Annotated in this window: 49 protein-coding genes and 1 tRNA gene (2 of these 50 running past the window's edge); 26 read left to right on the forward strand and 24 right to left on the reverse strand. The window is 63.6% G+C overall.

The window, feature by feature from the left end; genetic code table 11:
* The 3 genes from RAH32_RS09645 to RAH32_RS09655 form a co-directional block, all read right to left on the reverse strand.
* On the reverse strand, positions 1–46 hold the start of the coding sequence (locus RAH32_RS09645; protein ID WP_373429701.1) for a sensor histidine kinase. The gene continues 1,694 nt to the left of window position 1, outside the view; only the first 46 of its 1,740 coding nucleotides appear in the window; the start codon lies at positions 44–46; the stop codon falls past the left edge of the window.
* Between the two features lie 114 nt (positions 47–160).
* Positions 161–829, reverse strand: a complete 669-nt coding sequence (purQ, locus tag RAH32_RS09650; protein ID WP_306607493.1) for a phosphoribosylformylglycinamidine synthase subunit PurQ — start codon at positions 827–829, stop codon at positions 161–163.
* A 198-nt stretch (positions 830–1,027) separates the two neighbouring features.
* Positions 1,028–2,239, reverse strand: coding sequence for an NADP-dependent isocitrate dehydrogenase (locus RAH32_RS09655; protein ID WP_306607496.1), 1,212 nt, complete (start codon positions 2,237–2,239; stop codon positions 1,028–1,030).
* 234 nt (positions 2,240–2,473) lie between these two features.
* Here RAH32_RS09655 and RAH32_RS09660 point away from each other — a divergent pair, with 234 nt between their 5' ends.
* Positions 2,474–3,619 (forward strand): Hint domain-containing protein, encoded by a 1,146-nt coding sequence (locus RAH32_RS09660; RefSeq protein WP_306607498.1) that lies wholly within the window; start codon positions 2,474–2,476, stop codon positions 3,617–3,619.
* Between the two features lie 3 nt (positions 3,620–3,622).
* On the opposite strand, the gene RAH32_RS09665 is transcribed toward RAH32_RS09660, so the two are convergent.
* Together RAH32_RS09665 and RAH32_RS09670 are read right to left on the reverse strand one after the other, a co-directional pair.
* Positions 3,623–4,750 (reverse strand): HD domain-containing protein, encoded by a 1,128-nt coding sequence (locus RAH32_RS09665; protein WP_306607500.1) that lies wholly within the window; start codon positions 4,748–4,750, stop codon positions 3,623–3,625.
* A gap of 7 nt (positions 4,751–4,757) precedes the next feature.
* The gene (locus RAH32_RS09670; RefSeq protein WP_306607503.1) at positions 4,758–5,420 is read right to left on the reverse strand and encodes an alpha/beta hydrolase; all 663 of its coding nucleotides are present in this window, start codon (positions 5,418–5,420) and stop codon (positions 4,758–4,760) included.
* Between the two features lie 164 nt (positions 5,421–5,584).
* Here RAH32_RS09670 and iscR point away from each other — a divergent pair, with 164 nt between their 5' ends.
* A complete protein-coding gene (gene iscR, locus RAH32_RS09675; protein WP_306607505.1) occupies positions 5,585–6,043 on the forward strand; it encodes a Fe-S cluster assembly transcriptional regulator IscR in 459 nt (152 codons plus the stop codon).
* A gap of 57 nt (positions 6,044–6,100) precedes the next feature.
* Here iscR and RAH32_RS09680 read toward each other — a convergent pair whose 3' ends face one another.
* Positions 6,101–6,688: an outer membrane protein gene (locus RAH32_RS09680; protein ID WP_306607507.1), complete on the reverse strand. Its 588-nt coding sequence runs from the start codon at positions 6,686–6,688 to the stop codon at positions 6,101–6,103.
* 651 nt (positions 6,689–7,339) lie between these two features.
* Between RAH32_RS09680 and RAH32_RS09685 the strand changes: the two genes are divergently transcribed.
* The 3 genes from RAH32_RS09685 to RAH32_RS09690 all read left to right on the forward strand — a co-directional run bounded on the left by RAH32_RS09685 (position 7,340) and on the right by RAH32_RS09690 (position 10,972).
* Positions 7,340–8,506 carry a tyrosine-type recombinase/integrase gene (locus tag RAH32_RS09685; RefSeq protein ID WP_373429693.1) on the forward strand — a complete coding sequence of 389 codons (1,167 nt, stop codon included), beginning with the start codon at positions 7,340–7,342 and terminating at the stop codon, positions 8,504–8,506.
* Positions 8,507–9,500: 994 nt separating this feature from the next.
* Entirely contained in the window at positions 9,501–9,695 is a 195-nt protein-coding gene (locus tag RAH32_RS21515) for a helix-turn-helix transcriptional regulator (RefSeq protein WP_373429694.1), read from the forward strand.
* Between the two features lie 74 nt (positions 9,696–9,769).
* Complete coding sequence (locus RAH32_RS09690) at positions 9,770–10,972, forward strand: RNA-dependent RNA polymerase family protein (RefSeq protein ID WP_306607510.1); 1,203 nt, start codon at positions 9,770–9,772, stop codon at positions 10,970–10,972.
* Positions 10,973–11,406: 434 nt separating this feature from the next.
* On the opposite strand, the gene RAH32_RS09695 is transcribed toward RAH32_RS09690, so the two are convergent.
* Both RAH32_RS09695 and RAH32_RS09700 read right to left on the reverse strand, forming a co-directional pair.
* On the reverse strand, positions 11,407–12,246 hold the full coding sequence (locus tag RAH32_RS09695) for a hypothetical protein (protein ID WP_306607512.1): 840 nt from the start codon (positions 12,244–12,246) through the stop codon (positions 11,407–11,409).
* On the reverse strand, positions 12,246–13,868 hold the full coding sequence (locus RAH32_RS09700) for an AAA family ATPase (RefSeq protein ID WP_306607514.1): 1,623 nt from the start codon (positions 13,866–13,868) through the stop codon (positions 12,246–12,248). Before RAH32_RS09700 ends, RAH32_RS09695 begins: the two co-directional genes overlap by 1 nt.
* A 1,257-nt stretch (positions 13,869–15,125) precedes the next feature.
* On the opposite strand from RAH32_RS09700, the gene RAH32_RS09705 reads away from it, so the two are divergent.
* The 7 genes from RAH32_RS09705 (at position 15,126) to RAH32_RS09735 (ending at position 28,379) form a co-directional block, all read left to right on the forward strand.
* Positions 15,126–16,394, forward strand: coding sequence for a DNA cytosine methyltransferase (locus RAH32_RS09705; protein ID WP_306607516.1), 1,269 nt, complete (start codon positions 15,126–15,128; stop codon positions 16,392–16,394).
* A 146-nt stretch (positions 16,395–16,540) separates the two neighbouring features.
* Positions 16,541–18,529 (forward strand): hypothetical protein, encoded by a 1,989-nt coding sequence (locus tag RAH32_RS09710; protein WP_306607517.1) that lies wholly within the window; start codon positions 16,541–16,543, stop codon positions 18,527–18,529.
* A gap of 68 nt (positions 18,530–18,597) precedes the next feature.
* Positions 18,598–20,067 (forward strand): hypothetical protein, encoded by a 1,470-nt coding sequence (locus tag RAH32_RS09715; RefSeq protein WP_306607519.1) that lies wholly within the window; start codon positions 18,598–18,600, stop codon positions 20,065–20,067.
* A gap of 353 nt (positions 20,068–20,420) precedes the next feature.
* On the forward strand, positions 20,421–25,517 hold the full coding sequence (locus RAH32_RS09720; protein WP_306607521.1) for an ATP-binding protein: 5,097 nt from the start codon (positions 20,421–20,423) through the stop codon (positions 25,515–25,517).
* Between the two features lie 7 nt (positions 25,518–25,524).
* Positions 25,525–25,953, forward strand: a complete 429-nt coding sequence (locus RAH32_RS09725) for a very short patch repair endonuclease (protein ID WP_306607523.1) — start codon at positions 25,525–25,527, stop codon at positions 25,951–25,953.
* Complete coding sequence (locus tag RAH32_RS09730) at positions 25,950–27,986, forward strand: DNA/RNA helicase domain-containing protein (RefSeq protein ID WP_306607524.1); 2,037 nt, start codon at positions 25,950–25,952, stop codon at positions 27,984–27,986. Before RAH32_RS09725 ends, RAH32_RS09730 begins: the two co-directional genes overlap by 4 nt.
* A gap of 192 nt (positions 27,987–28,178) precedes the next feature.
* The gene (locus tag RAH32_RS09735; RefSeq protein ID WP_306607527.1) at positions 28,179–28,379 is read left to right on the forward strand and encodes a hypothetical protein; all 201 of its coding nucleotides are present in this window, start codon (positions 28,179–28,181) and stop codon (positions 28,377–28,379) included.
* Between the two features lie 46 nt (positions 28,380–28,425).
* Here the strand turns inward: RAH32_RS09735 and RAH32_RS09740 are convergent.
* Both RAH32_RS09740 and gltX read right to left on the reverse strand, forming a co-directional pair.
* Positions 28,426–28,502: transfer RNA gene (locus RAH32_RS09740), tRNA-Met, on the reverse strand.
* Positions 28,503–28,614: 112 nt separating this feature from the next.
* A complete protein-coding gene (gltX, locus tag RAH32_RS09745; protein WP_306607529.1) occupies positions 28,615–29,940 on the reverse strand; it encodes a glutamate--tRNA ligase in 1,326 nt (441 codons plus the stop codon).
* Between the two features lie 78 nt (positions 29,941–30,018).
* On the opposite strand from gltX, the gene RAH32_RS09750 reads away from it, so the two are divergent.
* Positions 30,019–30,426 carry a metallopeptidase family protein gene (locus tag RAH32_RS09750; protein WP_306607531.1) on the forward strand — a complete coding sequence of 136 codons (408 nt, stop codon included), beginning with the start codon at positions 30,019–30,021 and terminating at the stop codon, positions 30,424–30,426.
* Positions 30,423–31,376: a 1-phosphofructokinase family hexose kinase gene (locus RAH32_RS09755; RefSeq protein WP_306607533.1), complete on the forward strand. Its 954-nt coding sequence runs from the start codon at positions 30,423–30,425 to the stop codon at positions 31,374–31,376. Before RAH32_RS09750 ends, RAH32_RS09755 begins: the two co-directional genes overlap by 4 nt.
* A gap of 113 nt (positions 31,377–31,489) precedes the next feature.
* Here RAH32_RS09755 and RAH32_RS09760 read toward each other — a convergent pair whose 3' ends face one another.
* Positions 31,490–31,816 (reverse strand): DUF6280 family protein, encoded by a 327-nt coding sequence (locus RAH32_RS09760; protein ID WP_042251710.1) that lies wholly within the window; start codon positions 31,814–31,816, stop codon positions 31,490–31,492.
* Positions 31,817–32,165: 349 nt separating this feature from the next.
* On the opposite strand from RAH32_RS09760, the gene efp reads away from it, so the two are divergent.
* Both efp and RAH32_RS09770 read left to right on the forward strand, forming a co-directional pair.
* Entirely contained in the window at positions 32,166–32,729 is a 564-nt protein-coding gene (gene efp, locus RAH32_RS09765; protein WP_306607545.1) for an elongation factor P, read from the forward strand.
* A 64-nt stretch (positions 32,730–32,793) separates the two neighbouring features.
* Positions 32,794–33,351, forward strand: a complete 558-nt coding sequence (locus tag RAH32_RS09770; RefSeq protein ID WP_306607546.1) for a hypothetical protein — start codon at positions 32,794–32,796, stop codon at positions 33,349–33,351.
* A 72-nt stretch (positions 33,352–33,423) separates the two neighbouring features.
* Here RAH32_RS09770 and ygfZ read toward each other — a convergent pair whose 3' ends face one another.
* Positions 33,424–34,161: a CAF17-like 4Fe-4S cluster assembly/insertion protein YgfZ gene (ygfZ, locus tag RAH32_RS09775; protein WP_306607547.1), complete on the reverse strand. Its 738-nt coding sequence runs from the start codon at positions 34,159–34,161 to the stop codon at positions 33,424–33,426.
* On the reverse strand, positions 34,158–35,825 hold the full coding sequence (locus tag RAH32_RS09780; protein ID WP_373429702.1) for an ABC transporter ATP-binding protein: 1,668 nt from the start codon (positions 35,823–35,825) through the stop codon (positions 34,158–34,160). The genes ygfZ and RAH32_RS09780 overlap by 4 nt, the downstream gene beginning before the upstream one ends.
* 214 nt (positions 35,826–36,039) lie before the next feature.
* On the opposite strand from RAH32_RS09780, the gene RAH32_RS09785 reads away from it, so the two are divergent.
* Positions 36,040–37,212 carry a pyridoxal-phosphate-dependent aminotransferase family protein gene (locus RAH32_RS09785; RefSeq protein ID WP_306607550.1) on the forward strand — a complete coding sequence of 391 codons (1,173 nt, stop codon included), beginning with the start codon at positions 36,040–36,042 and terminating at the stop codon, positions 37,210–37,212.
* Positions 37,213–37,308: 96 nt separating this feature from the next.
* Here the strand turns inward: RAH32_RS09785 and copM are convergent, their stop codons facing one another.
* The 3 genes from copM to RAH32_RS09800 form a co-directional block, all read right to left on the reverse strand.
* Positions 37,309–37,671, reverse strand: coding sequence for a CopM family metallochaperone (gene copM, locus RAH32_RS09790; RefSeq protein WP_306607551.1), 363 nt, complete (start codon positions 37,669–37,671; stop codon positions 37,309–37,311).
* A gap of 88 nt (positions 37,672–37,759) precedes the next feature.
* Positions 37,760–38,326: a 16S rRNA (guanine(966)-N(2))-methyltransferase RsmD gene (rsmD, locus tag RAH32_RS09795; RefSeq protein ID WP_306607552.1), complete on the reverse strand. Its 567-nt coding sequence runs from the start codon at positions 38,324–38,326 to the stop codon at positions 37,760–37,762.
* Between the two features lie 73 nt (positions 38,327–38,399).
* Complete coding sequence (locus RAH32_RS09800) at positions 38,400–39,602, reverse strand: NAD(P)/FAD-dependent oxidoreductase (protein WP_306607554.1); 1,203 nt, start codon at positions 39,600–39,602, stop codon at positions 38,400–38,402.
* A 90-nt stretch (positions 39,603–39,692) separates the two neighbouring features.
* Between RAH32_RS09800 and RAH32_RS09805 the strand changes: the two genes are divergently transcribed.
* Positions 39,693–40,178, forward strand: a complete 486-nt coding sequence (locus RAH32_RS09805; RefSeq protein WP_306607556.1) for a peroxiredoxin — start codon at positions 39,693–39,695, stop codon at positions 40,176–40,178.
* A 29-nt stretch (positions 40,179–40,207) separates the two neighbouring features.
* On the opposite strand, the gene RAH32_RS09810 is transcribed toward RAH32_RS09805, so the two are convergent.
* The 4 genes from RAH32_RS09810 to RAH32_RS09825 all read right to left on the reverse strand — a co-directional run bounded on the left by RAH32_RS09810 (position 40,208) and on the right by RAH32_RS09825 (position 46,189).
* On the reverse strand, positions 40,208–41,335 hold the full coding sequence (locus RAH32_RS09810; protein WP_306607558.1) for a GNAT family N-acetyltransferase: 1,128 nt from the start codon (positions 41,333–41,335) through the stop codon (positions 40,208–40,210).
* Positions 41,336–41,480: 145 nt separating this feature from the next.
* Entirely contained in the window at positions 41,481–42,233 is a 753-nt protein-coding gene (locus tag RAH32_RS09815; protein ID WP_306607559.1) for a glycerophosphodiester phosphodiesterase family protein, read from the reverse strand.
* Positions 42,233–42,688, reverse strand: coding sequence for a RidA family protein (locus tag RAH32_RS09820; protein ID WP_306607560.1), 456 nt, complete (start codon positions 42,686–42,688; stop codon positions 42,233–42,235). The genes RAH32_RS09815 and RAH32_RS09820 overlap by 1 nt, the downstream gene beginning before the upstream one ends.
* A gap of 48 nt (positions 42,689–42,736) precedes the next feature.
* On the reverse strand, positions 42,737–46,189 hold the full coding sequence (locus tag RAH32_RS09825) for a chromosome segregation SMC family protein (RefSeq protein WP_306607563.1): 3,453 nt from the start codon (positions 46,187–46,189) through the stop codon (positions 42,737–42,739).
* 141 nt (positions 46,190–46,330) lie between these two features.
* Between RAH32_RS09825 and RAH32_RS09830 the strand changes: the two genes are divergently transcribed.
* Positions 46,331–46,711: a CidA/LrgA family protein gene (locus RAH32_RS09830; protein ID WP_306607565.1), complete on the forward strand. Its 381-nt coding sequence runs from the start codon at positions 46,331–46,333 to the stop codon at positions 46,709–46,711.
* Complete coding sequence (locus RAH32_RS09835; RefSeq protein ID WP_306607566.1) at positions 46,704–47,420, forward strand: LrgB family protein; 717 nt, start codon at positions 46,704–46,706, stop codon at positions 47,418–47,420. The genes RAH32_RS09830 and RAH32_RS09835 overlap by 8 nt, the downstream gene beginning before the upstream one ends.
* A 35-nt stretch (positions 47,421–47,455) precedes the next feature.
* Here RAH32_RS09835 and RAH32_RS09840 read toward each other — a convergent pair whose 3' ends face one another.
* The 3 genes from RAH32_RS09840 to RAH32_RS09850 form a co-directional block, all read right to left on the reverse strand.
* Complete coding sequence (locus RAH32_RS09840) at positions 47,456–48,247, reverse strand: uracil-DNA glycosylase (RefSeq protein WP_306607568.1); 792 nt, start codon at positions 48,245–48,247, stop codon at positions 47,456–47,458.
* Positions 48,248–48,253: 6 nt separating this feature from the next.
* Positions 48,254–48,787, reverse strand: coding sequence for a molybdopterin adenylyltransferase (mog, locus tag RAH32_RS09845; protein WP_306607570.1), 534 nt, complete (start codon positions 48,785–48,787; stop codon positions 48,254–48,256).
* 99 nt (positions 48,788–48,886) lie between these two features.
* On the reverse strand, positions 48,887–50,113 hold the full coding sequence (locus RAH32_RS09850; protein WP_306607571.1) for an argininosuccinate synthase: 1,227 nt from the start codon (positions 50,111–50,113) through the stop codon (positions 48,887–48,889).
* A gap of 104 nt (positions 50,114–50,217) precedes the next feature.
* Here RAH32_RS09850 and RAH32_RS09855 point away from each other — a divergent pair, with 104 nt between their 5' ends.
* Genes RAH32_RS09855 through RAH32_RS09865 form a run of 3 tightly spaced genes read left to right on the forward strand, consistent with a single transcriptional unit; the run spans position 50,218 to position 53,615 of the window.
* Positions 50,218–50,958 carry a hypothetical protein gene (locus RAH32_RS09855; protein WP_306607573.1) on the forward strand — a complete coding sequence of 247 codons (741 nt, stop codon included), beginning with the start codon at positions 50,218–50,220 and terminating at the stop codon, positions 50,956–50,958.
* Positions 50,959–50,986: 28 nt separating this feature from the next.
* Complete coding sequence (gene ilvA / locus RAH32_RS09860; protein WP_306607575.1) at positions 50,987–52,273, forward strand: threonine ammonia-lyase IlvA; 1,287 nt, start codon at positions 50,987–50,989, stop codon at positions 52,271–52,273.
* 40 nt (positions 52,274–52,313) lie between these two features.
* The gene (locus RAH32_RS09865) at positions 52,314–53,615 is read left to right on the forward strand and encodes a PP2C family protein-serine/threonine phosphatase (RefSeq protein ID WP_306607577.1); all 1,302 of its coding nucleotides are present in this window, start codon (positions 52,314–52,316) and stop codon (positions 53,613–53,615) included.
* On the opposite strand, the gene RAH32_RS09870 is transcribed toward RAH32_RS09865, so the two are convergent.
* A complete protein-coding gene (locus tag RAH32_RS09870; RefSeq protein ID WP_306607580.1) occupies positions 53,612–54,055 on the reverse strand; it encodes an NUDIX domain-containing protein in 444 nt (147 codons plus the stop codon). The two genes, RAH32_RS09865 and RAH32_RS09870, sit on opposite strands and share 4 nt — an antisense overlap.
* 144 nt (positions 54,056–54,199) lie before the next feature.
* Between RAH32_RS09870 and hslO the strand changes: the two genes are divergently transcribed.
* The 3 genes in view from hslO to RAH32_RS09885 are tightly spaced (each overlapping or abutting the next) and all read left to right on the forward strand, a layout consistent with a single transcriptional unit that may run on beyond the window.
* On the forward strand, positions 54,200–55,213 hold the full coding sequence (gene hslO, locus RAH32_RS09875) for an Hsp33 family molecular chaperone HslO (protein ID WP_306607582.1): 1,014 nt from the start codon (positions 54,200–54,202) through the stop codon (positions 55,211–55,213).
* Positions 55,210–55,803, forward strand: coding sequence for an NUDIX hydrolase (locus tag RAH32_RS09880; RefSeq protein WP_306607584.1), 594 nt, complete (start codon positions 55,210–55,212; stop codon positions 55,801–55,803). Before hslO ends, RAH32_RS09880 begins: the two co-directional genes overlap by 4 nt.
* Positions 55,800–56,457: the 5' portion of a CCA tRNA nucleotidyltransferase gene (locus tag RAH32_RS09885; protein ID WP_306607586.1), read on the forward strand. 476 nt of this gene lie beyond the right edge of the window; the window shows 658 of its 1,134 coding nt (coding positions 1–658); the start codon lies at positions 55,800–55,802; the stop codon falls past the right edge of the window. The genes RAH32_RS09880 and RAH32_RS09885 overlap by 4 nt, the downstream gene beginning before the upstream one ends.

Genomic DNA, 56,457 nt, shown 5'->3' on the forward strand with positions numbered 1-56,457 from the left:
ACGCCACCGCCGCGCGCAGCCACCACGGGTTGCCGAATTGGGACAGCCGTGGCCGGAAACGCTCTGACGCGTTGACGCTGTCCCTGTCTTCGATCACCTGTGAAACCCGGCCATGTTGCAGAACTGCCGCACTCTAGGCGCAGAAGCCGAATTGCTCAAGTCAGGCGTTGACAACCCCGGCCACCAGGGCGCGGAACAGCGCCGCCCCGTCGGTGCCGCCAAGCGCCGGATCGGCCGCGCGTTCGGGATGCGGCATCATGCCCAGGATGCGGCGGTTTTCGGACAGCACGCCCGCGATATCGCCGACCGAACCGTTGATCGCCGGCCCATAGGTGAAGGCGATGCGATCCTGGTCCCGAAGCTGCGCCAGATCTTCGGTCGTGGCCTGGTAATTGCCGTCGTGATGGGCCACCGGAATGGTGATCTGCTGACCCTTGGCATAGCCTGCGGTGAAATCGCTGTCGGCGGTGACGACATTCAGGACGGCGGGCTTGCACAGGAAGGTCAACCCGGTGTTGCGCATCAGGGCGCCAGGCAGCAGTCCCAGTTCGGTCAGGACCTGGAAGCCGTTGCAAATGCCCAGGACATAGCCGCCCCGTTCCGCATGGCGCCGCAAGGCCCCGGCAATCGGCGAATGCGCGGCGATCGCCCCGCAGCGCAGGTAATCGCCAAAGGAAAAGCCGCCCGGCACGGCCACCAGATCGGTGCCGTCCGGCAGGGCATGGTCCTTGTGCCAGACGCGCGTCACCTGCGCGCCCGCCTGCTCCAGCGCCACGGCCAGGTCGCGGTCGCAGTTCGATCCGGGAAAGGTGATGACGGCGGCTTTCATGAGGCTGCTCCTGCTGGGATGGCACGCCACATAGCGCAACCTGCCCTCCGAAGAAAGGGGGCGTTGCCCCCGCCGCGCGTGCCGCGCGCCTCCCCCAGGATATTTGGACCAAAGTGAAAGGCTGCTTCACTTTGGTCCAAATATCCCCGCCGGAGGCAAGAAAAGGGCCGGGCGAATGCCCGGCCCGCTTCCTGCGGATCAGCTCAGCGCCTTGTTCAGGTATTCGTCCACCTTTTCCAGATAGCCCATGGTGGTCAGCCATTTCTGGTCCGGCCCGACAAGCAGCGCCAGGTCCTTGGTCATGTAGCCGTCCTCGACCGCTTGGACCGTAACCTTCTCCAGCGTCTGGGCAAAGTTCAGCAGCGCCGCATTGTCATCCAGCTTGGCGCGGTGCTTCAGGCCACCCGTCCAGGCAAAGATCGACGCGATCGAGTTGGTCGAGGTCTGGTTGCCCTTCTGGTGCTCGCGGTAGTGGCGCGTCACGGTGCCGTGCGCCGCCTCGGCCTCGACGGTCTTTCCATCGGGCGTCATCAGCACGCTGGTCATCAGGCCAAGCGAGCCGAAGCCCTGCGCCACGGTGTCGGACTGCACGTCGCCGTCATAGTTCTTGCAGGCCCAGACATAGCCGCCCGACCACTTCAGGTTCGAGGCCACCATGTCGTCGATCAGGCGGTGTTCGTAATGGATGCCCGCCTTCTTGAACTGGTCGGCGAATTCCGCGTCATAGACTTCCTGGAACAGATCCTTGAAGCGGCCGTCATAGGCTTTCAGGATGGTGTTCTTGGTGGACAGATAGACCGGATAGCCCCGCTGCAGCCCATAGTTCATGGAGGCGCGGGCGAAATCGCGGATCGAATCGTCCAGGTTGTACATCGCCATCGCCACGCCGGACGACGGGGCCTGGAAGACCTCGTGCTCGATCGTCTCGCCATCCTCGCCCACGAACTTGATGGTCAGCTTGCCCTTGCCCGGGAAGCGGAAGTCGGTGGCCTTGTACTGGTCGCCGAAGGCGTGGCGGCCAACGATCACCGGCTTGGTCCAGTGCGGCACCAGGCGCGGGACGTTCTGGCAGATGATCGGTTCGCGGAAGATCACGCCGCCCAGGATGTTGCGGATCGTGCCGTTGGGCGATTTCCACATCTTCTTGAGGCCGAATTCCTCGACGCGCTGTTCGTCAGGGGTGATGGTCGCGCATTTCACGCCCACGCCGTATTGCTTGATGGCATTGGCGGCGTCGATGGTGATCTGATCTTCGGTCCGGTCACGCTCCTCGATGCCCAGGTCGTAGTATTTCAGATCCACGTCCAGATAGGGCAGGATCAGCTTCTGCTTGATGAAGTCCCAGATGATCCGGGTCATCTCGTCGCCGTCAAGTTCGACGACGGGGTTGGCTACCTTGATCTTCGACATGGGCATTCCCTTTGGCGTTGGATTCGACTGCGGCTATAGCCGGGATGTCCGGCAAAGGAAAGAATGTATGCAGCGGTATGCAGTTTCTGCGTCAATCCGCCGCCTGGCCGACGACACCCTCCTTAATGTTTGTTTTAATTATATTTTTAGGAAATTGAGACGCAAACGGCGGATGTTTTCCCGGCCGCGTGCCGCTATGAGAATATCCAAGTTCCGCATGTATCAGGTGTTTTCATGGCGACCGTTGACTGGATGTGGTTCGGCAACCGGGCTTCGGTCAATGCGACCAGCACCACCCCCTCTACCGATGCCGAGGCGGACGGCATGGCCGATTACAACGCCGTAGGCACCGCACAGCTCAAGGCGGTAAGTGTCAGCGGCGATACCCGAATGGTTACAATCAATGGCCAGCGGGTTCAGGCATTTGCGACCACCTTCAACCGGGACGGCTGGGGCAATGACGTGACCAATTCACGCATGACCTATGCTTCCCCGCTGACGGACGAGGCTGTCAGCACCGAGATTACCGGCTTTCTGTCGGTCCGCTATCAATTGACCTTCCCCGACGGGGGCACGGCGCAACAGAATGGCGTGATGATCCAGATGGCCAATGGCGACATGTTCTTCCGCCCCTCGAAGGACGCCTTGCCGGAATGGAACGGGATCGATGCCTTGCGGGCGGTCAAGATCCTGTCGGCCGATCCCTATCCGCAGAACACCTATGTCGCCACCATCTCGTTCCGGCCCACGATTCATGACCTGCCGGTGACATGCTTCACCGCCGGAACGCTGATCGCCACCCCATTCGGCGACCGACGGGTCGAGGAGATCGGGCCGGGTGATCTGGTGATGACCCGCGACAATGGCCCCCGGCCGGTCCGCTGGACGGGCCGGCGCCACGTCGGGGCGACGGAAATGGCCGAAAGGCCCGCCCTTTGCCCGATCCGCATCGCCGCCGGCGCGCTTGGTCCCAATGTGCCCGCGCAGGACTTGCTGGTGTCCCAGCAGCACCGCATCCTCGTGCGCTCGGCCATCGCCGCGCGCATGTTTGAGGCACAAGAACTGCTGATCGCCGCCAAGCACCTGACCGGGATCGAAGGGATCGACATCGTGACGGACGCACCCGGCGTCACCTACGTCCACCTGATGTTCGACGCCCATGAAATCCTGGTATCGAACGGTGCGGAAACCGAATCGCTGTATCCCGGACCACAGGCACTTCTGGCACTGGGCGATGCCGCGGCCGAGATTTTCATCCTGTTCCCGCAGCTTCGCCACGCGGCCGAGCCATTCCCAGGCGCCCGGCCCTTCGTGACAGGCAAGAAGGCATTGCAGCTTGCATCGCGCCATGCGGCGAATCAGAAGCCGCTGGCAAGCTGAGCGTCAGGCGAAGAATGCCGCGACCTCGCCGCGCAGCCAATGCCACAGGTCCGGCGCGCCCAGGCTGATCCTGCTGCCCACCCGCGTCTCGATATCGCGGAAGGTGACGCCATAGTCGATCCAGCCGATCCCGCCTGACCGCAGGTTCTGGATCACGGGCTGGCATCGGTCCAGGGCCTTGGCGAAGACCGCGTCGGGGCTGGCCGCGGCTTCGAATTCCTGCCACAGCGCCAGGTAATCGCGGGCCTGCGCGTCCGGCAGCAGGCCGAAGATGCGCAGGGCAGCCGCCGCCTCGGCCGCCTGGATCTGGGCCGAACCGTGCGCCTGCCCCCCTGCGGAATGCAGTGGCACGTCGCCTACGTCGATCTCGACCAGATCGTGCAGCAGCAACATGCGAATGACCCGCCCCACATCGACGCCCGGTCCTGCCAGATCGGCAAAGACCAAGGCGTAAAGCGCCAGATGCCAGCTGTGTTCGGCGCTGTTTTCCCGCCGCGACCCGTCGATCAGCAGGTTGGCGCGCAGGACCGATTTCAGGGCATCGGCCTCGGCCAGGAAGCGCAGGCGGCGGGACAGGTCGTCATCGGGACCCGGTGAACCCGTCAGGGCAGCCCTGGCCCAAGCCATCACCTCGGGCCATTCGGCGGCCAGCCGCGCCGCGCGTCCGCCGTCCAGATTGGCGCGGACGATGTCCAGATGGTCGGGCAGCGGCTGCGGGGCCAGCAGAACCTGGAACAGCGGCTGGCTGTGATCCATGCGCCTGGCCATCGCGGCATCGGCCGAGGCGCCGGCCTGAAATTCCTGCCACAGGTCCATCAGGGCATCGCAATCCGGCGACAGAGCGAAGATGCGGCGTGCCGCCCGCACCTCGGCCAGGGCCAGCGCGGACGCGTCGTGATCCAGGTGGATCGGCTGGTCGCCCGTGTCGATTTCCACAAGGTCGTGCAGCAGCAGCATTCGGATGGCGCGATCGGATGCGCCGAACACCATGGCCTGCAAGGCGACATGCCAACTGTGTTCGGCGCTGTTTTCCGGCCGGGACAGGTCCATCAGGACATTCGCCCGGTCCACGGACTTCAGCCGGTCAGCCTCGGCCAGGAAGGCGAACTGGCGGGCGATGCGATCCGACACGACCGCCCTAGCGGCTGGTTTCGGTCAGCCGGCGGCGGACATAGGACTGCACCAGATCGATCATCGGCTTCATATGCGCCTCGTCGTCGCGGAAGAAATGGTCCGCGCCCTCGATTTCCTCGTGGGTGATGGTGATGCCCTTCTGTTCGCGCAGCTTGCTGACCAAGGCATTGGTATCCTTGGGCGGGGCCACACGGTCCGCGGTCCCGTTGATGATCAGGCCGGACGACGGACAGGGCGCCAGGAAGCTGAAGTCATACATGTTCGCAGGGGGCGCTACGCTGATGAAGCCGGTGATTTCCGGGCGGCGCATCAGCAGCTGCATCCCGATCCAGGCGCCGAAGCTGAAGCCCGCGACCCAGCAATGCTTGCTGTTGGGGTTCATCGCCTGCAGGTAATCCAGCGCGGATGCCGCGTCCGACAGCTCGCCGATGCCCTGGTCGAATTCGCCCTGGCTGCGCCCCACCCCGCGGAAGTTGAACCGCATCACGGTGAAGCCCAGCTTGTGGAAGGCGTAATGCAGGTTATAGACGACGCGGTTGTTCATCGTCCCGCCATATTGCGGGTGGGGATGCAGGACGATGGCAAGGGGGGCGTCGGGCTTGCCCGGTTGCGGGTGATAGCGGCCCTCAAGCCGCCCTTCGGGACCGGGGAAAATCAGCTCTGGCATCGTCTTCCTTCGACATGACGGTGGTTTCTTGACGCATCTGCGTGGCGCTTTTAGACCGCTATCTGGGATGTCGGTCTGGATTGCGCAAGAAACGCGCCCCGGCGGCATAGCGCGGCAGTGCGCGCGTCGTCAATCCGACCCGATGGCAAGAGGGGAGCCAGCCGATGAAACTGTCAACCAAGGGTCGTTACGCGATCATCGCGCTTGTCGACTTGGCCATTGCAAAGGGGGACGATCTGACCTCTCTGGCCGAGATATCGGGCCGTCAGGACATCTCGCTGCCCTATCTTGAACAGCTGTTCGTGCGCCTGCGCCGCGCGGGCCTGGTGGCATCGGTCAGGGGACCGGGCGGCGGCTATCGCCTGGCCCGTCCGCCGGAAACGATCCGCATCGCGGAAATCCTGGAAGCCGTCGATGAAACCGTCAGCGCCATGCATGTCGGCGCGGGCGCGTCGGGGGGCGTTTCGGGATCGCGGGCGCAGACGCTGTCGAACCGGCTGTGGGAAAGCCTGTCGGCGCATGTTTATGTCTTCCTGCACAATCATTCGCTGGCCGATGTGGCGAAGAACCAGTTGCTGCCCTGCCCCGCCCTGCCCCGCATCCTCAGCGTGGTGGACGACTGAGCCAACGAAAAACGCGGCCCCTTTCGGGACCGCGCCTTGAAGCACCGGACCGGCCTCTCAGAAGCGATAGGACGCGCGGACCTGCACCAGGTCGGTATCCAGGTCGATGCCGTCGGTGATCACGTCCGAGAAGTCGCTGCGGCTGTATTCCGCACCGACCGAAAATTTCTCGGTGACCAGGTATTCAGCGCCCAGGCCATAGGTGATCCCGATTTCCGAGATGTCGCCCGCGGCGTCGTTCGTTGACACCCGGGCGGCGCCCAGGGTCGCATAGGGCTGGAAGCGGCCCATGTCATAGCCGACGCGGCCCCGCAGGCGCCACAGGTCGCCATCGCCGTCACCCTGGTCCAGATCGGCCTTGTTGTAATCCAGTTCGGCACCGGCGATCACCTGGCCGAAGTCGAACAGGTAACCGGCGTGCAGGCCATAGGCGTCATAGTCGCTGTCGAAATCGTCATCCGACAGTTCGGCGCTACCCTGGCCATACTGCAGACCCGCATAGAAGCCGGACCAGTCCGTGCCAGCCTCGGCCGGCACGACAGGCGCCACGACGGGGGCGGTGTCCACGACCGGGGCGACATAGCCACCGGCAAATGCAGCCGAGGCGGCCAGCGAGGCGGCAAGCGAAAGGGCAACGAGTTTCATGGGTAGTCTCCTTATTCTTTTCGAGCTTCTTGGTCTCGAGACCCCTAGATATGACCAGGGCCAAGGCATTCCATCCCAACATTGCAGTGAGTGCAAGAACTGTTGCCGAATTGTGACCCTATCGGAAAAGTGACTGATGAGATTTAAAAAATCCGATCTACCCTCTCGGTCTTCCCACCGATTCTAGATGATACGCTGCTAGGGCATATATGCTGCTGCCCTGGCCCAGCCTGCCGCCTATCCTTGGCGTGGCGCACCGATGACAGCAGCCAGGTTCAAACCGGCAGCCTGCGCCTGTCCCAGGTTACGCCTGTTCTGATGACCTTTGATCACAAGCCGAGTGACCCGCGTCCTCTCCCAACGTAACAACACGTGCTGTCCCTTGTCGGTAAACGCTTCGACACCTGGAAAATGCTGCGTCATCAAAGTGGCGCACGACAAGGGTGAACCGATCCAGAAGGCGGATTCACGAAGACACTGAGGGAAAAAACCGTGGTAGCGGAGGAGGCTACCGACAGATTTTCTCACACCGTCTCAATCCGCCGCTTAACTAGCTCTTCTCTAACGTATTTCAGAATAAATATGATCACCTTGCCGCAATTAGTCTCAGCTGGTAGTATGCGCAGTGTGGGAAGAATTGTGGGGAAACACATGGGCAAGCTAAACGCTCGGAAGGTTGAGACCGTAAAAGATCCCGGGGTGTACGTCGACGGCGAAGGCCTACTTCTAAAGGTTGGACGAGGAGGCGCCAAATCCTGGGTCCTTCGGACCGTTGTCCACGGGCGAAGGCGGGATTTTGGACTGGGCTCCGCTTCACTCGTCTCCCTTAGCGAAGCTAGAGAAGAAGCACGAAGACTAAGAAAAATTGCTCGGGCAGGCGGCGATCCGAGTTTAGATCGCAATCGCCAACTGCTGACGTTTGAGGAAGCTGCCAAGAGACTACACGTCAGCCTCTCGGCGACTTGGAGCAGCACCGCTCACAGTCGTCGCTGGTTGGCGTCTATGGAAGCATACGTGTTCCCCGTCATTGGCAGGCGCCAAATTGAAACGATCACAAGCGCAGATCTTTTAGAAATTCTTAGTCCCATCTGGGCGGCGAAAAACGATACTGCCCAACGCATAAAGCAAAGAGTTAGCTCAGTATTTGATTGGGCCAAAGGAGCCGGGCACTATCCTTTCGAAAATCCCCTTAACGGCATTTCTAAAGCTCTTCCGCGAGTTTCCAAAAGACCGGAACATATGGCATCTCTCCATTGGACTGAACTGCCCGCATTCGTCAGATCACTTAGGAGCCGAGATGGCATATCGGCAAGTTGCTTAGAGTTCATAATTCTTACTGCTGCTCGCTCCGGAGAAGCCCGCGGGGCACGATGGAGCGAGATTAAGAATAACGTTTGGACTATTCCTGCTTCTCGTATGAAGGGGAGAACTGAACACCGTGTGCCTTTATCAAAACAGGCCCTGGCCGTCTTGGAGAAAATACGAGGCCTGGACAGCGAGCTCCTCTTTCCAAGCCACCACAGGAACATCGATGGAAGTGCGCGACAAATGTCGGATACGGTATTTGCAGCCTTGTATAAAAGAATGAACATAGAAGACGTAACAACCCACGGCTTTCGCAGCACGTTCCGAGACTGGTGCAGCGAGAAAGCTCGCGCGCCCCGAGAGATTGCAGAACTCGCATTAGCACATACAGTAGGAGGAAAGGTAGAGCGTGCGTATGCAAGGTCTGACCTATTTGAGCAACGTGCCGAGCTCATGGCGCGATGGGGCAATTTTTCGGAGGAAACCACCGGGAAAGTTGTCAGGATTATTTGAACGTGTCAGCTATTCTAAAGCTTACATTGTTAGAGCGTGCCCAGCGCCTTGACTGGCTACATTGGGGAGAACCGCCTCCTTTGTGCGGAACCAATGGACTGTTTTCCAGCCATCCCCATCTCCGGAACGTTTACCGCTTTCTCAAACGACACCCGGACCATTGCAGTGAAGCATATACGATCACACTTACTATATGGAGGGCTCAGCTCCGATACGAACTAGGAAGCCCTTTAGCTAGTCTCGACGGAATTCACATCTGCCAGGACTACAATCTTCCCCTGCCCGACTACTTCGTGCACGCCCTACAGGGACAAGTTATGGACGGCATCTTACAGCGGTCCGATGCGCAACGCGGGCGCGGAGGGTCGATTTGGGGACGCCTACAAAGGCTCTTAGCGCAACAGAAGCAGGCTAAGCTATATAACCGGATTAGGGCGTGGCAACGAGAAGTTGGCGCTTGCCTTAAAGACAAAAAGATTAGTCCCGTTGCCAGGAACCTGCCTCCTATACGTCTCTTTATTTCAGGTGTCTCAGAGAAGCAGAGCGCTCTATTTGACCCCTTCAATCCTGAAATACGGTCGGCTTTTGAAGCGGCTAGCCTGACTCACTTTCTTCTACGAGGCACTTGGGCACAGGCCTCACCACGGAGCATTTCTGACGCAGCAGCATTCATCCGTCGAAACACAAGGCTTAGTCAGGAAGCCTCGGTCGCCGTACTGCGAGGTGTTGACAACCAACACCATAAAAAGACCCTCAATGACCCTAGATCTTACTGGATCAATGAATGGGATTCTCTTCACTTCCGAACGCGCCGTCTAATCGAAGGTCACGCGGAAGATTACGCCGACGAACAACTACCGAAATCGGCAGCTCCTTCAAGATCATCAAGCGACATACCTAAAACGTTACGGCAATAATTCCGGTTTTTGCGGAGTAGCTTTGCGAGCTAATGCCACGGATAACTCAGTCTCAGAGGATTACTGAGGGTATCAACATGGCGCAGGTAGAATATTTAGTCCGTGATACAGACGTAGCTAGAATGCTGGCCTGCTCCAGAGCGACCGTTTGGAGACGTACAGCGGAAGGTGCCTTGCCCGCTCCTCTGCGTATTGGCGGAATAACGCGGTGGCGGATGTCAGACATCTGCGATTTCATCGCAAGAGGCACCCCGAACGAGAAACACTTGTAGAACCGGAACCTCTGCGCACCGGGTGCGCAAATCCATCACCCAACGCAAGCTAAGCAAAACTGGTACAGAACATCATGTCGCAATTTCATCGTACAGAACGCAAGCTGGCCGAAAAGGTGCAGGTGTCAGCAAGAGAGAAATCTATAAAACGTCTTCACGATTACTCTCGTATGTACCTGACGTCTCATGCCTGCAAGTACGTCGCGGCAGCTGAAGCAATCAAACAGAACAAGCGAGCTGGCCAGCGAAGTGTGACAGAGCTCGCGGAGCGGATGAATGTATTCGAGGCTTGTGGTGAACCTGTTTTTCTAGACCTCGTTGCACGTGACGAATCAGCTTACGAGTATCGCTATATCTTGAGCTTCGGAACTGAAAACAGGGCTCGGCAAATTCTTCTGAGAAATCTGCTGAAAGCTAGATGGAACGTGTCGCGTGCTCAGACCATGATGAACGGCGGCAGAAATGCGGCCGTGCAGCAAGTGATAAGGCACTATACTGAAGGTTACATACATATCGCAGAACTAGATATAAAACGCTGTTACAAGAGCTTCGGGATGATTGGCATTCAACAAATGCTCCATCTTCCCGAAAGAGTGGTTCGACATGTGCTAAGTGCCGCATCACTCAACATTGACCTGTCCTATACTGCCAGGAGGGTCATCTACCACGACCATGACATTCCATTGACACCCATGGAACTGTTCCGCGGGCTACATGGAGAAGATTGGGACGAGGCCCAGCAGGGGTTGATCGAAGGCTCTAAAGTCTCACCCTTTGTCGCGGAACTGTTGTTAGCGCCAGTTTGCCAAGCCATTCTTGCTAGCGGAGCAGGTGTGGTAATAAACTACGCAGACAACTTTCTTCTTATGGCGAAGACGAAATGTGGGCTCGAGACCATGAAGACTATACTTCGAGAGAAACTCCGCACCCACCCTGCTGGACCTCTGACGGTAGGAGAGGTTTACGCTAAATTTGCGCTCAACTCGGCTTTCGATTTCCTGGGATATAAACTTGTCCCTGGGGTGTCGTCCCTGAATCCCGAGATATCCGAAAGAAATGAGAGAAAAGCTCGAAAGATAAGAAGCCAAGCCTACAAGGCTATTCGCTCAAATCTTTCCAAAGAAAAGCTAAGCGAATATATTAAGCACTGCGTCCGTGAGCACCGGAGCCTCCTCAATGCTTTCCCCTTGTGGGAAGGTGCGGAAGCGTACGAGTCGCGGAAGCTGAGCGCCTTGCTGAGATGCGTTCAGTCCCGCATCACAACCGCATCGCCGTGAATAGGAGATGTCTTTAAACAGGTTACGATCTAACTACTACAAAAGGCCCGAGGCGTGAAAACAGTAGAAACCGGATATACAATTAACCCCGGTGCTTTCCACCTAACAAATTGTTCCCAAGCTGTCGCGTGTTTGCCTCAGTCTGGCCCGCTAACTTTCGAGAGGCAGCAATGCAGGGCGAAGCTGCCTTTCGTCTCGCGTTGATAGGTCGCGCTCACACCAGAACGCTACGCTTCATGGCTGCTACTACATTTTTGGCCCTTAGGATCTCATTAGCATAGATCGTGGTGTCAATTTTCGCGGTGGAGGGTGTTGCCTCGCGCGAATTGGCGGCTGTTGCGTCTCGTACATAGAGCGCATGATCTCCCAATTCCACTCCTGTTTAAGGCTTCAATATCCGTGAAATTTTCGAACCTAATATTTAGCTGCAACCGTTATAGGAGCCATGGGAGTTCCCCTGCTGATAGATACTGGATCAGATCGCCGTTCGATAGAACGGCGTCGTAGACGATGCAGTCCCACGAGTTGGTGGAGATAGAGTTTGCATCAGATCGAAAATATCCGAACGTTGTGGCAAGGTCGCCATCGCTTTCTCGGATTTCAGCAGCAAGCCGGAGAATGCGTCGATACTGCTCCCGGAAGAAGTCGATGAAGCGAGTGGTAACTTTTAGTTCTAACAAATGCCGTGAGACGAGCTTTTGCTCGTTTTCTAGCAATGCCGGATTTGCGCAGAGTTGGAATGTCGGCGTGGCGAAGGGAGGAGATATAGTGAGCGAGACAAGTTTGGGCGTCGAGAAGCGATCGTAGTAAGGATGGATGAAGAACTTCGGATCGTCCGCGTCACCGGTTTTTTCCCCTTTCGCGCCCTGGCATGCATCGCACATAGGAAATAAATTATGAGGAATGATTGCGAAGTGAGGATAGGCACCCTTTGGCAAGAAGTGGTCGAGAGTATTTGGACGCCCGGCTTCTCCGCAGGCAGGGCAGATTGTCAGATGGTGGTCGCGCAGCTGCGCCAGCGCATTTCCTTGGACTGAGCCATCAGCTGGTTTTTTGTAAAGATTAATGAGTGTGCTCTTGCGCGGCTCGACGGCAGCCCATTGCTCGACCGCTGCAGGTGAGCCTTGTCTATCCAAATACTCCTGAACTCTTTGACGCCATTCCGCAACCATTCCATTGAAAAAGTTCTTGTTCACGCCATTCTGACGTTCGGCAACAACTTGGTCTATCAACGCAACGCTATCAATAGCGGGCGGATTCAATATGTGGACCATCAAGACTTCCGGCCGATTGCATGAATTTGAATAATCATTTCTTCGTTCAGTTCGTGACGGAGGAGGGAAATCAATTCTGTCGCGGAGCGTTGGCTCAATTGGTCTTTAATCCACGACTCGAATGGCTTTGAAACTGCGCGGTCGCCGAAGACGTATGAGGTAATGCGCTGGATATCTCCACCGAACGTCTGAAATGGGGGTTTTTGAATGACTATCCCGTCGTCTGTACCAACAAATACATGGACACAGTCAGCAGGGATCTCTCGCACGGTTACAATTGAATGAGTGGCAAAAAGAGCTTTGGAATTGAACTGCTTCAAGATCTCCTTCAGCATATCCACTAACTGAATCTCCAAAGTCGGGTGGAGAAAGAGTTCCGGCTCATCAATCAGGATCAAACTGTTACGGCGCATTATGCCCAGGAGATTGATGATAATGTAGGAAAAAAGGCGCTGTCCTGAACTCAGATGGAGTTGAGAGCCGTCTTTGAAAAACACCACTCCCGTGCCGGCGCGAATCCGTTCCGCAATAGCTTCCGGGGCGAGATGCGCGAGGTCTCGAGACGAGATACGTACGAACTGCTCGCCGTTCGGGCCGTCGAATACGGGATGCGGCCGCATGAGGGGTTTGCTAGCAATTTCCTCTGGATCGCCTTTGTCTACCTCGACTGCTGCAAAGTCGAAGTCGAACGCGGACTTTAGCACCTCTTCTGCGGTTGTAACTTTCTTTGCCCACGCCTTCATCGCACGGAACCTGATGTCGTCGGAGACGCAGGCAAGCAGCGATTTTGCGGTCGCAGCCTTAGGAACATCAAGACTAAGGACATCGTCGTTAACTCCGCCATCTGCCTGCCCTGTCGGTCCCCTGAGACCAAAATACCTGTATGCATCCTGGTCCTGGATACCATCCTTCGCCATCGCTATAGGGAAGCGTTCGAAGGGGCTGTAGGACAGAACAACAATCTGGCTAAGGCTCGGTCTGGTTATGAAGCCGGGTGCGCCGGTGGCTTTGCCAGTGTCGTCATCGATCCAGTCGCGAACGATCTGGTGTAACAATTGAGATTTGCCGATCCCGTTTGCACCGATGAGAACGTTGATGTCATGAGGAAGCAGGCTGGGCGACCTGTAAGTTAAGACGATTTCTTGGAGCTCGCCGTTCGAGTCGACAAACCGAAAACCGAGGTTGTTTGCCGTCGCTGTCTGCTTAGCAAAAGCCTTCCAGCCATCTTGGAACGCATTTTGGGCTCCGCGCTCGCGCTGCAGCGAAGATTCAAAGCCCGGTGTCATTGACATCCTCTTGGCTTCATCGTCGTTTCGCAGTTCGATAAGATAGCTAGCATCTCTCAGAGCGATGGCAATTGCGCTTGCTTCGTCTTCGCCAAGTGATGAAACGAGCTGCTCGTAGAAAGATATTTCCGTTGGAACGGAAATATATGATGGGCCCTCGACAGGGAAAACGCCATCCCAACCTGCTGCCACTGCTTCTCGGAGGACGCCGCCGCTCGACAACTTGCCCTCGAAGAGGATCTTGACAGAGCCGAGATCGAGAATTTCGCCTCCTATGCGGCAGGCGGTGTTGAAAGTTGTCGAATGCCCGTAATCATCCCAGTTGTTTTCGATCAATTCAAGGACGTCGCCCTCTCCGAGCGGGGCCTTTATGCTCCTGCCGGATCGCCCTCTAAACACAACTTGCATAGCACTTTCCACTCCAAGTTTCCGTTGATGTCAGACGCGATTCTTAGCCGTTTGGGAAGAGCAAGCCGACGCTTGGAAGATATGTCCGCCTACACCCTCTTTATGCGATCAAGATTCTTGCATTGTAGCCCCTGGCCATCCACAAGGTGGTGAGGGAGTACAGGGCCGGGAGCTACAAGGACGCGATCGTTGCCATCTGGTCGCCGTCACCTTGAGATCAACACTAAGGTCCGCGTCCTTTCCAGCCGGGGCAACGGTCAGGCTACCGTCTTTGTAAATGCAGGGGACACGAACGTCGCCGCGAACAAAATCGATAGGCTCCTCATCATGGAGCGAGACTTGCTCTCCAAAGCCGAGGCGGACTTCGGCTTCATAGACTTTATTGCTAGGAGGCACGTCGAGCGACTCCGGGCAGACAGGAACCTCTGTGCGCATCATCCCAGCATTTACGTCCGAAGGAGAGCTGTTCTCACGGGACCCCGAGTTCGTCCGACTGTAACTCGTCGAGGCAGTCAGGAACATCTTGTCCAAGGGCGAACCTTGCTGACCCTGTTCAATACCGAGTTCAAGAGTCGCGTTCACGACCCAGCCCGTCCCTATCATCAGGCTCGTACGGAAAAGTTATCTCCTGCAAGCTGTTGTGGTGCCGTGGCGGCGATGGCGACAGTGTTTGGCAAGGCGATGCTCCACGGTGCTCCGCCCGGCTAGGAACCGAAGACTGGCCTCTCGCCGCATGCACCGCAAGCAGTGGGGAGAGCGATCGTGCGATGTGAACAAACAATCTGGTGCCAACGCGGGCCCACCTGATCGACAGTGTCGACGACAGGTATTTCCCAATAGCTGTGGTCTAACCACGCAGCTCACGGAATTCTCGGCGGCGCTACCCGGCCTCACCCCTGAAAAGATTGCCGCATACCTTGAGAACTTGGTACCAGCCGAAGGGGACATGCAAGGGCTTGACGCCGGCGGGCTGCCGCACTTCGAGAACTTGATGGTGGAGCAATCTAACGGCAGCGACGAAGCTGTGGGGGCGCCGAGCGATAACCGCCATCGTCCTGCCATAAAACATGGCAGGACGAGCGGCGGGGCTCATCCTAACGCTTGCCTCACGGCGCTCCGTTTGGCAAAACGTTACACGAACATGACTACTTCCCTGCTGTTGGGCATGGGGCTCGTGGGGGAAGTGTGCACACGGCAGAGAAAAAGCCAGTTTTCATCGACGCGTTTGCTGGTTGCGGCGGCCTGAGCCTGGGCTTGCTGAAGGCGGGCTGGCGTGGACTATTTGCAATCGAGAAGGATGCCTTTGCGTTTGAGACGCTCAGTAGCAACCTTGTTGGAGCTGGCGCGCGCTATTCCTTCGATTGGCCGGACTGGCTCACGGTGCAGCCATGGACGATCGAGGCGCTCATGGAGACGCATGGAGACCAGCTTGCGGCTCTCCGGGGACAAGTCGACCTCCTGGCTGGAGGCCCGCCTTGCCAAGGGTTTTCAAGTGCCGGACGGCGCAAAACAGCCGACCCGCGCAACCAGATGGTCGAGCGATATATGGAATTCGTGGAGCTTGTCAGGCCCCGCGTCGTGCTCATCGAGAATGTCCGCGGCATTACCTACGACTTCGTGGGGCGCGAGCATGGCGATCGCCGGAATTTTGCTGAGGAACTGGTAGCTCGCCTAGGAAGCTTCTACCACGTCTACTCTGATACGATTCGCTGCTCGGAGTTTGGCGTGCCGCAGGGACGCTCGCGCTTCTTCCTGGTCGGACTGCTCAAGGCAACGATCAACCAGCTTCCCGAGGGCGACGATCCTTTTGCACGTCTGCTCGCGTCAAAGTCGAAGTTCCTAGCTGCGCGCTCGATCTCGGCCAGCATTAGTTCCCGCGACGCGATCTCCGACCTGGAGATCTCGCGCGTTGGGACTTGCCCTAGCCCAGACAGCAAGGGCTATCTGGCAATTCGAGCTGGGAGCCCTCAGACAGATTTTCAGCGCTTGATGAAGGATGGGCACGAAGGGCCCGTGTCCGACACCCGCCTCGCTCGCCACCGGCCGCATATTGAGGCGCGATTCGCCAGCATCATTCGCGAGTGCAAAGAGTCTGGCCGGCTGGCTGTCCAGTTGAACCGTGCGATGCGGGACAAGCACGGCATCAAAAAAATGGCCACCCGTGTTCTTGACCCGTCGCTGCCGTCGCCAACGATTACCAGCATGCCGGACGACTTGCTGCACTATGATGAGCCCCGCACGTTGACGGTGCGTGAGAACGCCCGCCTACAGACCTTCCCCGACTGGTTCGTATTCAAGGGGAAGTATACGACGGGCGGGGAGCTCCGCGCCAGAGAAGTGCCACGCTTTACTCAGGTGGCAAATGCCGTGCCTCCCCTTGTCGCTGAGATATGGGGCGAGGTCTTGCTTGCCTATGCAATGGCGAAGGCATCTGCGGAAAGAGTGGCGGCATAGCCGGTGGGGAAATGGAGCTCCAGCCAAGCGCGACAATAAATAGCGAACAGCCTGCGTTCCCGAACGGTCTCCTTGACTGGGCGGGCAACCGTCGTGGCGGGGTCCGGCGTCTCCTCGATCGCCGGAGTGGCCGGCCGGGCATAAAGGTGTTCGAAACGAACCTGCTCGGAAGGCTTGAAGAATGGATTAAGCGCCTAGCTGCCGGCGACGCGTCCGTGCCCCGCGTTGTTCTGCTGGTCGGCGGGCCAGGGAACGGCAAAACCGAGGCTGTCGAATGGACTGTCGAGCACCTAGACGACGCATTAGGGTGCGCGGGTGGCCTGATCAAGGCTCTTTTCGGTTTCTTTCATCCGGAGTCTGGGATTGTGCCGCGTCTGGTCAGCATCGACGCTGGGGCCCTCTCGTCATCACCGAGGCAACTGCACCTCGACCTTGTCCAGGACGCGTCTGTGGGCGCCATTGACGGCCGGACGCCGGCGATGCTGCTTGTGGAAGAGCTCGAGCAAGCAGTTGCGGCAAGCAACTCCGCCTATCTCTGCTGCGTTAATCGCGGCGTCCTCGACGACGCTATGATCCACGCCATTGACAACGACCTGCAGCAGCCGCGAGACCTTCTCGAGGAAATTGCACGCGCTGTCAGCCTGGCGCCCAACGCACCCACCTGCTGGCCACTCGAACGATTTCCGGTCGTTGCAGTCTGGCCAATGGATGCTGAATCGCTACTCGAGCCGACCGACAATGGCGACGATGCGCCCGCCCGGAAGATCCTTGATCGGGCGATTGAGCCGTCGCTGTGGCCGGCGGAAGGAACATGCCCTGCCGGTCCTGCTTGCCCGTTTTGCGCCAGCCGCAAGATGCTCGCGAGCCACCGGGAATCAACGTCGCTGCTTACCATCCTGCGGTGGTTCGAGCTCGGACGTGGCAAGCGGTGGGCCTTCCGAGATTTGTTTTCGCTTACCTCGTACCTGCTCGCTGGTAGCGGGTCTGGGTTCGGGTCCCTGTCCGCCGAGCCCTGTGTATGGGCGGCCGCGATGGTCGAGAAGGACCGGGAAGCATCGCTTGGTGGACGGCCGCGGCGCGACAGTGCCCCGGCCTTGTTCTGGCTCGTTGCCGCGCAATATCAGCACGCGCTCTTCAGTGGGTGGGACAAGCGGGCGGCCTCGTCCCTGCTGCGCGACATTCGCGAGTTGGGCCTGCACGAGCAAAGTGCCACGGCAATGGGGCTGCACTATTTCCTGCAATCTCGGTCTGGGGGACATGTCCCGGCCATGATCGCGCCTCTGCTTGAAGGGTTGGTCGACTTGCTCGACCCGGCCATGGCCTCACCGGACGCCGAGGTCGCCTTGTGGGGCGGGACCCTGCGGCTCGCGGAGCTCGACACGCGGTTCAGCCGTTCCGTCCGCGAGGGCTTGGAGTTCGCGATTTCGAAGCGCGCTCTCTCCAGCAACGAGCGAATGCTGCTGGAACGTCTGGCGGGCCTCGACGAGCTCCTGGCGTCTCCGAGGCTCCGGTCGAAGAAACCTACGTCGGCGATGCGTATCCAACGGCTCGTCCGCGACTTTTCGTGCCGTCTGGTCAGGCGCAGCATTGGCACGCGGCAAGCTGTCGTGCCCTCCGCCGGCACACTGGCGGCGTTCCAGCGCGTGGTCGCGGACGCAGACGGCCACGGCCATGACCTTCGCGAGATCGCAAAGCAGGTCGAGGATCTCCTGAACAACGACCACAACTTTGACGTGTCGTTGACGACCACTTTCGGGCAACCGCTCCCACCGACTCGGCGTCGCGCCACGCTTGTCGTCTCGCGGCGACGGGTAGTGCCCAAGTTCGTAGCCCAGCATGGTAGACCGCAGCCGTCGATCTGCTTTCTGGATGTCGACCTTGGCGGGACTGCGCAGTCATTCGCGCTGACCTACGACCTGTTCAAGGCAGTCTCCGAGCTGGAGACGGGCTTGTCGCCTGCGTCCTTGCCCAGGAGCGTTCTTGCCTTGCTTGACACGACCCGGGCAAGGATGTCTGGCTGGATCGTACGCGATCGCGATGCCCTCGAACGCCCGCTTATCTTGCTTGGCGACTCGACGACGATCGAGAGCTACCGCGGCCATTTCGTCGCGAACAAGCGCGGCGGCCGCAAATGAGCCTCGCGGACTTCCAGGCGTCCCCATGGGCTCAATCGCACGCTGCGTACCGGGGGGCCGCGCTCGCGATGACCCCGGCGCCCGAATATGCCAATTCCGAGATACTTATAGCGAGTCTCTACCGGACGATCGGCTCGTTCGACTTGCCGGATGCACCTTTAATAAGCGAGGGCCGGGTTCCGGCAAACGGCCGCGACCTCGACAGGACAATTGCCGCTAACCGCGATCGGGGGCGCAAGCCAGGAAACGCAGCGCTCGACGGGGAGAGCCTGCACACGCTGCTCCACCACGTGCTCGAAAGCCCGAAGCTTCCCAACCAGTCCACCAAACGCTTCCTGCAGGTTACGCCGCTGGTGGGGGAGACTGCTTCCTTCTCCGGCTCAGCGAGGCTCACCGGCAATCCGTGGCCAGCTGGCGCACTCGTGCGCCAGATGATCTGGTTAGGCTCCGCGAATGCAACAGCAGCGCAGGACATCTGGTCGCGCCTGTTTTATGCCTTAGCCGTCCACGACGATGACGATGTCTTCGCCCGCTTCCTTCGCGACGAAATCTCCGCCTGGACGGGGTCGCCCTGGGGCAAGGCGATCGCGGCCCCCGACGGCGAGGAGGCATGCTGCCTTCCGCCCGGCGAACTTGACGGCCTTTCATCGCCGGCAAGGCAATTTTGCCAAGACCTCGACGCGGTAGTTACAGCAAAGTCCGTCATGACGCGCCGCCAGTGGACCAGCTTGCTCGAGGCCCTGGTCCGAGTCGCGGCGGTTGGCCACGTGGCATGGGTCTGCGAGGTCCACCGACAGGCTTGGGAGTGCGTGCGGCGCGCGCTTGGCGGGGAGGAACTGCCCGATGACCTGCGCGCGGCCATTTATCCTCGTCACTTTGGCTATCTCACCTATGGGATGGACGCTGTTTCGGAGCTCAAGGACCGCACGTCGACCTACCTTAGCGCGAGGCTCGGCTTGAACGCAGTCCTGTGGTGCCTCGACGAATGCGGCGCCACCTTTCCCGGCAAGTTGTCGTCCGCTGCTAGCTTTGCGGCGTTGTGCAAGCTCGTGAAGGACAACCGCGCCGCGCTTTCCAGTGCCAGCAGGATCATCGAGGACCTGTTGGACCGGGAGGCACGTACCCTCCTCCTGCGCAAGGGCGTGGGCTCGAACGTCATGGAGTTTGCTCGTCACGCGCTGTACCAGCGCCAAGTCGCGAACCCGATCCTGCGCGGATATGACCAGGGGTATGTGTTGCGCAAACGCGGCCCGGCAAAGTCGAGCCCCTGGATCTGCGCTCCAGGACCAGTTGCCATCCTGATGCTCGTACACTGCTCGCTGGCGAAGCTCTCTGGTCCCCGATCCGTCCACCGGCTTGCACAGCACATGGCGGCGTATGGCATCTTCGTTGACCACCGGAAGATTGATTCAAACGAACTTGGCGCACAGCTTCGGATGCTAGGGCTCGTCCTTGATAGCCCTGACGCCGAGAGCGGCATGCTGCTCGTCCCGCCATTCCCGCAGGCGCAACCCGGACGCGAGGTATCGTGGCTATGAACTTGCTCGCGACTTGGCTAGCCTCAGTCGTCCAGGCCCGCCTCCAGGAGGCGTCTGTGAGCGGGCGGGGGTCAGAGACCCGGCTTATCTTCCACGGCCCGCCACTGGAGATCCTTAAGCGTGTCTTCTCGCTGCTTATCGCTCACGAGGAAGGCCCAGGCATCCCAGTGCTCCTCCAGGTCCCGGAGCTAGGCCCAGGTGAAGCGAATCCGGCCAGCGGAGCCTCGGGGCGATGCGACGAGGGCCACCTCCTCGATCTTCGCAATTCGCCCCAGGCGGCCAGTTTCCTCGCCTTGGTCCCCCCAGGCCAGCACGCTATCCGCTCGGTCACGTCGACGACCGACGAATTTGGCATGATGTCTGGCAGCAACGGCGCGAACGTTTCCTTCGAGGAGTGGTGGTCGGACGCCTTCCTCCAGGACGCCATCGAGCATGCGCTGACCCAGGCCAGGCTAGACGGGAAGCAGCACGATGATGCCCGTACGATCGTGGCCCGCGCGTGCAGAGCCTTCGACGACGTGGATCCAAGTCCCGGCAGCCGGGTCGCTGCATGGCGCCTCGTCGCCCGGGTGTTCGAAGCTTCCGCTGACCCAGCCAGTGCGGCCAACCGCTTCAGCCTTGCGTGCGGCGTTCCGCCCAGCGAGACTGGGCGCCTTGTCGCAGGACAGCAGCACGCGAGCCTCGACGGTGTCGCGGCCGCCCTGTCCGACGGATTTTCCACCGGCCTCGCCGGCGTATACGAGCAGGCCAACGACGAAAAGCGCGCGTGGATCGATGCGTTTCTTTCCCACATTCGGTCGACCTGTCAGGCGCTAACCGCGCTTGATCGATCGCCCGAGGCATTCTATGCCCCATGGGGCGAGCTTGAACTGCCGCCGGCGCCAGCCTGGTGGGAGGGACTTACCGCCGAGGCCTGGGCGGCCCTGTTGGACGACGAGCCTGAGATCGTCGGAGACATTCGAGTCGAGTGCTCCAACCCTCTTCTTCCGCCATCACGTGGAATACCGCTGCTGGTCGAGGAACAGGTAGAGATATCAATCAGCGCGACTAACACCGATAGCACGCCGGTGGACGTCTCGCTAGAGCGATCGCCCGGCCGGTCGGCCAATGGCTTCCCTCTTGCAGTGTTGGTCGATGGCCGAGCGGATTTCGTCGACGACGCCCCCCCAGTGCACCGCACCCCTATCCAGTACAAGGTCAGCGCCGAGAACTTCCGCACTGCCTCCATTAAGGTGGTCTCGCTTGCAACGCTGGCGTCTGGCATCTTCGTGGGGTGCCGAACGGCCCGTAAGGTGACGCCGCCAAAGGCACCCGCCCGCCGCACGCGCGGGGCCAACTGGGAGTCATCAATTACCTTGCCTGGGCCGGGGAGGTACGAGCTCCTCGTGTTCCTGTCCCCCGGGTCTTCGATCGAGGGAGCGGCGACAGGCGTCGCTGGCAGCGAGCATGGCAGCGACGAGCGACAAACCCTTCCCGCCCGTGAAGTGCGACCCGGCCTCTACCAGATCGAGGTGGAGGTCGACGGATCGTACCAGCTAGACCTGCCATTCAAGCGGACGACCACTGACGGCAAGCTGGCTACCGAGACTTGCCGCGTCTTCCTGTCCTGCGACGACGTGGTCGAGGAAGGCTGCAACAGCGAATTCGAGCGCCTCATTATGGTCAACCGGAGACAGGTAGAACCCTCGGGGGCAAAGCCGGTCGTCCAGCTCAACCGGAGCGCCAGGACAAGCACGCTCCAAGGCTGGTTGCTCCAGGACGAGAATGTCGCTCGCTCGTACCTGCCCATCGTGCTTGCTGAGGACTATGGCGATCATTGGATTCAGCCTAACTGGACGGACGAGATGGGCCGGATCCTTTCTGCCGGTCGCTACCACAAGGACCCACGCCCCCCGGCGAGTCAGTTCGATCCGCCTGCGGCCTTTGTCGAAGCCCGCAAGGCAATTGCCCGGCTGGTCCGCGGCGGCGACGACCAATCGCGGCTGGTGGAGGCGGCGCCGCTTGGAGAGTGGCTCCGGCAGGACACGGCATTCCAGGCGCTCGTCGAGAAATACCTCGATGCTTACTCGGTTTGGCTTCAAGGCAGCCCGGAAGTCGCTCGCTGGAGCGACGTCGTGGTTGTTGCCTCACTCGAGCCAGGTGGGCGGACACTGGCCCGTAGCCCCGATGCCATCCTGCTCTCGCCGCTCCATCCCGCCCGTCTGGCCTGGCATGCGCTTGCCCAGAAAATTCTAGACGACGCCGCACTGAGCGCCAAGCCATGCCCAGCGGCCGGCATCCTCGCCCCTGGCATCGTGCCTGACATACTGCAGATGCCGCTGGTGTCACCCGAGGGCATCGAGCTAGTGCCTTTCCTTGCGGTCGAATCCAACACCGACTATTGGTCCGTCCTTTGGAACGGCCGGCGCTTGCGCGAGCTGGCAGATCGCTCTAGGGCAGCGCCCTTCGGGGCGACGTTCGGGATCACCATCGGCGGCATATCTGCAGGCTTTAGCGCCGCCCAGGTCGGCAGGGCGCTCGACGACGTCTCCAATGTCCTTTGCGCAAAGCCGTCGCTGAGCGTCGCCATCAGCAGCGCGGGCGGTGCAACCGACGCATGCAACGATGGCCTCGTGCAGTGGTCCTCGGGGCGCTACGCTGAAGCAGACAAGTCCGTGCGACTCGCAAATACAGGGCCGCGGCGCCTGGATGTCTTTGACATGCGCGACGGCCCATCGCAGCCGGACGACGCGACAATCGCCAACCTGTCCGAGGACACGCTTAACCATGTGCGGTGGTTCTCAAAGCACCCTGAGGCGAAGAGCATCGACCTTGGCATCATAGCCCAACTGGATTCGTCGGAGCCAGACACGGCCGAAACCCCCGCCTTGTCTGCACTTGGCGCAGGCGCACTCATCCGCCATCGAGTACGGCGCCAGCTACCTAGTTATTTCCTCAGCGAAACCCGGCAGTCACGGCCGGCCCGACCCGTGGGGGATCCGCTTGCTGACAAGGTTGCTGCATGCGTTACCCAGCTGGAAAGCTCGCCGACGCAACCCGTCGGCCTTCGCTTCGCGCCAAACGTCCACGCCATAGGCGACATGCTCGAGCGCAGGCAGGCGGACTTCGTCGCCGTATCGTCCTCGGCGATTGACCCGGCTTGCTTTCTCGGAGGCTGGCTGCCGGAGTCCTACCTGTGGGATTACGACCTTCCCTCCTATTCTCAGCGCGCCGGCGACACAAATGGCTATTATCTCCTTTCCAGGGTGAAGCCCTCCGACCGCGATGCGTTGAAGCGGGCACTCGCGAGGCTTCCAGGCTGCGACGGCCTTGATCACAACCAAATCGACCAGATACTGCTAGAGGTAGCGCGGCGAGGCATTCCTACCATCAGGGGACTTTCGGCCGAAGACTCCGGCGCAACCGGGGACCTGGGCCTCTTCGTCGCGGCACGCCTGCTGCAGGATCGCTTCCGGTCCGCCGCGAGCACTGACAGCCTGGTCCCGGTAATCGGTGGCACGACCAGTGAGCCCTCGATCGCGCTAGTGGTTCCTGTCGACCCGTTCCGCAGCTACCTCGACGACCTTGCGCGAGTTCTCAACCGGGATCGTTCGGAAGGCGGGTTCTCGCGACCTGACCTGCTCGTAGTGAGCGCCGCGGTCGGGCTGGATGGCGTGCGAGTCCATCTAGTACCTGTGGAAGTAAAGTGCCGGCTGGGCTCGGTCCTCTCGCCGAATGCCTCGCGCGATGCACTGGACCAGGCGAAATCGCTGTCCGGCTTGCTATCGGAGCTCGCGTCGCGCGACGACACTCTGTCTGTCTGGCGCCTTTCGTATCAGCACCTGCTGATCTCGATCATCGGCTTCGGCATGCGGGTCTATAGCCAGCACGAGGACCTTGCCGGCTCCGGCGCCGACTGGTCGGCACTGCACGAGCAGATCGCGTCGGCGATCCTTGCTGACGACAGCTGCGTGACAGTCGACGAACGCGGCCGACTGCTCCTGGTCGACGACTCCCCGATGAGCGATGCGCTCGATCGCGACAATGACGGTTTCGAGGAGACGATTGTCATTGCTGCCGCCGATGCCGGCCGCATTGTCGCGGGGGACGCCCAGGCGCTATACGACAGCATCAAGGCGAAGGTCGGTGACTGGCAGCTCTTCCCGGTCGAACGCCACATGGCGGCCCTGGCCATCGACCTAGTGCCCATTAATACAAGGGGGGAAGGCGGGCCTTCGGCGGCCATGCAGACTGGGCACGATGGCGCTTACGACGAGTCCGCCGGCGCAGGTGGCGGAGCCGTGACGAGCCAGACTACGGATCCGGCGCGGGGACTGGGAGACGGCAGCGAACGCGGGATCCATCTGCGGATCGGCAGCACCGTCGATGGTTTCGAAAAGCGCGAGTTGTCTCTTTCATTGTCCGACACAAGGCTGAACCAGCTCAACATGGGTGTGGTTGGCGATCTTGGCACCGGCAAGACGCAGTTGCTGAAGTCCCTCGTCTACCAGATCGCTTCGGCCACCGATGCCAACCGTGGCGTCCGGCCGCGCATGCTGATCTTCGACTATAAAAAGGACTACAGCAGCCCCGACTTCGTCGCGGCCACCGGCGCCCGCGTCGTAAAGCCGCAGAACCTGCCGCTGAACCTGTTCGATACGTCCGCTATCGGCGACGCCATCTCCCCGTGGCTCGATCGATTCAGGTTTTTCGCCGACGTCCTGGATAAGATTTACTCGGGCATCGGGCCGGTCCAGCGCGACAAGCTCAAGCGCGCCGTGCGCTCGGCCTACGAGTCTACGCCAAGCTCGGCCCCGACCATCTACGATGTCCATGCCGCCTATGCCAGCCTTCTCGAGGGCAAGTCGGACTCGCCCATGGCAATTATCGACGATCTGGTCGACATGGAGGTGTTCGAGCGCGACCCGGTCAGGTGCATCGGGTTCGACCAGTTCCTCCAGGGTGTCGTGGTCGTGTCACTAGATGCTTTTGGCCAGGACGACCGCAGCAAGAACATGCTCGTTGCGGTGATGCTCAATATGTTCTACGAAAACATGCTCAAGACGCCCAAGCGGCCATTCCTTGGCACCCATCCCCAGTTGCGCGTCATCGACTCCTACCTGCTGGTCGACGAAGCCGACAACATCATGCGGTACGAGTTTGACGTCCTCCGAAAGTTGCTCCTGCAAGGCCGCGAGTTTGGCTGCGGCATCATCCTCGCGTCGCAATACCTGCGTCACTTCAAGGTGAATGCCACTGACTACCGGGAGCCGCTGCTTACTTGGTTCGTGCACAAAGTACCGAATGTCACCCCCTCTGAGCTGTCGGCTCTCGGCCTTGCAAATTCCGCCGTCGAGTTGGCGGAAAAGGTGAAGGCGCTCGCAAACCACCAATGTCTATACAAGTCGTTCGACTCGCCAGGCCGCGTTGTTCGGGGATTACCGTTCTACGAGCTCACGGCTGGCAAGTAGCGGGCGGATGGCTGACTTCCTCTCACCAAGCGAACGCTCCCAGCGAATGTCGCGGATCCGCTCGTCGGATACCGCCCCGGAACTGGCCTTGCGTCGTGAGTTGCACAGGCTTGGCCTAAGATACACGCTCGGTAACAAGAAGCTAGTCGGCAAACCGGATCTTGTGTTTCCACGCCATCGCACAATCGTCTTCGTACACGGATGCTTCTGGCACCGACACCAGGGCTGCAGCATCTGCACCACCCCGAAATCCAACACGCCCTTCTGGCAAGAAAAATTCGACCGCAATGTCGCAAGGGACACACGGGTGTCGGCTCAGCTCGAAGCGATGGGATGGCGCGTGCTCATCACCTGGGAATGCGAGCTCCAATCAGGCATTCGTACGCGGGCCACCGCCGAGCGGCTGGCAGGGCTGATCCGGGCAGGCAGCGCATGACCCACGTCATTGAACCTTCGCCCCGACCGCGAGCGTTCTGGCACGGGTCCGCCCGGGCCTTCCTCGATGCAAATCCTAAGGCGATCATCGGTCAACTCGCGAGCTGTCATGTCAGATTCCATGCTGCGGCGGAAGCCGAGCAAGTGCGGGCGTGGGAGCGCGAGATCGAAATTCTGCGGCTGGCGCTCGCAGCGGGCGGCGAGCGGGCGCAAAACTGGGGCGTGTTACTTGAGGCGCCGATGCTCCGGCTTGGCAAGCGCATGGATGCAGTCATCTTGCTCCCCGGGTCCGCGGCGATCGTGGAGTTCAAGATTGGCGCGAAACGCTTCGAAGCGGCCGACCAGCTCCAGGTCGAGCACTATGCCCTAATGCTGCGAGACTTTCACGAGGTTAGCCAGTCGCTCATCGTGGTGCCCATCCTCTGCGCCGAGCATGCCGTCCCGCATCCCCAGGTGGCCAATGCCCTGATCGTCCACGATGGGGTCGCCGACGCCATTGCCACGGACGCAAGCGGCCTAGCTAGCGCGCTGCGCATTGCGGAAGCACTTGGTGCGGGTGGCGCTATGGCTTCGGTGGAAGCCTTCGACTCGTCTGCCTATCGCCCGACTCCCACGATCGTCGAAGCCGCTCGCGCCTTGTACGCGGGACATGGCATTGCCGAGATCGGCCGGGGGGATGCCGCCGATGCAACGCTGCAGCAGGCCGGCGCAACCTTGCTGTCCCTCGCCGAGCGTGCGGAACGGGAGCGCCTGCACCTTGTTTGCTTCGTCACCGGATCGCCCGGTGCAGGCAAGACGCTCCTAGGCCTGGATGTTGCATTGCGGAACCGATCTAGCGACAGGCCGGCGGCCCTGCTCTCTGGGAACCGGCCACTGGTGTATGTCCTGACTGAGGCACTCGCGACCGACCGGGCGTCGCGCGGCGAAATCACCAAAGCGCAGGCGCGCCACGAGGTTAGCTCTTCCATCCAGAACCTGCTCGGCTTCCTCAAAGAACATTCTGATGGTGCGCCACCGCCGGAATGCGTTGTGGTGTTCGACGAGGCTCAGCGCGCCTGGGACGAGAAGGTCGGCGAGGAACTGATGGGGCGCCCAAGCTCCGAGCCTACATTGTTCCTAGAGATACTTGGCCGCCTCGATTGGGCATGCCTCGTCTGCCTTGTCGGGCCCGGCCAGGAGATCAATCGTGGCGAAGGCGGCCTGCCACTCTGGGGAGCTGCGCTGCGGCATGCCGCCTCCAGCGGCCGGAACTGGCATGTTGTCGCGGCACCGCAGGCAATTGAAGGAGGGTCAGACGTCGCAGGTCCCGGCCTCGTGGAACCGGGTGCCGAAATGCCGTGCACGCTCGTCGTAGAGCCTAGCCTGCACCTGTCGAACGGATTGCGTGCATATCGGAGCCCCGACCAGGGGCGGTGGGTCGCCTCGCTTCTCGCGGGCGACATTGCCGAAGCCGCGCGAATCGCAAGGACGATGGGCGCGCCGCCCGCCTGGCTTACTCGAGACCTTGGTATGGCTCGTCAATGGCTCCGGGACCGCCGGCGAGGCGGGCGTTCCGTTGGTCTGCTCGCGAGCGCAGGGGCGGTCCGGCTGCCCGCCGAGGGCCTGCCGCCCACACCGCGCTCGAACGAACTCGAAGCGATAGGGCACTGGTTCCTGAAACCATGGACTGATTTCCGGAGCGCCGGCGCGCTCGAGATTCCTTTGAGCGAGTTTGGCTGCCAGGGGCTAGAGCTTGATTTCGTAGGTCTGACGTGGGGTGGCGATCTGGTCTGGACCAGCGAGGGCTGGACGCCGCGGCGCATGAGCGCGCCGAGGTGGACGCGAATCGGGATTGAGGAAAAGCGTAGGTTCCGCATCAATGCCTACCGCGTACTGTTGACCAGGGCGCGTGCCGGATTGGTCATCCACGTTCCCCTGGGCAATGCGGAGGATGCGACGCGAGACCCTGACGAGTTCGACGCGATTGCGACGGCCCTCGTGGGCGCTGGCGCCACAATGCTGCCTTGCCCTGATCGGCCAGCTAAGTCGACCTGACAGGCAGCTAGGCGCCCATCAGCCACAGCAAGTGAGTAAGTGCAGGTGCGGACAAACGTCAACGCCGCTTGAAGCAGTACCGCATCGATTCACTTCCCACGACCTTGAACCGGTTTTCCGTGTCGGCGCTTACGGGTTTTCGCCCCCCGCTGATACGTTTCGGCGAATGGAAAAGCCCGGGAGCGCGTGGTCATGAGCAGGATTGTCAACAACAGGGTCAAGAAGGCACCGAGCGACGATAAGGATGACGCGTTTCGGCGGGTGCTTCGCTCCTTCACCGGCGGGGCCATCGACGACACCCTGCGGGCGCTCGAAGCCAATGGCCTCATGATGCGCACCCGGTGCGCAAGCCAAGTAAACGCAATGTGGGAAAAGATGTGGGGTAGGATCTAAGCATCCCGCCTAATGCATTGCTTTGAAGCACAATCTTACGAAGATGTGGTAGCGGAGGAGGGATTTGAACCCCCGACACAAGGATTATGATTCCTCTGCTCTAACCAGCTGAGCTACTCCGCCACGGGTGGGGGCGATTTACGGGGTGGCGCGGGGGGCGTCAAGCGGTATTCGTCAAAGAAATGAAAACGCCGCCCAGGACCGGCGGCGGTCATGTTTCCGGTGAAAGCCCCCGTTACCCGCGCGCCTTGACCACCTGCAAAAGCGGCATCACCTGGGCCATGTCGGGACCATGGGCCTGGCCCGTCACGGCCTTTCGCAGCGGCATGAAAAGGCCCTTGCCCTTGCGGCCGGTCGCGTCCTTTACCGCCGCGGTCCATTCACCCCAGGTCGCGTCCGTATAGGGCGGCGGCGGCAACAGCGGCATGGCCTGGGCGATGAAGTCCGCATCCTCGGGGTCGATCTGGGGTTCGGCCCCTTGCGAAAAGATCGTCCACCAATCGGCCAGATCGTCCAGCTTCGTGATGTTCTGCGAGGCCACGGTCCAGAACCGTTCGGCCAGATCTTCCGGCACGCCAAGCGCGGCGATCCGGTCGCGGACGGCCTCGAAGGGCAGCGCCTGGTTCCGTTCGCGGGTCAGCGGCCACAGATCCTCGGCGTCGAATTTCGTGGGCGAGGCGCCGAACTGCGACAGGTCGAACCCCTCGGCCAGGTCGTCCAGTGTCATCTTCAAATCGACCGGCTGGCTGGAACCCAGGCGCGCCATCATCGACAAAAGCGCCTCGGGGGCGACGCCCGCTTCGCGCAGGTCGCGGATCGACAGGGCGCCGATGCGCTTGGACAGTTCCTCGCCCTGCGCGCCGGTCAGCAGGCTATGATGGGCAAAGGACGGCGGCGTGCCGCCAAGCGCGCGAATGATCTGGATTTGCGTGGCGGTGTTCGTCACATGGTCCGCACCGCGAACGATATGGGTCACCGCCATGTCGGTGTCATCGACGCTGCTGGCGAAGGTGTAAAGCACCTGCCCGTCCGCACGGATCAGCACAGGATCGCTGACCGACGCCGCGTCGATGGAGATGTCGCCCAGGATGCCGTCGGTCCATTCGATCCGTTCCTGGTCCAGCATGAAGCGCCAGTATCCCTCGCGCCCCTCGGCCCGCAGGCGATCCTTGTCGGCATCCGTCAGGTTCAGCCCGGCGCGGTCATAGACCGGGGGCTTGCCCATGTTCAGCTGCTTCTTGCGCTTCAGGTCCAGTTCGGTCGGCGTCTCGAAGACCTCGTAAAGGCGTCCTGTCCCGCGCAACTGGTCCGCCGCCTCGGCATAGCGATCAAGACGCAGCGACTGGCGTTCCACGCGGTCCCAGTGCAGGCCCAGCCATTCCAGGTCGCGCTTGATGCCGTCGGCATATTCTTCCTTGGACCGTTCCTGGTCGGTATCGTCCAGCCGCAGGATGAAGGTTCCCCCCGCCTTGCGCGCGATCAGATAGTTGAACAGCGCAGTCCGCAGGTTGCCGACATGAATATGGCCCGTGGGCGAGGGCGCGAAGCGGGTGGTGGTCATGGCACGTCTCCTGTTCGCCTTGCTCTTTCACAGACGGCGATTCTTGTCCATATCAGGGCCACCATGCAGGAGAAGCGGATGACCGACTGGACCACCCTGACCGCCCCCGACGCAGGCAGGATCGAGGCGATGGCGCGCGACGCATTGGCCGCCCTGCCCCCTGAATTCGCCACCCATGCCCAAGGGATCACGATCCACGTGGCCGAGTTCGCGCCCGAGGAAGTCCTGGACGAGTTGCAGATCGACGATCCGTTCGAACTGACCGGCATCTACGACGGCATTCCGCTGACGGAAAAGTCGGTATCCGACCAGCCGGAGCAGCCGGACATCATCTGGCTTTATCGCCGTCCTCTGCTGGACGAATGGGCATCGCGCGGCAATATAACGCTGGCCGAACTGGTCAGCCACGTCGTCACGCACGAGATGGCCCATCACTTCGGCTGGTCCGACGACGACATCGCCAGCATCGACCGGTGGTGGGAATGACGTCGCAGGCCCCAATCCTGACGGTGACCCTGAATCCGGCGCTGGATTTGTCCACGGCGGCGGACGAGGTGCGCCCGGAACTGAAGTTGCGCTGCGACAAGCCGGTGGCCGATCCGGGTGGCGGCGGCATCAATGTCAGCCGTGCGATCGGGCATATGGGCGGGCAATCGACCGCGATGGTGGCGCTTGGCGGGGCTACGGGCACGCGCATCGCCGAGATGCTGAAGGCCGACGGGCTGTCCCTGGTGCGCCTGACCGCCCCGGGCGAGACGCGGCAGTCGCTGGCCGTGACCGACCGCTCGACCGGCAAGCAGTTCCGCTTTGTCCTGCCGGGGCCGGAATGGCACAAGGCGCATGTGGCCGACATGACCCAGGCCATCGCCGAAAACGCCCGCGCCGGGGGCTGGGTGGTCGTGTCGGGATCGAACCCGCCGGGCGTCCCGGCGGGATTCGAGCAGATGCTGACCGTCCGGCTGAAGAACAGCGGGGCAAGGCTGCTGGTCGACACCTCGGGCGAGGCGTTGCGCGTGCTGGCGGGATCATCGACCCCCGTCGATGTGCTGCGCATGGACAGCCACGAGGCCGAGGAGCTGGCGGGCCGTCCCCTGCCCTCGCGCGAGGACAGCGCGGGTTTCGCGGCCGGACTGGTCAAGGACGGCGCGGCGCGGTCGGTGATCGTGGCGCGCGGTGCCGACGGGTCCGTCATCGCCGGGGCGGATGGCGCCTGGCACGCCGCATCGGCCCCCGTCAAGGTCGTCAGCGCGGTGGGCGCGGGGGACAGCTTCGTCGCGGGCTTCGTGCTGGCCATGGCGCGCGACTGGCCTGTCGAGGAGGCCCTCGCGCTTGGCGCTGCGGCCGCATCCGCCGCGGTGATGACGCCGGCCACGGACCTGTGCCGGGCCGAGGATGTGGAACGCTTCTATGGCGAACGGATCATCACGCGGCTTTGACAGCCCTGCGCGGTTTGTCAGCCTTTGCCAGGATCACAGTCCGTAAACATGCGGCCCCCCGGAAAACAGAAAGCCGCCCGGCTGGGCGGCTTTTCCATCCGATCTGGAGCCGGTCAAGCGGCCTCGGCTTCCTCCGCCTCGGCGGCCATGCGGCGTTCGCTTTCCTCGCGCGACAGCGCGACGGACGTGCGCACACCCTTGGATACGAATTCCATCAAGCCCTTGACCACGCGTTCGTTGGGGTCGATGCCGGCGCAGGACAGAACCTCGCGTCCGTCGCGCGACCGCGCCCAGCGGGCAATCTGTTCGGGGCCATTCCCGTATTTCTTGTCATCAGCAATCGCGTCATCCAGCGCGGCCAGGACCACTGCTGCAAAAAGCTTGCGGGCGCGTTGCCCCTGTTCGAAGTTAAAAGCCGATCCGTCAACAAAATCGCGCATATCATTCGTCCATCTTCAAGGCTGCAAGGATAAGCAGCCGTGTGGGCGGCATGATGCCAACCCATCATTATTGTTTCCGTTTCTCTGACGGTGCTGCTGCTTAGCCCAGTTGCCCGCCGATTCGGTATTCCTCTGGCCGCATACCTCCCATGCAGATAGCGCATGTCGTGTAAAAAACCGGTGAAATCTGTAATTACAGCCTATGATTAGACCGGGTTCGGCCCGGTTCGCGCCTTGACAACCCCGCAAAACCGATTTGGTTGCCTCGGACACAAGGCCCCGATATAGGGGCGGCATAGCGTCGTTCAACACGGACGGCGGGAATTTCCCGAACCGCAAAGAGTTTTCCATGCCCAAGATCAACGGCAACGAAATCCGCCCCGGCAACGTGCTGGAGCATGACGGAGGCCTGTGGGCCGCCGTGAAGGTCAGCCATGTCAAGCCCGGCAAGGGCGGCGCTTTCGCGCAGGTCGAACTGAAGAACCTGCGCGACGGGCGCAAGCTGAACGAACGCTTCCGCAGCGAAGACAAGGTCGAACAGGTCCGTCTGGAACAGAAGGACCAGCAGTTCCTGTACGAATCCGACGGCAAGCTGGTCTTCATGGACAGCGAGACCTTCGAGCAGACCGAACTGGACGCCGACCTGCTGGGCGACCGCCGTCCCTTCCTGCAGGACGGCATGACCGCCACCATTGAATATTACGGCGACGAGGCCCTGTCGGTTTCGATCCCGCAGAAAGTCACCTGCACCGTGTCGGAAACCGAGCCGGTCGTGAAAGGCCAGACGGCCGCCAACAGCTACAAGCCCGCGATCCTGGACAACGGCGTGCGCATCATGATCCCGCCCTTCGTGGGCGAGGGCGAAAAGATCGTCGTCAACACCGAGGCTTTCGAATACAGCGAACGGGCCTGAAGCCTGTTTCAGACCAGGCGCCCCGGCCAGTCCGGGGCGTTTTTATTTCCGGGACCGGCCTGCCATGACGCCCACTCACGCCACCGCCAGCGATCTGGCCCGCGCGCTGCCCCATGTGCTGGCCGCGCCCAAGGATGATGCGCGGGCCGATTGCCTGTGCTTTCGCCCCGGCTTCAACCAGCGGAGCTTTCCCGGCCGGCTGGTCATGACCCGCGCGGATGGGATTCCCGGCGAACGCTGGGGCAAGGCGCCCTGGCTTAAGCTGCCCGACGGCTCGCCCGACCCGCGCATCCAGGTCTCGATCCTGCCGCGGCGGGTGATGGATGCCGTCTGGCTGGACCGCGAGAACACCCCCCATCCCGGCGACACGATCATCTGCGACCTGGACACCAGCGAAGCGAACCTGCCCGCCGGCACGCTGTTGCAGGCCGGGACGGCGGTTCTGCGGGTGTCAGATGTCTTTAACGACGGCTGCGTTAAGTGGAAGGTCCGCTATGGGCAGGCCGCGAAAGACTGGATCACCGCCCCCGGCCACCCCGAACTGCGGCTGCGGGGAATCCTGTGTTCGGTCGAACGGGACGGGGACGTGCACTTGGGCGATCCGATCCGCAAGCTGGACTAAGCCGGGATCCGCAGACCCGTAGGGTGGGGTTTTACCCCACCAACCTCGGCAAAGGTGGGGTAAAACCCCACCCTACAAGATGATCCCGTCCTGCTCCGCCGCCAACCGCGCCGTTCCCGCCTGCATGTCCGGCCCGATGCGGTCGAACCGCACATGCGCCAGGGCATGACCGCCCGACTGGGTGAACAGGGTGCCGACCTCTTTCCCGTCCGCCGTGATCGGCGTGCCGACGGGGGCCTCGCCCTCGATCCGCAGGCGCGCCAAGCCCTTGCGCAATTCGGTCTTGTGCTTCATGCGGGCCGTCACTTCCTGGCCGACATAGCAGCCCTTGCGGAAATCGACGCCGTGCAGACGCTCGAACCTGGCCTCCAGGATGAAGGTCTCGTTCGGGATCAGCTCGACCAAGGTTTCGGGAATGAGGTTCTCGACCCGGATCGCGTCAAAATCGGTCCCGTCGTCGCCCGAGCCGCCATAGAGCCGCCAGCCAAGCGCCGGATGGCGCGGGTCGGCGATTGCCCCATCCGGTGCAGGGCCGGTGCCGCGGCCGACCGTGATGTCGGTCGGCTCGATGACAACCCTGGAGCGCAGCTTGTACATCCCCAGGCGCCGGACCAGATCATCGGCCAGCCGCACGTCCACGTCGATCAGCAGCGCGTCGCCATCGGGAACGATCAGGAAATCCGCCAGATACTTGCCCTGGGGTGTCAGCAGCGCGGCCCAGCAGGGCGCGCGGCGCACGTCGTTGCTGACCAGACCCTGCAGGAAATCCACGCGGTCTTCGCCGGTGATGCGGATGATCTGGCGGGTCATGGGTTCTCTCCGAATTGCAGGGCGACAAGGCGGGCATAGGCGCCCCCTTCGGCCATCAACTGTGCATGGCTGCCCTGTTCGACAACCCTGCCCTGTTCGATCACCACGATCTTGTCGGCGTTGCGGATGGTGGACAGGCGGTGCGCGATGACCAGCGTCGTGCGCCCCTGCGACAGCGTCTCCAGCGCGGCTTGGACCAGCCTTTCGCTGGCGGTGTCCAGCGCGCTTGTCGCCTCGTCCAGCAGCAGGACGGGGGCATCGCGCAGGATGGCGCGGGCGATGCCGATGCGCTGGCGCTGTCCGCCCGACAGCGCCGTTCCGCGTGGCCCCGCAGGGCTGTCAAGACCGCTGGGCAGGGCGGCAACAAAGTCGCTGACATGGGCCGCCTGCATCGCCCGCAGCAGGGCCGCCTCGTCCGCATCGGGACGCCCCATCAGGATATTGTCGCGCAGGGATTCATCGAACAGCGCCGATTCCTGGGACACCGTCGAAAACTGATCGCGCAGCACGGCCAGATCGAAATCCTGGATCGGAACGCCGCCCAGGGTCACGCTGCCGCGGTCGGGATCGACCATCCGGGTCAGCAGGTTGAAGACCGTGGACTTGCCCGCCCCCGACGGTCCCACAAGCGCGGTGGTCTGGCCCGCCTCGGCCACGAAGCCCAGACCTTGCAGGACGGGCTTGTCATCATAGGTCAGCCAGACGTCGTCCAATCGGATGGTGGTGTCGGAAGGCGGCTGGGTCCGCCCACCCGAAACGATACGCGGTCTGGTGTCGATGACCTGATAGACCCGTTCAAGGCTGGCGGCGGCGGTCTGCCACGCCCCCGCCAGCCCGCCAAGGCGCCGCATCGGCTGAAAGGCCAGCGCCAGCGCGGTGAAGAAGGACATGAAGTCGCCGATGCTGCGCGTCCCTTCCATCACCTCGCGCCCGCCAAGCGCCAGAACGGCCACGAAGCCGATCCCGGTCACGATGTCGGTCAGCGCTGGGACAAGGCTGCCCATCGCGGCGACCTTGACCTGGGACGTCTGGATCCGGTCGGTGATCCGGGCAAAGCGTTCGGTCTGGTGCGCCTCGGCACGGTTCAGCTTGATCGACACGATGCCGTGCATCACCTCGTCCAGGCGGGTGGCACGGGCGCTGGCCTCGGTGCGGTTCTGTCGCACCTTGCGGCGGATATAGCGTTGCACCAGGGCGGCGGGCGCGATCAGGATCGGCGCGCCGATCAGCGCGGCCAGCGTCCATTGCGGGTCGATGGTGACCGCCACCGCGAACAGCATGACCAGCGAGATCGCGTCGCGCGTGGCACTGGTGATCAGGGTGGCCCAGACTCCCTGCACGGCGATGGTGTCGCCCTGGATCCGCTCGATCATCGCGCCGGGGGAATTCTGCTGGAAGAACCGCCCGTCCAGCGTCATCACATGGGCCAGCAGGTCGCGCTGCATGGTGGTCGAGATGCCCAGCGAAATTCGCGACAGCAGCGATCGGCTGGCCACCAGCGCCACCGCGCGCAGCAGGAAGATGCCCATGATCGCGCCGCCCACCCACCAGATCGCGCCCGCTTCCTTGCCGACGAACACCCGGTCGAACAGCGGCTTCAGCATCCACGAGATCAGGGCCAGCGTGGATCCTTCGGCCGTCATCAGCAGGAAGGCGCCCGCCATGCTGCGGCGATGGACGCGCAGATAGTCGGTCCAGAACCGGCGCAGCAGGGTCAGGGCGGCGGGATGGTTGCTGTCTGTCACGGGTGGCCGGGCCTTTCGCTTGTCCGCCCAAGCCTTAGCCCGACGCGGGCCGCAACGGCAAGGCAGCGGACCGTTGACCTTGGCACGCGCGGGCACTAGCGATCTTGCAGGATGTGAAGGACATGTAACCGCCATGAGTCTTGCCGCTGGTCGCCCCGTGATCGCCATTCCCGGCCCCTCGCCCGTGCCGGATCGCGTGCTGCGCGCGGCCCACCGCGCCTCGCCCGACATCTATGGCGAGGAACTGGCCGAACTGAACCTGTCGGTCATGGCGCAGTTGAAGCGCCTGGCAGGCACCCAGGCGCATCTGGCCCCCTATATCGGCAACGGCCATGCCGCGTGGGAGGCTGCGGGCGCCAACCTGTTCAATCCGGGGGACCAGGCCCTGGCGCTGACCTCGGGCCATTTCGGCCGGTCCTGGGCGCAGCAGATGGACCAGATGGGCGTCGCCGTCGAGCGGCTGGATTTCGGCAGCCTTCCGGCCGACCCGGACATGCTGGCGGCCCGGCTGGCCCAGGATCCGGCGGGCGCGATCAAGGCGGTGATGGTCTGCCAGATCGACACCGCGACCGGGATCATGGCCGACATTCCGGCGCTACGTGATGCCATGGGCGATCACCCGGCCCTGCTGGTGGTCGACGCCATCGCGTCGCTGGGTTGCGCGCCGATGATGATGGACGACTGGGGCGTCGATGTGCTGATCGCGGCCAGCCAGAAGGGCATGATGTGCCCGCCCGGTACCTGCTTTGTCTGGTATTCCGACAAGGCGGCAGCGCGGGGACGGACGCGGCTGACGACCCCCTATTGGGATTGGCATGTGCGCGCGGATGCCGAGGCGCTGTGGCGGTTCTGGGGCGGCACGCCCCCCGTCCAGCAGATCTTCGGCCTGGACGAGGCGTTGCGGATGATCCTGGACGAGGAAGGGCTATTCGCCGTCTGGGCCCGCCACGCGGCCCTGGCCCGCGCCGTCTGGGCCGCCGCCGACGAATGGGGCCAGGACGAGACGGGCATCCGCCTGTCGGTGGACGATCCGGCTGCGCGCGCAGCATCGGTCACCGCGATGATCGTGCCGGGGGCGGACGCGCTGCGGGCCTGGACGATGGCGCATTGCGGCGTGACGCTGGGCGTGGGCCTGGGGGCCGAACAGCCGGAGAATGCGCTGCGGGTGGCGCATATGGGTCATGCCAATGCAGGGATGATCCTGGCGGCGCTGGGGGCCATGCAGGCAGGCATGACGGCGCTTGGCATCCCGCACGGACCGGGCGGGCTGGATGCCGCCGCCCGGGTGCTGGCCGAGCCTGCATAAGTCCGCCAGTCAGCAGGCGCGAGCCGGACTGAACGGTGGACCTGGATGAAGTCGCGGCGGTGAAGGCTGCGGCCTCCACCGCCGCTGATCATGGCCTTATTCTTCGTGTCCGTGCTGTTTCAGCCAGTCGCGCATCATCTGGATTTCGGCCTCTTGCGCGGCAATGACGTCTTCGGCCAGCTTGCGGATCTCGGGGTCGTCGCCATGTTCCAGCGCGACACGGGCCATGTCGATGGCCCCCTGGTGATGCGGGATCATGCCGCGCACGAAATCGACATCCGCATCGCCCGTGGATTCCATCGGCATGTCGCCGTGCATCTTTTCCATTGCCGACTGATAGGCCTGGGCGGCATCGCCCCCTGTGCCGTGGCCGGCATGGTCGTCCTGCGCATAGGCACCAAAGGCAAGGGCGAACAGGATCGGAGAAAGGGCGAAGCCCCGGCGGATGGATGCGGTCATCGAAACCTCCTTTGCGGTCATCTTGCAGGCTGGCGCAAACCAGGCGCCACAGGAAGCAGGCAAGCATCACATCCGCGACAGTGCGACCCTATGCCTCGGGCGCACGCGCCAGCGTGACCAGCGTGTCGCCATAGCGCCGCTGGTCCATGACGGACAGGGGGGCCGGAACCAGGGGCGGACGGCTTTCTTCCCACACCACGACTCCACCGGGCGCGATCCAGCCGCCAGCCAGGGCCGAGGCGATGGCCCGTTCCCCCAGTCCCTTCGCATAGGGCGGGTCCAGAAAGACCAGATCGAAGGGCACATCCCGGTTGGCACCCAGCCGCGTCGCGTCCTGCCGCAGCAAGGTGGTGGCATCACCCAGCCGTGCCTTGGCGATATTGCTGCGGATCAGGGTCTGCGCCTTGGCGCCATCATCGACAAGGACGGAATGGGCTGCCCCTCGTGACAGCGCCTCGAGCCCCAGGGCGCCGGTGCCGGCGAACAGATCCAGCACCCTGGCGCTTGGGACCGGATTTCCATGCGTGCCGTTGACCAGCAGGTTGAAGATCGCCTCTCGGACACGGTCCGAAGTCGGACGAAGATGGGCGGCGGCATCGCCCGCACCGACATCGGCGAGCTTCAGCCCGCGCAGGGTGCCGCCGACGATCCTCATGCTTGCGTCCCGCGGTGGCTGGGGGCGCTTCGCCCCCCAGACCCCCAGAGGATATTTAGGCACAGAAGATCGCTCATGCGAGCAGGGCCTTGAGATCGGTCGCCGTGGCGATGGTGTCGGGGGCGGGGCTGCGGCCCGCCTCGATCAGGCGCTTGCCGATCATGTAGGCGCGGGCATCGTTCAGCGCATCGACGGCGATCAGGTGGCTGTCGCGGAAATACCAGACCGATCCGCCATGCTGGCCGTCGCCTGGGCGCGTGACGATCCGGTCATGGCCGGTTCCTAGCCCTGCAATCTGAAGCTTGGCGTCGAATTGATCCGACCAGAACCAGGGTCTCGGGTGATAGGGCGTGGTCCCGCCCAGGATGTTTTCGGCCACGGCCTCGGCCATGTCGATGGCATTGCCGACGCTTTCCAGGCGCAGCCGCTTGCCTTGCCAAGGGAAGCTGGCGCAATCCCCCGCCGCCCAGATTGCCGGATCCGAGGTCCGGCCCAGGGCATCGGTGGCGATCCCGTTGTCCAGGGTCAGGCCAGCCGTCTGCGCCAGCGCCGTGTCCGGCAGGACGCCAATGCCCGTGACGATCAGGTCGGCGGGAAGCTCGCGCCCGTCGTTCAGCGCCACCCCGGTCGCATGATCCGTGCCGGTGATGTGGGAGAGGCCGGTGCCTTCCAAGATATGCACGCCATGCGCGCGGTGCAGGGCGCGGATCATGTCGGCCGTTTCCGCAGCCGCGACCCGGCTCAGGATGCGCGGGGCGGCCTCGATCACTGTGACGGTCAGGTCCATCTTGCAGGCGACGGCTGCGGCCTCCAGCCCGATATAGCCGCCGCCGATCACGATCAACCGGCGGCCCGGCTGCATCTGCGGGGCCAGCGCGTCCACATCCGCCAGGGAGCGGATCACATGGACGCCCGGCAGCTCGCCTCCCATGGCGGCAGGCAGGCGGCGGGCCGACGCGCCCGTGGTCAGAGCCAGCGCGTCATAGCCGACCTCGCCCTTGTCGGTGACAACCATCCGGCGCGCCGGGTCGATGCCTGTCGCCGCTTCCCCCAGCCGCAGGGTGATGTTCTGGTCGTCCCACCATTCGGGCGAGCGCAGCAGCAGGCGCTCCAGCCCCATTTGGCCCAGCAGATAAGCCTTGGACAGCGGCGGGCGCTGATAGGGGGCGGCGGGCTCGGCACCGATCACCACGATCTCGCCCCCATGCCCCTTGGCGCGCAGCCGCGCCGCCATGGACGCCGCCGCCTGCCCTGCCCCCACGATCACGATCTTCATGGCCGTCCCTGCCCGTTGCGGCCCGCTGGCCTGTCACCGGCCCGCACCCTATAGTCGCCGCGAATCCGTTGCAATTCCAAGGAGGACAGGATGACCATCACCGTCGGAGACAAGCTGCCCCAGGGCAAGCTGCTGCGCGTGGGCGCGAATGGCCCCGAAGCCGTGGACACTGCCGACCTGGCCCAGGGCCGCGTCGCCCTGTTCGGCGTGCCGGGCGCCTTCACCGGCACCTGCACCAATGCCCACATGCCCAGCTTCGTGCGCAATGCCGATGCCTTCCGCGACAAGGGTGTGGACCGCATCGTCTGCGTGACCGTGAACGATCCCTTCGTGGCCGATGCCTGGGCCAAGTCCACCGGCGCCCAGGACGCGGGAATCGAGGTTCTGGCCGATGCCGATGGCAGCCTGACCCGCGCGCTCGGCCTGAACTTCGATGCGCCGCCCGCGGGCTTCTATGGCCGCTCGAAACGCTATGCGGCGCTGCTGAAGGACGGCACCTTCGAGGCGATCGACGTCGAGGACAGCCCCGGCCAGTGCGGCGTCAGCGCGGGCGAAGCGCTGCTGGAAAAGGCCTGATCCTGGCGGGACCGGCGGCCAGCCGGTCCCTAGCCCTTTCGGAAGGGGGTGAAGTCCGCAAGGGCATCGATCTCCTCGCCCATCGCCTCGCGTTCTCGGTCAAGATAGTCGGCCAAGGCGCGCTGAAAGCCCTCGTCAGCAACCCAGTGCAGGGAATGAGTGGCGACCGGCTCATATCCTCGCGCCAGCTTGTGTTCGCCCTGGGCGCCCGCCTCGACGCGGGACAGGCCCTGCTTGATGGCGTGGTCGATGGCCTGATGATAGCACAATTCGAAATGCAGGAAGGGGTGATCCTCGACGCAGCCCCAATAGCGGCCATAGATCGCGTCCGGTCCCAGGAAGTTCAGCGCCCCGGCGACGGGACGGCCGTCGCGTTCGGCCAAAACCAGCAGGATGTCGTCGCGCATGGTCTGCTGGAGGCAGTCGAAGAAGGTCCGCGTCAGGTAGGGCCGCCCCCATTTGCGGCTCCCGGTGTCCTGGTAGAAGGTCCAGAAGGCGTCCCAGTGATGCGGCTTCAGGTCGTCGCCTGTCAGGTGCCGGATCGTGCCGCCAAAGCCCTGCGCGCGGACGCGTTCCTTGCGCAGATCCTTGCGCTTGCGTGATGACAGCGCCCCCAGGAATTCGTCAAAGCTGCCATAGCCGCGGTTCAGCCAATGGAACTGCTGCGTGACGCGGGGCAGGAAGCCGATCTCGGCCCCGGCCTGCGCCTCGGCTTCCGTGCAGAAGGTGACGTGGACGCCAGACGCCCCGCCCCGTTCGGCAACCTGCGTCATCCCGGCCAGCAGCGACTGGCGCATGGCCGGATCACGGGTCAGAAGCCGCGCGCCCGTAACCGGGGTAAAGGGCACCGCCGCCTGCAGCTTGGGATAATAGCGCCCGCCGGCCCGCTGAAAGGCCTCGGCCCAGGCATGGTCGAAGATGTATTCGCCCTGGCTGTGGGATTTCGCGTAAAGCGGCGCAGCGGCGACCACCTGGCCATCCGCCTCCAGCGTGACATGCAGCGGCTGCCAGCCGGTCCCCCGCCCGACCGACCCGGACTCCTCCAAGGCCAGCAGGAAACGATGGGTGGTGAAGGGATTGCCGTCGCCCAATCCGTCCCAGGTCTGGGCCGGGATCGAACCAATGCCGGGACGGGTGGAAAAGGTCAGCGTGCTCATTCCAGCGAAGCTAGGCGGTTGCAAAGCATTTGTCAGCGCCCGCCACGTCACAATACCGCAGGCGTTTCACTTTGGCCCAAATATCCCGCAGGGGGGATCCGCCCCTTGGGGCGGATGGGGGACGCGAAGTCCCCCCGACCCGGTTTCAGAGTGCGGCCGGGTAGCCTTCAAAGGTGATGTTGTCGGCCACGCGACGGGCCAGGGCTTCTTCCTCGACGCTGCGGATCGTCCAGCACAGGATCGGGACGCCTTGCGCTTTCAGCGCGTCCAGCCGTGCATTGCCCAGGTCGCGCTTGTCGTGGGACACGAAGCAGGAACCCGTCTGGTCGAAATCGTTGATCCCGGCCAGATGGCTGCGGCGATCCTCGGGGATGCCGGGCCAGTCGGCTTCCTCATATCCGCAGGTAGTCAAGCCCACCGGGATGTCCGGGGCCAGCGCATGAAAGCCCGCGACCACATGCGGGTTGAAGGACATCACCGCGACCGGCCCGCCATAGCCTTGCAGGTCATCCGCCACCGCCCGGTGCAACTGACCGATATCGGCACCAAGCGACATGTCCTGATCCTTGATCTCGATCAGCAAGGGCACGCGGCCCGCAACCAGATCCAGGAACTGCCGCAGGGTCGGGACCGGGTGGTCGCTGCCCAGCAGGCGACGGGCCGCCAATGCATCGGCATCGAACCCTGCAATCAGACCCTCGGCTCCGGTCAGGCGCGCAAGGTCATAATCGTGAAACACCATGGCCGTGCCGTCCCTGGCAGGCTGGATGTCCAGTTCAATCGCATAGCCTGCATCGATGGCTGCCTGCGCGGCGGCCAGGCTGTTTTCCGGGACGCCCGGACCATGCAGGCCACGATGCGCAATGGGTGTCGTCAGGAAGGCGGGGTGCAGGTTCATCACGCGACCTCGAAGATCGCTTCGATTTCCACCGCGACGCCCAGGGGCAGCGCGGGCGCCGACACGGCGGCGCGGGCGTGGCGGCCCGCGTCGCCAAAAACCTCGACCATCAGGTCGGAACAGCCGTTGATGACCTTGGGCTGGTCGGTGAAATCGGCGGTCGAGTTCACAAATCCCGTCAGCTTGACCACGCGGCGCACGCGATCCAGGTCGCCAACGGCGGCCTTCAGTTGCGCGATCAGAGACAGCCCGCAGCGGCGGGCGGCTGCGGCGCCTTCGTCGACGGACATGCCGTCGCCCAGGCGGCCCTTGATCAGGCCGCTCTCGTCCTGGCTGATCTGGCCCGACACGAAGATCAGGTTGCCGGTCTGCACGAAGGGCACGTAATTCGCCGCGGGCGCGGGGGCTGCTGGAAGGGTGATGCCTTTTTCCGCCAGGGTCGCTTCGATGCTCATGGTGTCTTCCTCGGACTGGATTCGCGCGGCACCGTAGCAAGGCCCGGCTTACGCGACCAGAGCCTCGGCGCGCTTCAGGTCCACGCTGACAAGCTGGCTGACGCCCTGTTCGACCATGGTGACGCCGAACAGTCGGTCCATGCGCGACATGGTGACGGCGTGGTGGGTGATGATCAGAAAACGCGTGTCGGTGCGCCGCGTCATCTCGTCCAGCAGGTCGCAGAAGCGGCTGACATTGGCGTCGTCCAGCGGCGCATCCACCTCGTCCAAGACGCAGATCGGGGCGGGGTTGGCCAGGAAGACCGCGAAGATCAGCGCCATGGCCGTCAGCGTCTGTTCGCCCCCGGACAGCAGCGACAGGGTGGACAGCTTCTTGCCGGGCGGCTGGCACATGATTTCCAGCCCCGCGTCCAGCGGATCGTCGGATTCGACCAGCACCAGCCGCGCCTCGCCCCCGCCGAACAGGGTGGTGAACAGGGTCGTGAAATTGGCATTCACCGCATCAAAGGCCGCCAGCAGCCTTTCGCGCCCTTCCCGGTTCAGGCTGGCAATGCCCGCCCGCAGCTTGCGAATGGCTTCCTCGAGGTCCGACTTCTCGGCGGCGATGCGGTCGCGCTCGGCCTCAAGCTCCTGCTTGTCTTCCTCGGCGCGCAGGTTCACGGCGCCAAGTGCGTCGCGCTGCGTCCGCAGCCGCGCGATCCGGTCCTCCAGCGCGGCGGCGGGCGCTTGGACAGCCTCGTCGCCAAGCGAGGCCAGCAGCATCTGCGGCGTGGTCTCCGCATCCTCCAGGATGCGCAGCCGGGCAGCGGCCTCTGCATCGCGCGCGGCTTCGGAGCGGGCCTCGCGCAGGGCGCGGGTTTCGCGGGCGTCAGATGCGGCGCGCTCGGCTTCGCGTTCCGCATGGGCGGCGGCGCGGGCGGCGTCTTCGGCCACCGACAGCGCGTCGCGCGCGGCCGACAGGCGTGCCTGGGCCTGCGCCTCGCGGCCCTGCAGGCTGGCGCGGCGATTGGCCAGCAGCGCGGGCTGTTCCTCGGCCTGGGTCAGGTCGGAGAGGGCGTCGTCGCGTCGGGCGATCAATTCGGCGGCCCGCGTCCCCGCCTGATGCAGGCGTTGCGCCCAGCCGGCTTCCTCCTTGGCGATCTGGTTCAGGCGCCTGGCACGCTCGCTGCCCTCGCGCCGCAACTCGTCCAGCGCGGCGCGGCGGGACATCGTCGCGATCCGCGCGGCCTCGACCCCGGTGCGGGCATGGTCCAGGGCCATCGCCGCCTGAGACGGGTCGGGCAGGTCCGCCAGCGCGGCCTGCGCCTTGATCAGGCGGACCCGAACATCGGCAACATCGGCCTGATGGCGCGCCAGTTCCACACGCGCTGCTTCCGCCCGGCTGCGGGCCAGGGACAGGTCCGATTCCGCGCGCGTCAGGGCACGCGCCGCATCCGACAGATGCCGTTCCGCATCGCGCCGTGCATCGCGCGCCGATCTTTCGGCCCCTGCCGCATCGGACAAGGTGGCGCGCGCATCCTCGTGCGCCTCGATCGCGGCGTCCGCACGGGCCGTGGCCGCTTCCGCCTGGATGGTGATCTCGGCCAGCTTGTTGACCTGCTGCAGATGCAGGGCTGCGGCCGATGAAGCCTCGCCCGCCAGAACGCGCATCCCATCCCAGCGGAACAGATCCCCCGCCCGTGTCACCAGCCGCTGTCCCGGCTGCAGATCGGCCTGCATGGAAGCCGCCGTCTCTGCGTCCGCCACAAGCCCGACCTGGGACAGCCTGCGCGCCAGAACGGCGGGACCGGTGACATGCGAGGCCACGGGGGCAGCGCCGCCGGGCAAGGGTTGCGGATCGTCCCATCCGGCCAGCAGATGCCAGCCGCCAGCCCCGTCCGCCGCCAACCCGGCATTCAGGTCGTCCCCAAGCGCCGCGCCAAAAGCCGCTTCATATCCCTCGGCGACCGTCACCTGGTCCAGGATCGCCTGTCCACCCGACCCGCCACGTTCCACCAGCCGCCGCAGAGCGGCCATTTCGGCAGCAAGCGCCCCGGATTCGCCCTCGGCCTCGGCACGCACGATGCGGGCCTGGGCCTCGGCGGCCTCGGCTGCGGCGCGCGCGGCTTCGGCCTGGGCCAAGGCATCCTCTGCGCCCTCGACGCGAGCTATGGCAAGGTCTTGCGCCTGCTGGGCCTCGGTCACTGCCTGCTGGGCTGTGGCGCCGGTTTCCGCTGCGCCTGCAACATTCTCCCGCGCCTCGGCGCTGGCACGCTCGGTTCGGTCCAGCATGGCGCGCAGATCGGCCACCAGACGTTCGGCCGATTGATGCCGCGCAGCCAGACGGGCCGCCTCGTCGGTCAACTCGGCCAGTCGCGCCTCAAGCTCTCGCAGCGCCTCGGCGGCTTCCTCTGCCGCTTGGGCCGCCGCGTCAAGGCGGGCGTCGTGCCCCTCCGCCGCTCGTTCCAGGTCCGCCTTTTCCCCTGCCAGCCGTTCGACCACCTCGCCAGCGTCGCGGTTCAGCGCCTCCTCTCGGTCGATATCGCGGGCAAGCTGGCCGATACGGGCCCGCAGGCCGGCAATGGCCGCAAGGGCGCGCGCATCGGCCTCGTCCAGGGCCTCACGCTCGGCCCCCAGGCGCGACAGGATTGCGGCGGCGACCTGTTCCTCCTCGCGCAGGTCCGGCAGGGCAGCCTCGGCCGCCTCGCGCCGGGACGCCGCCTCCTTGGACGCGGCTTCGGCGGCGCCTGCCTCGCGGCCGGTAGCGGCCAGCGCATCGGCGGCGGCCAGATGCGTCGCCTCGGCTTCGGACCAGCGGCGATAAAGCAGCGCCCCCTCGGCCAGGCGCAGCGCCGCGCCGATCTCGCGGTATCGCGCGGCGGTGCGCGCCTGCCGGGCAAGGCTGGCGGCCTGCGTGGACAACTGGTCCAGCGTATCGTCAACCCGCACCAGGTTCGCCTCGGCCCCGTTCAGCTTCAGTTCCGCCTCGTGGCGGCGCTGATAAAGCCCGCTGATCCCGGCCGCTTCCTCCAGGATGCGGCGGCGCGACCTGGGCTTGGCGCTGATCAGTTCGCTGATCTGCCCCTGCCGCACCAGCGCCGGGCTGTGCGCCCCGGTCGAGGCGTCCGCGAACAGCATCTGCACGTCCCGCGCCCGCACGTCCTTGCCGCCGATCTTGTAGGCGCTGCCCGCGTCGCGGGTGATGCGCCGCACGATGTCGAACTGGTCTTCGTCGTTGAAGCCCGCGGGCGCCAGACGGTCGCGGTTGTCCACGGTCAGCACGACCTCGGCATGGGCACGGGCCGACCGGCGCGCGGTGCCCGCGAAGATCACGTCCTCCATCCCCTCGCCGCGCATGGCGGTGGGGCGGTTCTCGCCCATGACCCAGCGCAGCGCCTCCAGCAGGTTCGACTTGCCGCAGCCGTTCGGGCCAACGACGCCGGTCAGCCCCTCGCGGATGACCAGGTCAGTCGGGTCCACGAAGCTTTTAAAGCCGTTCAGTCGCAGTCGGTCGAAGCGCAAGCAGTGTTCCTTCTGGTTCTTCGGGGGATTGTCGCATTGCGGGCACCCGAGTCAACCATTGCGCGCTACATCTGGCACAGTGCAAGGCAGTTTCCACAAGATGCGCATAGTCCCGCCGCCGTTTCTTGATACCATCCGGGCATGATAAGCGCCCTGTCCCTGATTCTGGCCTTTCAGCTGGTCGGAGAGATCCTGTCCCGCGCGCTGGACCTGCCCCTGCCCGGTCCGGTCGTGGGGCTGTGCCTGCTGGTCGCCGCCTGCGTGCTGCGGCCCGCGCTGGCCAACCGGCTGAGGCCGACCGCCCAGGGCCTGCTGTCGCATCTGTCGCTGTTCTTCGTGCCTGCGGGCGTCGGCGTCGTGGCGCATTGGCCGGTGCTGCGCGACAAGGGTATCGGGCTGGCGCTGGCGATCATGGGCTCCACGGTGCTGGCAATCGCGGCGGGGGCGCTGGCCTTCCAGGCCGTGGCGCGGTGGACGGGAACGGTCGATCCATCGGCATTGAAGGGGCGCGGCGATGACTGATCCGGCGCTGATCTGGTCCTATCTGGCACAGGGGCCGCTGCTGTGGCTGACGGCGACGCTGGTGGCCTATGTTGTAGGCGATGCGCTGTTCCGAGCAGCAAGGCGGCAAAGCTGGGCGAATCCGGTGCTGATCGCGGTGATCCTGCTGGCGATCTTGCTGGGTGCGACGGGCACCGACTATACCACCTATTTCGAGGGCGCGCAGTTCGTCCACTTCATGCTGGGCCCGGCGACGGTCTGCCTGGCGCTGCCGCTCTATGACAACCTGCCCCGCGTTCGCCGCGCCCTGTGGCCGATGCTGGCGGGTCTGTTCGTGGGGTCCGGGGTGGCGGTGGTGTCCGCCCTGGTGATCGCCCGCGCCTTCGGGATCTCCGGCCCGGTGCTGGCGTCGCTCGCGCCAAAATCGACCACGGCCCCGGTCGCCATCGGAATCGCCGAACGGATCGGAGGCCAGCCGACCCTGACCGCCGCCCTGGTGCTGCTGACGGGGATCTTCGGGGCGATCGTGGTGACGCCGCTGCTGAACGCGCTGCGGGTGAGGGATTGGCGCGCGCGGGGCTTTGCTGTGGGGGTGGCCGCGCATGGCATCGGGACGGCGAGGGCGTTCCAGGTGAACCAGACGGCGGGCGCCTTCTCGGGGATCGGGATGGGGATGAACGCGGTGCTGACGGCGGTGATCGCGCCAATCGTGGTGGGGTGGCTGGGGTGAGAGGAGATCCTATGTCGTAAGAACGAAGACCGGTCCTATTCTTTCATTTTTCTTAGCCGTTGCAACTCATCCATGGCTTCATCCAATTCTTTGCGGGCTGTCCAAACACGCTGAAGTGCCGCATATTCTTCTGCCGCGTCGTCAGGCAGCGAGGTCTCGATTTGCAGATCTCCTGGACCGTAGCTGAATTTGGCTATCGGGTCGTAAGTCGGCAGACAGGCTTCGTACGCTTGCCGCCATTGCCCCGGTATCCGCTCCCAAAGCTTGCGATTGGTTCCGCGAACCTGCGCGGATGGATGTGCAGATTCGAACACGCGCATTCCTGCATCTTCGACTATGCCGCGCGCTTTCTTGGCCTGATTGCCGACCAGCACTACTGATCGCAAGCGGGGCAACAATCGCAACAATTCTGCGACTCTCAACATCCCGTCCCGACGTTCCGCAGCAGTTAAGTCTGTAGTGCCATTCCACCAGGGAATCATGTTCCAGATCACGCTGGCGCGTCGAGGAACTCCCGCAATCTTCATGAAGTGATACAAGGCTTCTGCGCTTGGATCATCGTTGTCGCGAGAGATGAATCCCGAGCCACCCCTTGCTGGATCTGTCTTCGGGCCAGGCTTCTCCAGCAAAAACAGGATTTCAGCATCAACGCCGCCGTCAAGCGGATCGAAGTCCGGCACAAAGCCCCGGTTCTCTGCGCGCAAACTATCAACGAATTTTGCCAGAGGCGCGATGTGCGGATCGGCTCTCAACCTATAGCGCGTCTGGATGGCGCTGATTTCCTTAAAGGCGCGTGGTCCTGTGGGTGAAGGATCCTCCAACATCATTGTGCCTCAACTCCCAGGCCGAAACGCCTTCACCTTCCCCGCATCCGTCTCCACCCGCGCCGCGCCAATCAGATCCAGGCAATACGGCACCGCCGCGAACACCGCGTTCAAGCAGGTCGCAATTGCCGCAGGCTTTCCCGGCAGCGTGATGATCAGCGTCGCGTCCCGGATCACCGCCGTCTGCCGCGACAGGATCGCCGTCGGCACCTCCAGCAGCGAGGCGCGGCGCATTTCCTCTCCGAAGCCCTCCAGTTCCTTCTCGGCTACGTCCATCACAGCCTCGGGCGTCTGGTCGCGCGGTGCGGGACCCGTGCCGCCAGTGACAAGGATCAGGTCGGCGCCCCCTTCGACCAGTTCGCGCAGGGTCGCGGCCACGCCCTCTCGCCCGTCGGGAACGATCACGCGGTCGATTTGCATGGGCGAGGTGATCACGTCGCGCAGCCAGGCCTCGGCGCCGGGGCCGCCCTTGTCCTCGTATTCGCCGCGGGCGGCGCGGTCGCTGACGGTGACGATGCTGATGCGGGCGGGGCGGTCGGTCATGGCGCGGGCCTTTCGCTGGTCGCGGCCACTGTGGGACAGGCCCGCGCAAAAGAAAAGGCCGCGGGGATGCCGCGGCCCTTGGTGCATGATGCGGGCAGACTACTTGTTCCGCGCGTTCCGGTTTGCGACCAGCTTCAGGCGCAGCGCATTCAGGCGGATGAAGCCCGCCGCGTCCTTCTGGTCATAGGCGCCGGCGTCGTCCTCGAAGGTGACATGCGCCTCGGAATAAAGCGACTGGTCCGACCACCGGCCGACGCAGGTGGCAAGGCCCTTGTAGAGCTTCAGCCGCACTGTGCCCGAGACATGCTCCTGCGACTTGTCGATCAGGGCCTGCAGCATCTCGCGCTCGGGGCTGAACCAGAAGCCGTTGTAGATCAGTTCCGCATAGCGCGGCATCAGGCTGTCCTTGAGGTGGCCCGACCCGCTGTCCAGCGTGATCTGCTCGATCCCGCGATGGGCTTCCAGCAGGATCGTGCCGCCGGGGGTTTCATAGATGCCGCGCGACTTCATGCCGACGAAGCGGTTTTCCACGAAGTCCAGCCGCCCGATGCCATGCCTGCCGCCCAGTTCGTTCAGGCGGGTCAGGATGGTGGCGGGGGACAGCGCCTCGCCGTTGATTGCCACCGCATCGCCGCGCTCAAAGGTGACCTCGATGAATTCGGGCTGATCCGGCGCATCCTCGGGGTTCACGGTGCGCTGATAGACATAGTCGGGCGCGGCCTCGGCGGGGTTTTCCAGTGCCTTGCCTTCGGAAGAGGTGTGCAGCAGGTTCGCGTCCACGCTGAAGGGCGCCTCGCCGCGCTTGTCCTTGGCGATGGGGATCTGGTTCGCTTCCGCGAACTCGATCAGCTTGGTGCGGCTGGTCAGATCCCACAGCCGCCAGGGCGCGATGACCTTGATCGACGGATCCAGCGCATAGGCCGACAGCTCGAACCGCACCTGGTCGTTGCCCTTGCCGGTCGCGCCATGGGCCACCGCGTCCGCGCCGTGCTGGTGCGCCAGTTCCACAAGCCGCTTGGAAATCAGGGGGCGCGCGATGGACGTGCCCAGCAGATACAGCCCCTCGTAGACCGCGTTGGCGCGGAACATCGGAAAGACGAAGTCGCGCACGAATTCCTCGCGCAGGTCTTCGATGTGGATGTTTTCCGGTGCGATTCCAAGCAGTTCCGCCTTCTTGCGCGCCGGCTCCAGTTCCTCGCCCTGCCCCAGGTCGGCGGTGAAGGTGATGACCTCGCAGCCGTATTCGGTTTGCAGCCACTTGAGGATGATCGAGGTGTCCAGCCCGCCCGAATAGGCAAGGACGACTTTTTTCGGCGCGTCAGACATGCGGTTAACCCTTCGGCAAAGTTTCCGGGGCAATAAGGCAGTTGGCGCGTTGTCACAAGGGCAAGGAACGGCCAGGACGGGCCTGATTTGAGCAGGGGTATTGGATGAAGGCTTTTCGCATCCTGCTGCACGCATTGCGGCAGGTTTTCGGCAATTCGCGGCAGGTGCTGGCTATTTCCGTGCCGCCATTGGCAATCCAGGCGATCTTGCTGGGCATCGTGGTATCTTGGCTTGCCGGCCTGGACGGCAACCAGCCGTCCGGGGGCTGGTTCCTGACAGTGCTGGCGCTTGGCTTGGTTTATCTGCACAGCCTTGTGTGGCTTGCCGTCCGCTGGCATCGCTTTGTTCTCTTGAACGAACAGGAAAACCTGCTTTCGCCACCGCCTCGTGCGGCCATGATGCGCTATGTTGGCGTTTGCCTGTTGATCGCTCTGGCCATGTTTGCCGCCGCTTTGCTGATCGGCCTTGTTGTCACTGCTGTGGCAGCAGGCGGGGGCGGTTTGCTGGCTGTCCTGGCAGCCGTTGCCCTGGCGATCCTTTCCCATGGCCTGGCCTTGATCCTGGGAACGGCGCTGCCAGGTGCCGCCATTGGTGCGCGGCAGCCGGTCCGCGCGGCTTGGGAAAGCATGAAACCGGCTGGCGGAACTGTTCTCTTGCTGGCGATCATCGCACTGGCAGTCAACGCCTTGGCCGAGGCGGCCAGCATGGCTGTCGAGGCCAGCGATCTGCCGGATGCGCTTATCTTTGGCTTCATCCTGGTATTCTACTGGTTGGCCTCGCTTGTCACCCTCTCGGTCCTGACCACCCTCTGGGGCCACTACGTCGAAGGCCGCCCGCTGCGCTGAACGCTTGCCAAATGCCCGCTTTCGCGTCATGCGCAAGCACATGGAAAACGCCGCCCCCACCCTCGCCGCCCCTAGCTTCGCTGATCTCGTCCGTCAGGCGGAGGTCGCGATCCGCGACCTGTTCGAGCCGACGCCCCTCCAGCGCAACGACCATCTGTCGGCCCGGTTCGGCGCGGAGATCTGGCTCAAGCGCGAGGATCTGACCCCCGTGCGCTCCTACAAGCTGCGCGGCGCCTTCAACGCCATGCGCAAGCGGGTCACGCCCGGGCAGGCGACGAACGCGCATTTCGTCTGCGCCAGCGCGGGCAATCATGCGCAGGGCGTGGCCTTTGCCTGCCGCCATTTCGGCGCGCGCGGCACGATCTTCATGCCGGTGACGACGCCCAAGCAGAAGATCGACAAGACCAAGGTCTTCGGCGGCGACGCGATCGAGATCGTGCTGACCGGCGACTATTTCGACCAGACGCTGGCGGCGTCCCAAGCCTTCGCAGCCGAACACGGGGCGCAGTTCCTGGCCCCCTTCGATTCGGCCGATGTGATCGAAGGCCAGGCCACCGTGGGGCTGGAGATGCTGGAGCAGTTGGGCGACGCGCCTGATCTGGTGGTGCTGCCGGTGGGCGGCGGCGGGCTGGCGGCAGGGGTCACGCGCTATTTCGCCGAGATGGCGCCGGGCACGCAATTCGCCTTTGCCGAACCGCTGGGTGGCGCCAGCCTTCAAGCGGCGCTGCAACAGGGCGCGCCGGTGGCACTGCCTGCCGTGGACAATTTCGTCGATGGCGCCGCCGTGGCGCGCATCGGCGCCCTGCCCTTCGAGGCGCTGCGCCGTTTTGCCCCGCAGGACGTACATCTCGCGCCCGAGGATCGGATATGCATCACCATGTTGCAGATGCTGAACCACGAGGGGGTGGTGCTGGAACCCGCGGGCGCGCTTGCCATCGACGTGCTGGCGGATCTGGGTGACCTTTCCGGCAAGCGCGTGGTCTGCGTCTGTTCGGGCGGCAATTTCGATTTCGAACGCCTGCCCGAGGTCAAGGAACGTGCCCAACGCTTTGCGGGGGTGAAGAAGTATTTCGTCCTGCGCCTGCCGCAGCGCCCCGGCGCACTGCGCGATTTCCTGGAACTGCTTGGTCCCGATGACGACGTGGCGCGGTTCGAATACCTCAAGAAGTCGGCGCGCAACTTCGGCTCGATCCTGATCGGCATCGAAACCTCGGCCCCGCAGAACCTGACGGCGCTGAAGACGCGGCTGGACCATGCGGGATTTGTCTATCGCGACATCACCAACGACGAGATCCTGGCGGAATTGCTCGTGTGATTTAACCCCCCCTTTACCGGCAGGGGGGTATCACAATCGCATGAAACGCACGAATCGCCTGTCTCCTGTTCTAGCCAAGCCGACCACGAACCGGCTGATACGGCGCGTGCTGATCGTCAGCCCCAGCGATGCGCAGCGGCGCATCCTGTCGGTCCCCCTGCGCCGTGCTCGCTATGAGGTGCTGGAGGCGGGATCAGTCGCCGATGCGCTGCAACTGTGCCAGCGGATCGAACCCGATATCGTGCTGTCCGACTGGATCATTCCTGGGGGGGCGGGCAGGGAATCCGGTCTTGACCTGTGCCGCGCCTTCCGCGCCGGAGAACGCAGCAGATATGGCTATTTCGTGCTGCTGACCTCGGCCCAGGATCACGAGGACATCGCCCGCGGGCTGGAGGCGGGGGCAGACGACTTCCTGGCAATGCCCGTCACCAAGCAGGACTTGCTGGCGCGCCTGGCCGCGGGCGAACGCATCCTGCGGGTCGAGGAGGATCTGCGGTCCAGCAATGCCCAGCTTCGCGCCGCGCTTGACCGGCTGCGCGACACCCAGGCCGCGATAGACCGCGACCTGCAAGAAGCGCGCAAGTTGCAGCAGGGGCTGGTCAAGCAGCGGTCGGGTCGCTTCGGTCCGATCCAGTTGTCGCTGTTGCTGCGGCCTGCTGGGCATATCGGCGGGGACCTGGTGGGCTTCTTTCCCATCGGCGATGATCGGGTGGGCATCTATGCCTTGGACGTATCTGGCCATGGCGTGACGGCCGCGCTGCTGACCGCGCAGCTATCCGTGCATCTGTCAGGCTCGGCCGACCAGAACGTCGCCTTGCGCGCGGCCCAGACCGGGACCGATGCCGTCAGCCCTGCGGCGCTTGCCCATTTCTTCAACAACATGATGCTCGAGGAGATGGCGACCGACACCTATTACACGATGATCTATGCCGACCTGAACCATGTGACGGGCAGGTTGCGGATGGTCCAGGCGGGGCACCCCCATCCCGTCCTGCAGCGCGCTGATGGCTCGGTGCTGCCGCTGGGCAATGGCGGGATGCCGATCGGCGTCTTCGAACGGCCGGTCTTCGACGAGATCGAGGTGATCCTGAAACCGGGCGACAGGCTGCTGATCTGTTCGGACGGCATCACCGAGGCCACGAATCCCGCCGGCCGTCTTCTGGGGGATGATGGGGTCGAGGCGATCCTGCGCACAAACGCCTTTCTGGGCGGGCACGTTTTTCTGGAGTCGATGGCCTGGTCGGTGTCGGAGTACTGCCGGGGCGAACGCCAGGACGACATGTCGGCCGTGCTGATAGAATACCTTGCCCCCGCCGAGACCGTGCCCCTGCCGCGACGCTAGATCAGGTGGCGGAACCGGGCCAGGAAAGCCCGCGCGCCTGGATCGGCCAGCAGTTTCATGGCCGCAGGCGGACTGGCCCAATGCGCGCTGTGATGCGGCTCGGACGGGGGTGACAGGCGCAGGACCGGCCGGGCGATCCAGACGTGGCACAGTTTTTCGGCGTATCGCCCGTAATCGGGCATGAAGGCAAAGCGGCGATAGATGCCCAGCCAGCGGGGATTGCCGATGGTCCAGCCGGTTTCCTCGCAGACCTCGCGGTGCAGCGCGCGCAGGCCGGTTTCTCCTGGGTCGATGCCCCCGCCCGGCAACTGGTATTCGGGTTCGGGCGCAGCCTGGCGGGTCAGCAGCAGCTTTCCCTCGCGGGTCAGAAGGCCATAGGCGCCCGGCCGCAGATGGTAAGACTGCCCACGCCTGGGGGAATGGCCGTATCGGCGGATCATGCGGACTCCGGGTTCGTTGGCCCTTCTCTAGCGCAGGGGGAAACCGCGCAAAAGCCACCCCCTTGGGATCGCCCGCAAAGTTCCTATATTGGGCGCGACCCGGCCCGCCCCCCTGCGGGCCTGCCCAGATTTCAGGAATATCGCATGAGCAAGATCAACCAGATCGCGTGGGACGACACGGTTTTGCCGTTCCAGCTGGACCGTTCGGACATTCGCGGCCGCGTTGCCCGGCTGGACGGGGTGCTGGATCACATCCTGTCGCGCCACGACTATCCCGCGCCGGTGGGTGCCCTGGTTGCCGAACTGGCGCTGCTGGCGGCCTTGATCGGCCCGACCGTCAAGCTGCGCTGGAAGCTGAGCCTGCAGGTCCGCGGCAACGGTGCGATCCGCACGCTGGCTGCCGATTATTTCGCGCCCCAGCAGGACGGCGCCCCCGCCCGCATTCGCGCCTGGGCCAGTTTCGATGCCGACCGCCTGGACAGCCGCCCGCCCTTCGAGCAGGTGGGCGAGGGGTATTTCGCCATCCTGATCGACCAAGGCCAGGGCTCGCTGCCCTATCAGGGGATCACGCCGCTTGCGGGCGGGTCGCTGTCGGCCTGCGCACAGACCTATTTCGCGCAATCCGAACAGCTGCCGACCCGGTTCCAACTGGCCAGCGGCGCATCCCGCCTGTCGGGACAGGACAGCCGGTGGCGCGCCGGCGGCGTGATGCTGCAAACCCTGCCGGCCACCCCGATGCAGGGCGAAGGGGGAAGCGGCGAAGGCGGGCTGATCCAGGCTGCCGACATCCTGCAAGGCGCGGAATCCGAGGATTGGAACCGCGCCAACATGTTGCTGGACACGGTCGAGGTTTTGGAGTTGATCGGCCCCTCGGTCGGGCCGACCGACCTGCTGCTGCGCCTGTTCCACGAGGAAGAACCCCGTGTCTTCGACGCGCAGCGGGTTGAATTCGGCTGTTCCTGCACCTCCGACCGGGTTCGGGAAACGCTGTCGATCTATTCCGCCAAGGACATCGCGCACATGACGACCGATGAAGGCATCGTGACCGCCGATTGCCAGTTCTGCGGCGCGCATTACGAATTCGACCCGCACAGCCTGGGGTTCGAGGCGACGGTGGATGCCGAAGGCCAGCCCCTGCCCGACAGGGCGGCCGAGTGATCCCGGCTTGGTCCGAAGACCGTCTGCGTCAGGCCCTGTCGGTTCCGGCAGGGCCAAGTTCCGATTACGACTTGAACCCGGACGTGGCCCCGCCGCCGGGTTCCCTGCGCCCGGCCGGGGTGCTGGCCGCGTTTCACGAGGATGACGGCCGCCTGATCCTGACCAAGCGCGCCTCGGGTCTGCGTCATCATCCGGGCCAGATCGCGCTGCCGGGCGGCAAGGTCGATCCGACCGATGCGGATGAAATCGCCGCAGCCCTGCGCGAGGCGCGCGAGGAAGTGGGCCTGGATGCCGCTCAGGTCGATCTGCTGGGCACCCTGCCACCGCACCGCACCGTGACGGGATTTGCCGTGACCCCCGTGATCGGCATCATCCGGGGCGCCTTCCAGCCCCTTCCCGAACCCGGCGAGGTCGAGGAAGCCTTTGCCCTGCCCTTCGTTCATGTCGCCGACCCGTCCAGCTACCGCATCGAGCGCCGGCGCTGGCGCGAGGGCTGGCGCAGCTATCACGCGGCGCCCTTCGGTCCCTATTACCTGTGGGGCGCGACCGCGAGGATCCTGCTGGGTTTGGCCAGAAGGATCAGGGCGTGACCCGGATTCCCGAACAGGTCATGCAGGATTCCGCGCTGCAATCGGTCTTCGACGCCATCGAGGCGGGCGGGCATCGCGCCTGGCTGGTCGGGGGGGCGGTTCGGAACGCGCTTCTGGGCGAACCGGTGGGCGATCTGGACCTGGCGACCGATGCACCGCCCGAGGTGGTGATGCGACTGGCCCAGGCGGCGGGCCTTAAGCCGGTGCCGACGGGGATCGACCATGGCACGGTGACGGTTGTGTCGGACGGCCGGGGGTTCGAGGTCACGACCCTGCGCCATGACGTCGAAACCGACGGGCGACATGCCGTGGTGGCCTTTTCCGACGATCTGGACCAGGACGCGCGCCGGCGCGATTTCACGATGAACGCGCTTTACGCCGACCGGCATGGCACGGTGATCGACCCGGTCGGGGGACTGGACGACCTGCGCGCCCGGCGACTGCGCTTTGTGGGCGATCCCGCGCAACGCATTGCCGAGGATTATCTGCGCATCCTGCGCTTCTTCCGCTTCCTGGCCTGGTATGGCCGGGAGGCCGATCCCGCCGCTGTGGCGGCCTGCCGCGACGGGCGCGACGGGCTTGGGGGGATTTCGCGCGAACGGATCGGGCAGGAACTGCGCAAGCTGCTGGCGGCACCGGATCCTGTTCCGGCTG

This window comes from Paracoccus yibinensis, assembly GCF_030846195.1.
Classification (GTDB): Bacteria; Pseudomonadota; Alphaproteobacteria; order Rhodobacterales; family Rhodobacteraceae; genus Paracoccus; species Paracoccus yibinensis.

What these genes read in the sequence shown, in the direction of transcription:
- ygfZ (WP_306607547.1), bottom strand. Translation starts at nt 34,161, where the DNA reads ATGACCCGCCAGATCATCCGCATCACCGGCGAAGACCGCGTGGATTTC.
- RAH32_RS09690 (WP_306607510.1), top strand. Translation starts at nt 9,770, where the DNA reads ATGTCGCAATTTCATCGTACAGAACGCAAGCTGGCCGAAAAGGTGCAG.
- iscR (WP_306607505.1), top strand. Translation starts at nt 5,585, where the DNA reads ATGAAACTGTCAACCAAGGGTCGTTACGCGATCATCGCGCTTGTCGAC.
- rsmD (WP_306607552.1), bottom strand. Translation starts at nt 38,326, where the DNA reads ATGAGGATCGTCGGCGGCACCCTGCGCGGGCTGAAGCTCGCCGATGTC.
- RAH32_RS09720 (WP_306607521.1), top strand. Translation starts at nt 20,421, where the DNA reads ATGATGTCTGGCAGCAACGGCGCGAACGTTTCCTTCGAGGAGTGGTGG.
- RAH32_RS09870 (WP_306607580.1), bottom strand. Translation starts at nt 54,055, where the DNA reads ATGATCCGCCGATACGGCCATTCCCCCAGGCGTGGGCAGTCTTACCAT.
- RAH32_RS09760 (WP_042251710.1), bottom strand. Translation starts at nt 31,816, where the DNA reads ATGCGCGATTTTGTTGACGGATCGGCTTTTAACTTCGAACAGGGGCAA.
- RAH32_RS09855 (WP_306607573.1), top strand. Translation starts at nt 50,218, where the DNA reads ATGAAGGCTTTTCGCATCCTGCTGCACGCATTGCGGCAGGTTTTCGGC.
- gltX (WP_306607529.1), bottom strand. Translation starts at nt 29,940, where the DNA reads ATGACCACCACCCGCTTCGCGCCCTCGCCCACGGGCCATATTCATGTC.
- RAH32_RS09695 (WP_306607512.1), bottom strand. Translation starts at nt 12,246, where the DNA reads ATGGTCCACATATTGAATCCGCCCGCTATTGATAGCGTTGCGTTGATA.
- RAH32_RS09835 (WP_306607566.1), top strand. Translation starts at nt 46,704, where the DNA reads ATGACTGATCCGGCGCTGATCTGGTCCTATCTGGCACAGGGGCCGCTG.
- efp (WP_306607545.1), top strand. Translation starts at nt 32,166, where the DNA reads ATGCCCAAGATCAACGGCAACGAAATCCGCCCCGGCAACGTGCTGGAG.
- RAH32_RS09730 (WP_306607524.1), top strand. Translation starts at nt 25,950, where the DNA reads ATGACCCACGTCATTGAACCTTCGCCCCGACCGCGAGCGTTCTGGCAC.
- RAH32_RS09670 (WP_306607503.1), bottom strand. Translation starts at nt 5,420, where the DNA reads ATGCCAGAGCTGATTTTCCCCGGTCCCGAAGGGCGGCTTGAGGGCCGC.
- RAH32_RS09770 (WP_306607546.1), top strand. Translation starts at nt 32,794, where the DNA reads ATGACGCCCACTCACGCCACCGCCAGCGATCTGGCCCGCGCGCTGCCC.
- RAH32_RS09715 (WP_306607519.1), top strand. Translation starts at nt 18,598, where the DNA reads ATGACCCCGGCGCCCGAATATGCCAATTCCGAGATACTTATAGCGAGT.
- RAH32_RS09805 (WP_306607556.1), top strand. Translation starts at nt 39,693, where the DNA reads ATGACCATCACCGTCGGAGACAAGCTGCCCCAGGGCAAGCTGCTGCGC.
- RAH32_RS09800 (WP_306607554.1), bottom strand. Translation starts at nt 39,602, where the DNA reads ATGAAGATCGTGATCGTGGGGGCAGGGCAGGCGGCGGCGTCCATGGCG.
- RAH32_RS09655 (WP_306607496.1), bottom strand. Translation starts at nt 2,239, where the DNA reads ATGTCGAAGATCAAGGTAGCCAACCCCGTCGTCGAACTTGACGGCGAC.
- purQ (WP_306607493.1), bottom strand. Translation starts at nt 829, where the DNA reads ATGAAAGCCGCCGTCATCACCTTTCCCGGATCGAACTGCGACCGCGAC.
- RAH32_RS09830 (WP_306607565.1), top strand. Translation starts at nt 46,331, where the DNA reads ATGATAAGCGCCCTGTCCCTGATTCTGGCCTTTCAGCTGGTCGGAGAG.
- hslO (WP_306607582.1), top strand. Translation starts at nt 54,200, where the DNA reads ATGAGCAAGATCAACCAGATCGCGTGGGACGACACGGTTTTGCCGTTC.
- RAH32_RS09735 (WP_306607527.1), top strand. Translation starts at nt 28,179, where the DNA reads ATGAGCAGGATTGTCAACAACAGGGTCAAGAAGGCACCGAGCGACGAT.
- RAH32_RS21515 (WP_373429694.1), top strand. Translation starts at nt 9,501, where the DNA reads ATGGCGCAGGTAGAATATTTAGTCCGTGATACAGACGTAGCTAGAATG.
- ilvA (WP_306607575.1), top strand. Translation starts at nt 50,987, where the DNA reads ATGCGCAAGCACATGGAAAACGCCGCCCCCACCCTCGCCGCCCCTAGC.
- RAH32_RS09840 (WP_306607568.1), bottom strand. Translation starts at nt 48,247, where the DNA reads ATGATGTTGGAGGATCCTTCACCCACAGGACCACGCGCCTTTAAGGAA.
- RAH32_RS09865 (WP_306607577.1), top strand. Translation starts at nt 52,314, where the DNA reads ATGAAACGCACGAATCGCCTGTCTCCTGTTCTAGCCAAGCCGACCACG.
- mog (WP_306607570.1), bottom strand. Translation starts at nt 48,787, where the DNA reads ATGACCGACCGCCCCGCCCGCATCAGCATCGTCACCGTCAGCGACCGC.
- RAH32_RS09785 (WP_306607550.1), top strand. Translation starts at nt 36,040, where the DNA reads ATGAGTCTTGCCGCTGGTCGCCCCGTGATCGCCATTCCCGGCCCCTCG.
- RAH32_RS09755 (WP_306607533.1), top strand. Translation starts at nt 30,423, where the DNA reads ATGACGTCGCAGGCCCCAATCCTGACGGTGACCCTGAATCCGGCGCTG.
- RAH32_RS09750 (WP_306607531.1), top strand. Translation starts at nt 30,019, where the DNA reads ATGACCGACTGGACCACCCTGACCGCCCCCGACGCAGGCAGGATCGAG.
- RAH32_RS09680 (WP_306607507.1), bottom strand. Translation starts at nt 6,688, where the DNA reads ATGAAACTCGTTGCCCTTTCGCTTGCCGCCTCGCTGGCCGCCTCGGCT.
- RAH32_RS09810 (WP_306607558.1), bottom strand. Translation starts at nt 41,335, where the DNA reads ATGAGCACGCTGACCTTTTCCACCCGTCCCGGCATTGGTTCGATCCCG.
- RAH32_RS09685 (WP_373429693.1), top strand. Translation starts at nt 7,340, where the DNA reads ATGGGCAAGCTAAACGCTCGGAAGGTTGAGACCGTAAAAGATCCCGGG.
- RAH32_RS09780 (WP_373429702.1), bottom strand. Translation starts at nt 35,825, where the DNA reads ATGGCGGGCGCCTTCCTGCTGATGACGGCCGAAGGATCCACGCTGGCC.
- copM (WP_306607551.1), bottom strand. Translation starts at nt 37,671, where the DNA reads ATGACCGCATCCATCCGCCGGGGCTTCGCCCTTTCTCCGATCCTGTTC.
- RAH32_RS09820 (WP_306607560.1), bottom strand. Translation starts at nt 42,688, where the DNA reads ATGAGCATCGAAGCGACCCTGGCGGAAAAAGGCATCACCCTTCCAGCA.
- RAH32_RS09660 (WP_306607498.1), top strand. Translation starts at nt 2,474, where the DNA reads ATGGCGACCGTTGACTGGATGTGGTTCGGCAACCGGGCTTCGGTCAAT.
- RAH32_RS09725 (WP_306607523.1), top strand. Translation starts at nt 25,525, where the DNA reads ATGGCTGACTTCCTCTCACCAAGCGAACGCTCCCAGCGAATGTCGCGG.
- RAH32_RS09850 (WP_306607571.1), bottom strand. Translation starts at nt 50,113, where the DNA reads ATGTCTGACGCGCCGAAAAAAGTCGTCCTTGCCTATTCGGGCGGGCTG.
- RAH32_RS09815 (WP_306607559.1), bottom strand. Translation starts at nt 42,233, where the DNA reads ATGAACCTGCACCCCGCCTTCCTGACGACACCCATTGCGCATCGTGGC.